Origin of the sequence: Pseudomonas sp. F9001 (assembly GCF_013385435.1) — a bacterium.
GTDB lineage: Bacteria > Pseudomonadota > Gammaproteobacteria > Pseudomonadales > Pseudomonadaceae > Aquipseudomonas.
The window spans coordinates 62997-118793 of record NZ_JACAPX010000012.1; the positions used below are offsets into that span (position 1 = coordinate 62997).

The window sequence follows — 55797 nt, forward strand, 5'->3', positions numbered from 1 at the left end:
ATGCCCATCAGCGCGAGGCCCATGAACACTTCGTAGGACACGGTCTGGGCCGAGGCCCGCAAGCTGCCCAGCAGGGCGAACTTGTTGTTGCTCGACCAACCGGCGAACAGCACCGCGTAGACCGACAGGCCGGCCATGGCGAAGAAGAACAGCAAGCCGATGTTCAGGTCCGCCACGCCCCAGGTCGGGGTGATCGGGATGATTGCGAAGGCAATCAGCAAGGCGCTCATGGCCACGACCGGTGCCAGGGTGAAGATCACCTTGTCGGCAAACGGCGGGGTCCAGTCTTCCTTGAAGAACATTTTCAGCATGTCGGCGGCGATCTGGAACATACCAAACGGGCCAACGCGGTTCGGACCGTAACGGTCCTGCCACCAGCCCAGCAGGCGACGTTCGACGAAGCTGAGCAGGGCGCCCGCCACGACCACGGCCAACAGGATCACGATGGCCTTGACCACCGCGATGATCACGTCGATCACTTCAGGGGTGAACCAGGTCATTGAGCTGCCTCCTGCAGACCGTCAACGGTAAGGCCGAAGATCGCCGGAGGAATCCCCGCGAGGCCTTTTGGCAATGCAACCAGGCCAGCACCCAACTCTTCGTCGATGCGCAGCGGCAGACGCAGGGTCTTGCCGGCGACGTTCACGCTGAGCAGGGCACCGTCGTTGACGCCCAGGCGGTCGGCTTCGGACTTGGCTACGGACACGTAGGCGGCTGGAATGCGCTCTTGTACCGGCGCGGCTTTGGAAGAAGTCTCTTCGCTGCCGAACAGGTGGAAGAACGGCACAACCTGCCAGGTACCCTGGGCCGGGTTGAACGGACGCGGAACGCTGGCGAACCAGTTCAGCGAGTCACCGGTGCTTTCGATCAGGCGGGTGCCCGGGTCGCCGGCACGGATGTGGCCACCGACTTCGTCCTGGAACTTGTTCCAGGCCTGCGGCGAGTTCCAGCCCGGCGACCAGGCGAAAGGCACCTGCTGACGTGGCTCGACCGAACCCGAGTAACCTTCCATGGAGAAGGCAAACGCGGTGTCGTTGTCTTGCGGTGTACGTGGCTCATGCACGCTGATGTCAGCCCGCATGGCGGTACGACCGGAGTAACGCAACGGTTCACGGGCGAGTTTCATGCCCTTGATGCGGAACGCGGCGGACGGTGCAGCGTCGACGATGCGTGCCAGTTGCGGTGCAGCGGCAGCGGCGGCAGCGGTCACGTGGTCGAGCTGGGTCCAGTCGATCGGCTGGTTCAGCAGGGTAGCGCGCAGGGCATGCAGCCAGCGCCAGCCTTCGTGAACCAGGATGCTGGCGTCCATGTACTTCGGATCGAATACCTGGAAGAAGCGCTGGGCGCGGCCTTCCTGGCTGACCAGGGTACCGTCGCCTTCAGCAAAGCTGGCGGCGGGCAGTACCAGGTGGGCACGGTCGCTGGTGGCGGTTTTCTGGTGGTCGGCAACGATCACCACTTTGGCCGCGTTCAGCGCTGCGTCGACCTTGGCCGAATCAGTGCGGGTGTACAGGTCGTTTTCCAGTACCACGATCGCATCGCTGCTGCCGTCGGTCACGGCTTGCAGGGCGGCGTCCAGGGACTCGCCACCGAGCATGGCCAGGCCGAGGCTGTTGGCTTCCGGCACGATCAGGCTGATGGAACCGTTCTTCTCGCGCAGCTTCAAGGCTTTGGCAATGTTGGCAGCGGCTTCGATCAGCGCCTTGGAACCCAACGAGGTACCGGCAATGATCAATGGACGCTTGGCGGCCAGCAGGGCGTCGGCGATACGCTTGGCCAGTTCAGCGGCTTCAGCGTCCAGGCCTTCTACGGCAGGCGCGCTGGCGTCGAGGGCGTGGGCCACGGCGAAACCGATGCGGGCCAGGTCGTCAGGCGCGGCGTGTACGCATTCTTCTGCGATGTCGTCGAGCTTGGTGGCGGTCAGACTGGCGATAAACAGCGGGTTCAGCGCGTGCTGGCCGATGTTTTTCACCGCAGCGTCGAGCCATGGCTGGACGCGCATGGCGTCGGCCATGTCTTCGGCCTTGCCTTTTACCGACTGGCGCAGGGACAGGGCGACACGGGCAGCGGTCTGGGTCAGGTCTTCACCGAGGACGAAGATCGCGTCATGGTCTTCGATGTCGCGCATGTTCGGAACCGGCAGCGGGCTGTCGTTCAAGACTTGCAGCACGAGGCGGATGCGCTCCAGTTCACCGGCTTCGATACCCGAGTAGAAGTGCTCGGCACCCACCAGTTCGCGCAACGCGTAGTTGCTTTCGAGGCTGGCGCGGGGCGAACCGATACCGACGATGTTGCGACCGCGCAGCAGGTCAGCGGCTTTATCCAGTGCTTCGTCGAGGCTCAGCTTGGCGCCGTCGGCCAGCAGTGGCTGACGCGGGCGGTCTTCGCGGTTGACGTAGCCGTAGCCGAAACGGCCACGGTCGCACAGGAAGTACTGGTTGACCGAACCGTTGAAGCGGTTTTCGATCCGACGCAGTTCGCCGTAGCGTTCGCCCGGGGAGATGTTGCAACCGCTGGAGCAGCCATGGCAGATGCTCGGCGAGAACTGCATGTCCCACTTGCGGTTGTAGCGCTCGGAGTGAGTCTTGTCGGTGAACACACCGGTCGGGCAGACCTCGGTGAGGTTGCCGGAGAACTCGCTTTCCAGGGTGCCGTCTTCAACGCGACCGAAGTACACGTTGTCGTGGGCGCCAAACACACCGAGGTCGGTACCGCCGGCGTAGTCCTTATAGAAGCGCACGCAGCGGTAGCAAGCGATGCAGCGGTTCATCTCGTGGGAAATGAACGGGCCCAGTTGCTGGTTCTGGTGGGTACGCTTGGTGAAGCGATACCGGCGCTCGTTGTGGCCGGTCATCACGGTCATGTCTTGCAGGTGGCAGTGGCCGCCTTCCTCGCACACAGGGCAGTCGTGCGGGTGGTTGGTCATCAGCCATTCGACGACGCTGGCGCGAAACACTTTCGCTTCTTCGTCTTCGATGGAGATCCAGCTGCCGTCGGTGGCAGGGGTCATGCAGGACATGACGATACGACCACGGGTGTCGTTCTCGTCGGTGTACTGCTTGACCGCGCACTGGCGGCAAGCGCCAACGCTGCCAAGGGCGGGGTGCCAGCAGAAATATGGAATGTCGAGGCCTAGCGACAGACACGCCTGTAACAGGTTGTCTGCCCCATCGACTTCGAGCTCTTTGCCGTCTACGTGGATAGTGGCCATGGTTCAAAGTTCTTCGTTGGCCCGGTGTCAGCGGGCGTGGCTAATGGAATCTTGTTATTCATGTGCATCAACACAGCCTTGAAGGCGTCAGCACATGAGAAGGCGAAGGGCACGGACCCTTCGCCTTGTTAAGCGTTACGCGCCGACTACGATCGGCCTTGCCAGAGGCGGGACGGCGGCGCTGGTAGGCGCGATGCCGGCTTCGAACTCCGAGCGGAAGTATTTGATCGCGCTGCCCAATGGCTCCACGGCGCCCGGTGCGTGAGCACAGAAGGTCTTGCCTGGGCCGAGGAAACCGACCAGACCCAGCAGGGTCTCGATGTCGCCCTCGCGGCCTTCGCCGTTTTCCAGGGCCATCAGCAGCTTGACGCTCCATGGCAAACCGTCGCGGCACGGGGTGCAGAAGCCACAGGATTCGCGGGAGAAGAATTGCTCCATGTTGCGCAGCAACGACACCATGTTCACGGTGTTGTCCACGGCCATGGCCAGGCCGGTACCCATACGGGTGCCCACCTTGCCGATGCCGCCGGCGTACATTTGAGCGTCCAGGTGTTCTGGCAACAGGAAGCCGGTACCGGCGCCGCCTGGCTGCCAGGCCTTGAGGGTGTAGCCATCGCGCATGCCGCCGGCGTAGTCCTCGAACAGCTCGCGTGCGGTCACGCCGAAAGGCAGTTCCCACAGGCCCGGGTTCTTGACCTTGCCGGAGAAGCCCATGAGCTTGGTGCCCATGTCTTCGCTGCCTTCGCGGGCCAACGATTTGTACCACTCCACGCCGTCGCCGATGATTGCCGGCACGTTGCACAGGGTTTCAACGTTGTTCACGCAGGTCGGCTTGCCCCACACGCCCACGGCGGCAGGGAAGGGCGGCTTGGAACGCGGGTTGGCGCGGCGGCCTTCGAGGGAGTTGATCAGTGCGGTTTCTTCACCGCAGATATAACGCCCGGCGCCGGTGTGCACGAACAGTTCGAAGTCGAAACCCGAACCAAGGATGTTCTTGCCCAGCAGGCCAGCGGCCTTGGCTTCTTCCACGGCACGGTTCAGGTGCTTGGCGGCGGTAGTGTATTCGCCACGCAGGAAGATGTAGCCACGGTAGGTTTTCAGCGCGCGGGCACTGATCAGCATGCCTTCGATCAGCAGATGGGGCAGTTGCTCCATCAGCATGCGGTCTTTCCAGGTGTTCGGCTCCATTTCATCCGCGTTGCACAGCAGGTAGCGGATGTTGATGGATTCGTCTTTTGGCATCAGGCCCCACTTGACACCCGTGGGGAAGCCTGCACCGCCGCGGCCCTTAAGGCCTGCGTCTTTCACGGTCTGGACGATGTCGTCCTGGGCCATGTCGGCAAAGGCTTTGCGCGCGGCCGCGTAACCGTTCTTGGCCTGGTACTCGTCAAGCCATACAGGCTCGCCGTCGTCACGCAGGCGCCAGGTCAGCGGGTGAGTCTCGGCCGACCGCTTGATGCGGTTGGCAGGGCCGAAGGAAGTCAGGGTCATGGGTAGCCCTCGAGCAATTGGGTGACGCCAGCAGGCTGCACGTCGCCGAATGTGTCGTCGTCGATCATCAACGCCGGCGCCTTGTCACAGTTGCCCAGGCAGCACACCGGCAGTAGCGTGAAGCGCCCGTCCGGAGTGGTTTGGCCCAGGCCGATGCCCAGCTTGCTCTGGATCTCGCTGACCACGGACTCGTGGCCACCGATGTAGCAGACCATGCTGTCGCACACGCGAATGATGTGGCGGCCGACCGGCTGGCGGAAGATCTGGCTGTAGAACGTCGCCACGCCTTCAACGTCGCTGGCGGGGATGCCGAGGATCTCGCCGATGGCGTAGAGGGCGCCGTCCGGCACCCAGCCACGTTCCTTCTGGACGATCTTCAAGGCTTCGATCGACGCCGCGCGCGGGTCTTCGTAGTGATGCAGCTCGTGCTCAATGGCCGAGCGCTCGGTTTCACTCAAGGTGAAACGGTCTGTCTGGATAAGCGTGCTATTCATGCTTAGCGGTCCACGTCGGCCATAACGAAATCGATACTACCCAGGTACGCAATCAAGTCCGCGACCATTTCACCTTTGATCACCGAAGGGATCTGCTGCAGGTGCGGGAAGCTTGGCGTACGAATCCGGGTGCGGTAGCTCATGGTGCCGCCATCGCTCGTCAGGTAATAACTGTTGATACCCTTGGTCGCTTCGATCATCTGGAAGGATTCGTTGGCCGGCATCACCGGGCCCCACGAAACTTGCAGGAAGTGCGTGATCAGGGTTTCGATGTGTTGCAGCGTGCGCTCTTTCGGCGGCGGCGTGGTCAGCGGGTGATCCGCCTTGTACGGGCCTTCCGGCATGTTGCGCATGCACTGTTCGATGATCTTCAGGCTCTGGCGCATTTCTTCGACGCGCACGATGCAGCGGTCGTAGGCATCGCCGTTGGCCGCCAGCGGCACTTCGAATTCGAAGTTCTGGTAGCCGGAGTACGGGCGTGCTTTACGCAGGTCGAAATCGCAACCGGTGGAACGCAGGCCAGCACCGGTGACGCCCCATTCCAGGGCCTCTTTGGTGTTGTACTGGGCGACGCCGATGGTCCGGCCCTTGAGGATGCTGTTGTCCAGGGCGGCTTTCTGGTACTCGTCCAGACGCTTGGGCATCCAGTCGATGAATTCCTTGACCAGGCGTTCCCAGCCACGTGGCAGGTCGTGGGCGACGCCGCCGATGCGGTACCAGGCGGGGTGCAGGCGGAAACCGGTGATGGCTTCGATGACCTTGTACGCACGCTGACGGTCGGTGAAGGTGAAGAACACCGGGGTCATGGCGCCGACGTCCTGGATATAGGTACCCAGGAACAGCAGGTGGCTGGTGATCCGGAAGAACTCGGCCATCATGATGCGGATGGTGTCGACCTTGTCCGGCACCTTGATGCCGGCCAGCTTCTCGACCGAGAGCACGTACGGCAGGTTGTTCATCACGCCGCCGAGGTAGTCGATACGGTCGGTGTACGGGATGAAGCTGTGCCACGACTGACGCTCGGCCATCTTCTCGGCACCACGGTGGTGGTAGCCGATGTCCGGTACGCAGTCGACGATTTCTTCGCCGTCCAGTTGCAGGATGATGCGGAAGGCACCGTGAGCCGAAGGGTGGTTCGGGCCCAGGTTGAGGAACATGTAGTCCTCGTTGGTGCCGGAGCGCTTCATGCCCCAGTCTTCCGGACGGAAGCGCGCAGCCTCTTCTTCAAGCTGTTGCTTGGCGAGGGTCAGGCTGAATGGATCGAATTCGGTGGCGCGGGCAGGGAAGTCCTTGCGCAGCGGGTGACCTTCCCAGGTCGGCGGCATCATGATGCGCGACAGGTGCGGGTGGCCCGGGAAATCGATGCCGAACATGTCCCACACTTCACGCTCGTACCAGTTGGCGTTGGGCCAGATACCGGTCACGGTCGGAACGCTCAGGTCACTCTCGGAGAGGGCCACCTTGATCATCACGTCGCTGTTACGTTCCAGCGACATCAAGTGGTAGAACACGGTGAAGTCGGCGCCGCTCGGCAGCCCCTGGCGCTTGGTGCGCAGGCGCTCGTCCACGCCATGCAGGTCATAGAGCATGACGTACGGCTTGGGCAGGTTGCGCAGGAAGCTCAGGACTTCGACGAGCCTGGCACGCGCCACCCACAGCACCGGCATGCCGGTGCGTGTGGCCTGGGCGGTGAAGGCGTCAGGGCCAAAACGGTTGTTGAGTTCGACGACCACATCCTGGTCGTCTGCCTTATAAGGCGGGATGTACAGAGCACTGCCTGTAGTCATGGTTTTTTATCGCTTTCGGTCAACGTAAAGAATGAAGCCAGGTTTTCGTTCTATAAAAGAAGCGGTTCTGGATCAGACTTCGTCGGGGCTGCGCAGGTTGGTTACCTGAATACGCTGTTCGCGGCGCTGTTCCTTTTGTGACGGCATCTCGGCGCGGTATACGCCTTGATCTCCGACAACCCAGGAAAGTGGGCGACGCTCCTTGCCAATCGATTCCTGCAACAGCATCAAGCCTTGCAGAAATGCTTCAGGGCGGGGCGGGCAGCCAGGCACGTAGACGTCCACGGGCAGGAACTTGTCCACCCCCTGAACCACGGAGTAGATGTCGTACATGCCACCGGAGTTGGCGCACGAACCCATGGAGATAACCCACTTTGGTTCGAGCATTTGCTCGTAGAGACGCTGAATGATCGGCGCCATCTTGATAAAGCAGGTACCGGCGATAACCATGAAATCCGCCTGGCGCGGCGATGCCCGGATAACTTCGGCGCCAAAGCGCGCGATGTCGTGGGGCGCCGTGAAGGCGGTGGTCATTTCCACGTAGCAGCAGGACAGACCGAAGTTGTACGGCCACAGGGAGTTCTTACGTCCCCAGTTGACCGCGCCACTCAGCACGTCTTCCAGCTTGCCCATGTAGATGTTTTTGTGGACTTGGTCTTCTAACGGGTCGGAAACGGTTTCCCGTTCGCCGATTGGGTACTGCTCGTTAGGAGCATCCGGGTCGATCCTGGTGAGATTGTATTGCATCGCCAAAGCCTCATTGTTTCAGCTTCGCTTGCCGCTTGCGACGAGCTTCCGGAGCCCAGTCAAGGGCGCCCACTCGAAATAGGTAGACAAGGCCTGCCAACAGAATTGCTATGAAAACGAGGGCTTCGACGAATCCGGTCCAGCCGCTTTCGCGGACGGACACAGACCAGGCAAAGAGAAAAAGGGCTTCGATGTCGAAGATCACGAAGAGCATCGCGACCAGATAGAATTTGGCTGAGAGCCGCAAGCGGGCGCCACCTGTAGGTAGCATGCCGGACTCGAACGGTTCGTTTTTGCTGCGGCCCCAGGCTTTTGACCCGAGGAGGCTGGAGACGCCGAGCATGAAGGCGCAAAGGCCGACTACACCGAGGAGGAAAATGGCAAAGCCCCAGTTGTGGGCCATGAGTCCTGTCGCTTCGGTCATGCTGGAAATCCTTAACAGAGAGCAAAGGTCTCTGAGCTCGAAAAAGTAACGATGCAGTGACGATATGTCGCAGCGCAATCAATCGCGGTGATTTTATGGCTAAACACCGGGCAAGTAAAATTCCTATAGCGAAATTATTCGATGGAATAAGGACATAGTGCACCTTCTTGGGGCTGTAGCCCTTGTGCTGCGGGCATTAGCGGGCTTTTCACGAATTGTGTTTTGTTTAACCGGTAAAGAAGTTTTCATGCTCTAAATGATAATGAATATTGTTTGCGTGGGTTTTAAACAACTGTTCGGGGTTTAGCGCGGGAAGTTGTTGTTACTTGTGCGGGTGATGCTAGTTGGTAAAGCGGATCTTTTAACTGGTTTTGCAGATGGGAATAGCGCTCTGGATCAATGTTTTGATCGAAATCGGGTGGCGAGGGCGCGCAGGGGCACATATTCAAAAGCCCAATCAAAGGCTGGGCCAAGGCGCGTGCCGCTCTGCTTTCCTGTGGGAGCTGGCTTGGCTGCGATGGCATCGCCTCGGTGTATCGCAGAAACCGAGTTGTCGGCATCGCAGGCAAGCCAGCTCCTACAGTTGACCGTGGCTGCTCTCACACTCCAGTGCTTTTCAAGCGCCCAAAAAAACGCCCCGAACCAGTCGGGGCGTCAGATCGTGCGGCACTGCGGTTAGGTCTTCCGTGGGGCCGCAGTGGCCGTGTACTCAGTACTTAGTGGAACTGCTCTTCTTCGGTCGAACCGGTCAGCGCAGTCACGGACGAGGTGCCGCCCTGGATCACGGTGGTCATGTCGTCGAAGTAACCGGTGCCCACTTCCTGCTGGTGCGCCACAAAGGTGTAACCCTTGGCGGCGTCAGCGAATTCCTGCTCCTGCAGCTTCACGTAGGCAGTCATGTCGTTACGGGCGTAGTCATGCGCCAGGTTGAACATGCTGTGCCACATGTTGTGAATGCCGGCCAGGGTGATGAATTGGTGCTTGTAGCCCATGGCAGACAGTTCGCGCTGGAACTTGGCGATGGTCGCGTCGTCCAGGTTCTTCTTCCAGTTGAAGGAAGGCGAGCAGTTGTAGGACAGCAGTTGATCCGGGTATTCCTTCTTGATGGCTTCGGCAAAGCGGCGGGCTTCGTCCAGGTCCGGCTTGGCGGTTTCGCACCAGATCAGGTCGGCGTACGGCGCGTAGGCCAGGCCACGAGCGATCGCCTGGTCGAGACCGGCGCGCACTTTATAGAAACCTTCCTGGGTACGTTCGCCAGTCACGAACGGCTGGTCGTACGGGTCGCAATCCGAGGTCAGCAAATCAGCCGCGTTGGCATCGGTACGGGCCAGGATGATGGTCGGAGTGCCAGCAACGTCAGCAGCCAGACGAGCAGCCGTCAGCTTTTGAACAGCTTCCTGGGTTGGAACCAGTACCTTGCCGCCCATGTGGCCGCATTTCTTCACCGAAGCCAGCTGGTCTTCGAAGTGAACGCCGGCAGCGCCTGCCTCGATCATGCTCTTCATCAGCTCGTAGGCGTTCAGTACGCCACCGAAACCGGCTTCAGCGTCTGCAACGATCGGTGCGAAGTAGTCGATGTAGCCTTCATCGCCCGGGCCTTTACCGGCTTTCCACTGGATCTGGTCGGCACGGCGGAACGAGTTGTTGATGCGCTTGACCACGGTTGGCACGGAGTCCACCGGGTACAGCGATTGGTCGGGGTACATGGATTCAGCGGAGTTGTTGTCCGCTGCCACTTGCCAGCCAGACAGGTAGATCGCCTGGATACCGGCTTTGACCTGTTGAACCGCTTGGCCGCCAGTCAGGGCGCCCATGCAGTTGACGAAATCTTTTTCGGGACGGAAGGACGGCTTGGCACCCTGGGTGACCAGCTTCCACAGCTTCTCGGCGCCGAGTTTTGCAAAGGTGTGCTCAGGTTGAACCGAGCCACGCAGGCGGACGACGTCAGCAGCGGAATAAGCGCGGGTCACGCCTTTCCAGCGTGGGTTTTCAGCCCAGTCTTTTTCAAGGGCTGCAATTTGCTGTTCGCGTGTCAGTGCCATGGGGAAAAACCTCGTCGCATAGGTCTAGGTGGAAAATTCCATTTGCCAGCCACGTATCAGTGCGTGGTTATGGCTGCTCGCTGACCAGAAGCTTAGGCGGTCAAGTCAGGCTCGGCGGGGAAGGCGACGGGATGAACGAGTGGCTCAAGGGGGAGTTGAGCAGGTAAGGGCGAACTGCGAACAGTCTTCGGGCGTCGTGGGCCTTTGTACGATCCATCAGTGTGTTGCCGGGTTACCTGGTTAGCTTCCGTCCCTCGGGACAACTTCGTTCCAGTCGCAACCTCGTCAAACACACCTTGTGGGCGGTACAGACACGAATCGGCTCAGGTGGGTGGCTTTGAGCGACGATCCGAAGGCCCTTGCCAGGGCCCCTGATTAGCGGGAGCGAGGCCATCATGCCCATGCTTTTTTGGATCGTCAAATGTTTTGTAGTGCTTTTTTTAAAGCACTACATCTTTAGTCTAATACGACTCGCCAGTCAGTTTTTGGTGCTTCAGTTCAGCGTGTCGACTTTGACCCGCAATGTCAGGTCATCGCGCCCTTGAGTAGAGTAGCTGCGGGTTGTAGTGCTTTTGTCGGCCTGGGTCTGGCGGTTGATCCCGGCCAGGGTGATCCACTCGCCCAGGCGTCCGCTGACAGTTGTGTCGGTACTTTGAACGCTCACTACATCGGGACGTTCCTGGCTCATGCGGTCACGATTGGTACTGATGCTCAGGTGAACGGTCTCGCCGGTGACGCTGGCCGTCACGTAGAAACCCTGGGTTACGTTGCGATACTGGGTCTGGTTCTGCGGGCGGCCGTAGGCATCGGGCTGGGTGGTGGTGAGGGGCACGCTCTGGCCGACCTGGATCAGCGCGGGCACGCCTTCGCTGGCCTGGATCTGCTGGATCCCGCCGTCACGGCTTTCGGTGCTGTAGGTGATGACCTGTGTTTGATTGTTGCCGTTGCTCTGCTGGTTGTTTTCGTTGGTGTCGACGGTGATCAACAGGCGTTTGGAAGGCGTATCCAGTTGCGCGAGCAGGGCGCGCAGGCCCTGGATCTTGTCGGGCTCGGCATTCACGATCAGTTGGTTGCCGTAGGCGCTGACGGTGCCGTCCTTGCCGATAAAGTTCTGCGCCACCGGCAGCAGGTCGGCGCTGGTGCGGTTGCTCAGGGGCACGACTTCGGTGGCGGCCATCACCGAGAAACTGGTGGCCAGGAGCAACAGGGTGAGCAGGGTGCGTAGGGACATGTCCGTTATCTCTGCGAGTCATTTAGGCTAGATATTGCCAGTTTGTCGGCTTGGCGGGGCGCAAGTTGAATCCTGGACGGCAAAAGGCCCTGGCATCGGGGGATGGCAGGGCCTTTTGAGGTGTTGCTGATGGCGCCTTCGCGAGCAAGCCCGCTCCCACATTTGACCTCATTCCAAAGGATGTACTGGATCGAATGTGGGAGCTGGCTTGCCTGCGAGGGGCGCGGCGCGGTCTCGGATCAGCCCTCGCGCACCATATCAACGTGAGGAATCCCGACTTCCAGGAACTCATCGCTGACAATCTTGAAGCCCAGGCGCTCATAAAACGGCGCCGCATGGACCTGTGCACTGAGGATCTGCCGGGTCTGGCCGCGTTTCTCGGCCACGCCGATCACCGCTTCCATCAGCTTGTCGCCGACCTTCAGGCCGCGCCAGTCCTTGAGAACCGACACGCGGCCGATCTCGCCGGTAGGCAGCAGGCGTGCAGTACCGATGGGAAAGTCGCCTTCGAACGCCAGGAAATGCACGGCACTCGCGTCGTCTGCATCCCATTCCAGCTCCGGTGGAACCGATTGTTCAGCGATAAATACCGCTTCACGAATGCGCCGTATCTCGGCGATATCCTTTTGCCAGTCAGCGACACTTACGTGAATCTTATTCATCGGCAAACCCCAGGCTTCCTTGCTTGACCAGTTCCCACAGCAGGGCGCAGCCATCTTCATCCGCCAGCCATGGGCCGAGGTTGTCGATGTGCAGGGCGTCGGCGGCGCACACCAGCTTCAGCAGTTCCCGCAGCTTGCCCGGCAACAGGCGGCTCTGGCCGCTGGCGAACAGCAGCAGGTCGTCGTCGACTTCGGACCAGGCCAGGCGGGCGCTCGGGTTGCGGATCAGCACGGCGCCGTTTTCCAGGCTGCCCAGCAGGTCTTCTTCTTCCACTTCCGGGCCGGCGACCAGTTCCGGGTAGCGCGGCTCGGTCATGAACTGGCCGAACCAGGTCAGCAGCATGCGCTCGTCGCTCATGTGCTCGGCCAACAGGCTTTTCAGGCGGTCGAGGGCGTCGCCCTGGATCTGGTGCGGGTCGCTGACCGGCTGGGCATCGGCGTCGGTGTAGCGCTCTTCGTCAGTCAGGTACTGGCTGAGGAAGTCGGTGAAGTGGGTCAGCACTTCAGCGGCGCTCGGGGCGCGGAAGCCTACGGAGTAGGTCATGCAATCATCCACGGCCACGCCGCAGTGGGCCAGGCGGGGCGGCAGGTAGAGCATGTCGCCCGGTTCCAGCACCCATTCGGCGGTCTCTTCGAATTCAGCGAGGATGCGCAGGTCCGCGTGTTGCAGCAGCGGGCTTTCGGAGTTGCACATCTGGCCGATCTTCCAGTTGCGCTTGCCGGAACCTTGCAGCAGGAACACGTCGTAGTTGTCGAAGTGCGGGCCCACGCTGCCACCCGGGGCGGCGTAGCTGATCATCACATCGTCAATGCGCCAGCTTGGCAGGAAGCGGAAGTTTTCCAGCAGTTCGGCCACTTCCGGCACGAACTGGTCGACCGCCTGCACCAGCAGGGTCCACTCGCGCTCGGGCAGGGTGCTGAAGGCATCTTCGGCGAACGGGCCGCGGCGCAACTCCCACGGGCGTTCGCCGTGTTCGATGATCAGGCGCGACTCGACTTCTTCTTCCAGCGCCAGGCCGGCCAGTTCGTCGGCGTCGATCGGGCTTTCGAAGTCAGGGATGGCCTGGCGGATCAGCAGGGGTTTTTTCTGCCAGTAGTCGCGCAGGAATTCCCGTGCCGTGATGCCGCCCAGAAGTTGAAGAGGAATGTCAGGATTCATGTGTAACCTATTGAAAAAAAGCACTTTTCAGACGGGAATAAAAACGCCCGGCGCTGCCGGGCGTCTCAAGGGGTCAAGCTTCTATCAGATGCGTTTGGCTTGAGCCACAGCGTTGCCGATGTAGTTGGCCGGGGTGAGCAGTTTCAGCTCGGCCTTGGCGGCGGCTGGCATGTCCAGGCCGTCAATGAAAGTTTGCAGCGCTTCGGAGGTGATGCCCTTGCCGCGGGTCAGCTCTTTGAGCTTCTCGTACGGGTTTTCGATGTTATAGCGGCGCATCACGGTCTGGATCGGCTCGGCCAGGACTTCCCAGCAAGCGTCCAGGTCGGCGGCGATCTTCTGCTCGTTGAGCTCCAGTTTGCTGATGCCTTTGAGGCTGGCTTCGTACGCGATCACGCTGTGGGCGAAGCCCACGCCGAGGTTGCGCAGTACGGTGGAGTCGGTCAGGTCGCGCTGCCAGCGGGAGATTGGCAACTTGCTGGCCAGGTGCTGGAACAGGGCGTTGGCGATCCCGAGGTTGCCTTCGGAGTTTTCGAAGTCGATCGGGTTGACCTTGTGCGGCATGGTCGATGAACCGATTTCGCCGGCAATGGTGCGCTGCTTGAAGTAGCCCAGGGAGATGTAGCCCCAGATATCGCGATCGAAGTCGATCAGGATGGTGTTGAAGCGCGCAATCGCGTCGAACAGCTCGGCGATGTAGTCGTGGGGTTCGATTTGCGTGGTGTACGGGTTGAAACCCAGGCCCAGTTCGTCTTCGATGAAGGCGCGGGCGTTTTCTTCCCAGTCGATCTCAGGATAGGCTGACAGGTGGGCGTTGTAGTTGCCTACGGCGCCGTTGATCTTGCCCAGCAGCGGTACGGCCGCGACTTGAGCGATCTGGCGCTCCAGGCGGTACACCACGTTGGCCAGTTCTTTACCCAGGGTGGTCGGCGAAGCCGGCTGGCCGTGGGTGCGCGACAGCATCGGAACGTCGGCGAAACGGATCGCCAGTTCGCGGATGGCGTCGGCAGTCTGGCGCATCAGTGGCAGCATCACGTCATCACGGCCTTCGCGCAGCATCAGGGCGTGGGACAGGTTGTTGATGTCCTCGCTGGTGCAGGCAAAGTGGATGAACTCGCTGACCTTGGCCAGTTCCGGCAGCTTGGCCGCTTGCTCTTTGAGCAGGTATTCGATGGCTTTAACGTCGTGGTTGGTGGTGCGCTCGATCTCTTTGACACGCTCGGCGTGCTCCAGAGCGAAGTTTTCCGCCAGGGCGTTCAGCACAGCGTTGGCTTCGGCAGAGAACGCCGGCACTTCGCTGATGCCAGGGTGAGCGGCCAGGCGCTGGAGCCAGCGCACTTCAACCAGAACACGAGCACGGATCAAGCCGTATTCGCTGAAAATAGGGCGCAGGGCCTGGGTTTTGCCGGCGTAGCGGCCGTCAACAGGGGAAACCGCAGTGAGCGAAGAAAGCTGCATGGGGTGTTCTCGGACAGTCGGGCAACGAAATGGGGCGCGTATCATACATGAAAAAATCCGCCGGTCCGTTGCCAACTGACCGGCGTATTACGCGTGGGGCTATAAAAAATCGGTTGCTGCGACTTATTCGTTGCGCATCAACGGGTAAAGCTCTTTCAGCAATTTGCGTCGGCTGACCACCAACTGCCAGCGATGACCGCCCAATTGGCGCCATAACCGCGCCGAACGAATACCGGCCAACAGCAGGGCGCGGATTTTCGAGGCGTTGTTTGGTTGTTGCAGGTTGCGCATATCGCCGTGCACCTGGATCCGCTGGCGCAAGGTGCTCAGGGTGTCCTGGTACAGGGCGCCACAGGCTGCGATCACGTTTTCGTGGGCCGGGCCAAAATGCTCGACCTGGGACTGGATCTGCGGCAGGCGCTTGCCGATGGTGTCCAGCAGGTCGTCGCGCTTGGCCAATTGGCGCTCCAGGCCGAGCATCGACAGGGCGTAGCGCAGCGGCTCGCGCTGCAAGGTGCTTGGGTCGCGCTCGAGGGCGCCGACCAGTGCGCGATAACCTTCGCGCAGGGCCAGGTCGTCGCCGCCGTACACTTCCAGGGTGTCCTTCGGGTCGCGGATCAGCAGGCTGCCGAGCATGCAGGTCAGGCCTGCCTCGGTGACCTGGCCGGTCTTGGCGATCTTGTCCACCAGCACCGCGGCGAGAAACACGCCGCCCAGTGCCGTCAGTTGCTCCTGGGTCGGGCTCATGCCTGGCTGCTCCAGGGTTCGGCAACTTCGATCACACCGCCCCCCAGGCAAATCTCTCCGTCATAGAACACTACCGATTGGCCGGGCGTTACGGCGCGCTGCGGGTCGTCGAAGGTGGCGCGATAGCCGGTGGCGGTTTTTTCCAGCGTGCAGGGCTGGTCGCTCTGGCGATAGCGCACTTTGGCCGTCAGGCGGCGCGGGCTGCTGAGGTCCACCGGGTTGACCCAGTAGATGTCCGAGGCCAGCAGGGCACGGGAGAACAGCCATGGGTGGTCATTGCCCTGGCCCACGATCAGCTCGTTGTGCTCCAGGTCCTTGACCAGCACGTACCACGGCTCTTCGCCGGCGTCTTTCAAGCCGCCGATGCCCAGGCCCTGGCGCTGGCCGATGGTGTGGTACATCAAGCCGTGGTGACGGCCGATGATCTCGCCTTCGGTGGTCTTGATCTCGCCCGGTTGCGCCGGCAGGTACTGTTTGAGGAAGTCGCTGAAACGGCGCTCGCCGATAAAGCAGATCCCGGTGGAATCCTTCTTCTTGGCGGTGGCCAGGCCGTGTTTCTCGGCAATGGCGCGCACTTCGGGTTTTTCCAGCTCGCCCACCGGGAACAGGGTCTTGGCGATCTGTTCGCCGCCGACGGCGTGCAGGAAGTAGCTCTGGTCCTTGTTGGCGTCCAGGCCCTTGAGCAGCTCGGTGCGGCCATCGATGTCGCGACGGCGCACGTAGTGGCCCGTAGCAATCAGGTCGGCACCGAGGATCATCGCGTAGTCGAGGAACGCCTTGAACTTGATCTCGCGGTTACACAGGATGTCCGGGTTCGGCGTGCGACCGGCCTTGTATTCGGCCAGGAAGTGCTCGAACACGTTGTCCCAGTACTCGGCGGCGAAGTTGGCGGTGTGCAGCTTGATGCCGATTTTGTCGCAGACGGCCTGGGCATCCGCCAGGTCGTCCATGGCGGTGCAATATTCCGTTCCATCGTCTTCTTCCCAGTTCTTCATGAACAGGCCTTCCACCTCATAACCCTGCTCCATGAGCAGAACGGCGGAAACGGAAGAATCCACGCCGCCGGACATACCGACGATGACGCGCTTCTTTTGTGTGTCAGAAGGGGCTGGATCACGCATAGGATTTCAACGGGAGTCTTTAAAAAGGACGCGATTCTAGCAGGCTCGCGTCTGCAAGGCTAAAGAGAAGGGCGGATCAATTCGAGGCTGTGGCGTTGGCCGGCCAGATAATCGTCGATGCAGCGGATAATCAGCTCGCTGCGCCAGTCTTCGCGCAGGGCCATCAATTCGTCACGGGTCAGCCAGAGGGCGCGCAGAATACCGTCGTCCAGTGGGTAGTCGGGGTGGTGTTGCAGGGCCTTGGCGATGAAGCATACGCGCTGATAGGTCACGCCATTGCTGGGAGCGGTGTACAGGTAAATCCCGACAACCCCGGTGGCTTCGACGTCCCAGCCGGTCTCTTCGAGGGTTTCGCGCACGGCGGCCTCGGTCAGGGTTTCGTTCGGGTCGAGGTGGCCGGCGGGCTGGTTGAGCACGGCGCGGCCGCCCTTGAGTTCTTCGACCATCAGGAAGCGGCCGTTGTCTTCGACGATGGTGGCGACGGTGATGTGAGGTAGCCAGGTCATAAAGTGCCTCGATTCAAGGTGTAACGCTGTGTTCAGGCGCGATTGCATTCAGTGTGGGAACGGGCTTGCTCGCGAATACGGCGTGTCAGTTAAAGAGGTATTGACTGATCCACCGCATTCGCGAGCAAGCCCGCTCCCACATTTTGATTGGGTTTCTTCAATAAAAGCGCCATGTCCAGAAACAGAAACCCCGGCACAGGGCCGGGGCTTCTTTGCATCCTTACAACCTTACACCAGCGCAGCGATTGCCGCGTTGAGGGTGGCGCTTGGGCGCATGGCCTTGCTGGTCAGCTCGGCGTTCGGTGCGTAGTAGCCACCGATGTCCACTGGCTTGCCCTGGACAGCGTTGAGCTCGGCAACGATGGTTGCCTCATTCGCGGTCAGGGTCTTGGCCAGTTCGCCAAACTGCGCTTGCAGTGCAGTGTCTTCGGTCTGGGCCGCCAGGGCTTGAGCCCAGTACAGCGCCAGGTAGAAGTGGCTGCCGCGGTTGTCGATGTTGCCGACTTTGCGCGATGGCGACTTGTTGTTGTCGAGGAACTGGCCGGTGGCCTGGTCCAGGGTCTTGGACAGTACCAGGGCTTTCGGGTTGTTGTACGTCACACCCAAATGCTCGAGGGATGCGGCCAGAGCGAGGAACTCGCCCAGGGAATCCCAGCGCAGGAAGTTCTCTTCAACCAGTTGCTGCACATGCTTCGGAGCCGAGCCGCCAGCGCCGGTTTCGAACAGGCCGCCACCGTTCATCAGCGGCACGATCGACAGCATCTTGGCGCTGGTGCCCAGTTCCATGATCGGGAACAGGTCGGTCAGGTAGTCGCGCAGAACGTTGCCGGTCACCGAGATGGTGTCCAGGCCCTTGCGGGTGCGCTCCAGGGTGAACTTCATCGCGTCGACTGGCGACATGATGCGGATGTCCAGGCCTTCGGTGTTGTGGTCTTTCAGGTAAGCCTGAACTTTCTCGACCACGACGCCGTCGTGCGCGCGCTGTGGGTCCAGCCAGAAGATGGCCGGGGTGTTGCTGGCGCGGGCGCGGTTGACGGCCAGTTTGACCCAGTCCTGGATCGGCGCGTCTTTGGTCTGGCACATGCGGAAGATGTCGCCGGCTTCAACAGCCTGTTCCATCAGCAGGTTGCCCTTGCTGTCGGTGACGCGGACTACGCCGTCAGCCTTGATCTGGAAGGTCTTGTCGTGGGAGCCGTACTCTTCGGCTTTTTTCGCCATCAGGCCAACGTTTGGCACGCTGCCCATGGTGGTTGGGTCGAAGGCGCCATTGGCCTTGCAGTCTTCGATCACTGCCTGGTAGATAGTGGCGTAGCAGCGATCCGGGATCACAGCCTTGGTTTCGTGCAGCTGGCCGTCGGTGCCCCACATCTTGCCGGAGTCACGGATCATGGCAGGCATCGATGCGTCGACGATGACGTCGCTCGGCACGTGCAGGTTGGTGATGCCTTTGTCGGAGTTGACCATCGCCAGGGAAGGGCGAGCAGCGTATACCGCCTGGATGTCGGCTTCGATCTGCGCTTGCTGATCGGCCGGCAGGGCCTTGATGCGAGCGTACAGGTCGCCGATGCCGTTGTTCAGGTTGAAGCCGATCTGCTCCAGCACCACAGCGTGCTTGGCCAGTGCGTCTTTATAGAACTCGGCAACGATCTGGCCGAACATGATCGGGTCGGAAACCTTCATCATGGTGGCTTTCAGGTGAACCGACAGCAGCACGCCTTGTTTCTTGGCGTCTTCGATTTCAGCGGCGATGAAGCTGCGCAGGGCTTTCTTGCTTAGCACGGCGGTGTCGATGATCTCGCCAGCTTGTACGCTGGTTTTTTCCTTCAGGACGGTAGCGGTACCGTCCTTGGCGATCAGTTCGATCTTGACGGCATCAGCGCCTTCGATCTGAACGGCTTTCTCGCTGCCGTAGAAGTCGCCGGTGCTCATGTGGGCAACGTGGGACTTGGAGTCGGCAGCCCAGGCGCCCATTTTGTGCGGGTGCTTGCGAGCGTAGTTCTTGACCGACAGCGGGGCGCGGCGGTCGGAGTTGCCTTCGCGCAGTACCGGGTTCACGGCGCTGCCCTTGACCTTGTCGTAACGTGCACGGGTTTCTTTTTCCGCGTCGGTGGTTACGGTTTCCGGGTAGTCCGGCAGGGCGTAGCCCTGGGCCTGCAGTTCCTTGATCGCAGCTTGCAGCTGAGGGGTCGAGGCACTGATGTTCGGCAGCTTGATGATGTTGGCTTCAGGGGTAACGGCCAGGTCGCCCAGTTCGGCGAGGTGGTCCGGCACGGCCTTGGCGCCCAGTTGCTCGGGGAAGCTTGCGAGGATGCGCGCGGCCAGGGAAATGTCGCGGGTTTCCACGGCAATATCAGCGGAAGCGGTGAAGGCCTCTACGATAGGCAGCAGTGAATAGGTGGCGAGGGCTGGTGCTTCGTCGGTGAAGGTGTAGATGATCTTCGAGCGGGTGGGCATATTCGGATTAACTCTCTTCTTTGCTGAAAGCATGCGCAGAAACTCGAGATGCGCCGGGTAAAGCGCGTTCGTTCAAAGTCATCCATGAGCGAAATGTCGAAGTTTCTTCGCGGTGATGTTGGGTTGCATCAGTCGAGCGTCAAGCGGGTGAGCTACTGTAGTAGCTCGGCTTTTCTGGCGGAGGGCGTCTGTCTAGAGCGGTCGGCCGTCGTGACTCTTTGGTCAGCGGCGGCATTATACATAGGTCGCTATGCTTACGCCGAGCCTTCATACAAAAGGTGTGTCGTCCATTGGTCTAAAGGTCGCAGGCAGCGGGTTGCGCCTAAAGTCGCATGATGTGCTCAAGATTGGCGCTTTTCCCTTTGCTTTCAAGCTTGTAGGCCGCTAAATGTGCTGTTTTCGACGCAAATGTGCAGGGCCTGAGGTTTCAGTCCTCATTTATCTGGAGTAGGCTCGAACGCAGCCAGATGTTCAATCCATAGATGGAGTTCAGCATGGGATACAAGAAGATTCAGGTTCCGGCAGTCGGCGACAAAATCACCGTCAATGCAGACCATTCTCTCAATGTTCCTGACAACCCGATCATCCCCTTCATCGAGGGTGACGGTATTGGCGTCGACATCAGCCCGGTGATGATCAAGGTGGTCGATGCAGCTGTTAACAAGGCTTATGGCGGCAAGCGCAAAATCTCCTGGATGGAGGTGTATGCCGGCGAAAAGGCCACCCAGGTTTACGACCAGGACACCTGGCTGCCCCAGGAAACCCTGGATGCGGTCAAGGACTACGTGGTTTCCATCAAGGGCCCGCTGACCACCCCAGTCGGTGGCGGTATCCGTTCGCTGAACGTGGCCCTGCGCCAACAGCTCGACCTTTATGTGTGCCTGCGCCCGGTGCGCTGGTTCGAAGGCGTGCCAAGCCCGGTCAAGAAGCCAGGCGATGTGGACATGACCATCTTCCGCGAGAACTCCGAGGATATTTACGCCGGCATCGAGTGGAAAGCCGGCTCCCCGGAAGCGATCAAGGTCATCAAGTTCCTGAAGGAAGAGATGGGCGTCACCAAGATCCGTTTCGACCAGAACTGCGGGATCGGCATCAAGCCGGTGTCCCTGGAAGGCACCAAGCGCCTGGCGCGCAAGGCCTTGCAGTATGTCGTGGATAACGACCGCGACTCGCTGACCATTGTGCACAAAGGCAACATCATGAAGTTCACCGAAGGTGCCTTCAAGGAATGGGCCTACGAAGTGGCGGCCGAAGAGTTCGGTGCGACCCTGTTGGATGGCGGCCCGTGGATGCAATTCAAGAACCCGCGCACCGGCAAGAATGTGGTGGTCAAGGACGCCATTGCCGACGCCATGCTCCAGCAGATCCTGCTGCGCCCGGCCGAATACGACGTGATCGCCACCCTTAACCTTAACGGTGACTATCTGTCCGACGCCCTGGCGGCGGAAGTGGGCGGTATCGGTATTGCGCCGGGCGCCAACCTGTCCGACACCGTGGCGATGTTCGAAGCCACCCACGGTACTGCGCCGAAGTATGCCGGCAAGGACCAGGTCAACCCGGGTTCGCTGATCCTGTCGGCGGAAATGATGTTGCGCCACATGGGCTGGACCGAAGCGGCGGACCTGATCATCAAGGGTACCAACGGCGCCATTTCGGCCAAGACCGTGACCTATGACTTCCACCGCTTGATGGACGGCGCCAAGTTGCTGTCGTCGTCGGCGTTCGGGGATGCGCTGATTTCGCATATGTAAGCTGATACAGGGGCGTAAAAAAACCGGCCTGATGGGCCGGTTTTTTTTAAAGCGTTTGCTCAGTGGCTGATCAGGCCAGTTGTCTTTTTGATTTTTGAGCGACGCCCTCTTTGGGGGTAGTGGCGCTGACTGGAGCGCTGATATTCACTGCGTGCAAGCCCTTGGGTCCCTGAATGATGTCGAAGGAAACCGGTTGCCCTGCCTTTAGTGTCTTGTAGCCATCCATTTGGATAGCCGAGTAATGCGCAAATAGGTCGTCAGTCTTGTCGTCTTCGTTGATGAAGCCGTAACCCTTGGCATTGTTGAACCACTTGACCTTACCGCTCGCCATGCCCATATCCCTCTGCACCAGACTCCATCACTGGAGTATCATCCAGTTTATCCGTCCTAACCCGAATAAATAAGGTTGACTGCGCGGACCTTTTTTACCCACTGTGGGTTCTATTGGTTGTAACACTGATTTGCCGATAGTCAAGGCGACCAGTCGGTCAGAGTTGAAATTCTGACAGGTCGCCCCCACCACTGTATTTGAACCACTGACGAACCTTTCTTTCCATGCATGCAATCAGCCAGATTCGACTAACATTCAATCAGGATCGCCCGGATCATCAAGAAGACGACGACGGTTCTGCAGGCATTGCTGTCCAGGAGGCCAAGCCTGCTTTACAGGCGCCGCCGATGTACAAGGTGGTTTTGTTCAATGATGACTACACACCGATGGATTTCGTCGTCGAAGTACTCGAGGTGTTTTTTAACCTGAACCGCGAGTTGGCGACCAAGGTAATGCTGGCCGTTCACACAGAAGGACGGGCAGTATGTGGAGTGTTTACCCGCGACATCGCCGAGACAAAGGCCATGCAGGTCAACCAGTACGCCAGGGAAAGCCAGCATCCGCTACTCTGTGAAATCGAGAAGGACGGTTAACTCCGACCACTTGGGTATGAGGTGAAGCTATGTTAAACCGCGAGCTCGAAGTCACCCTCAATCTTGCCTTCAAGGAGGCCCGTTCGAAGCGTCATGAATTCATGACCGTCGAACACCTGCTGCTGGCACTTTTGGATAACGAAGCTGCCGCCACCGTACTGCGTGCGTGTGGTGCCAATCTCGACAAACTCAAGCATGACCTGCAGGAGTTTATCGACTCCACCACGCCGTTGATCCCCGTTCATGACGAGGACCGCGAGACCCAGCCAACCCTGGGCTTCCAGCGGGTACTGCAGCGTGCCGTTTTCCACGTACAGAGCTCCGGCAAGCGCGAAGTCACAGGGGCCAATGTGCTCGTGGCGATCTTCAGCGAGCAGGAAAGCCAGGCTGTGTTCCTGCTCAAGCAGCAAAGCGTTGCCCGTATTGATGTCGTCAACTACATCGCCCATGGCATTTCCAAGGTGCCGGGGCATGGCGATCACTCGGAAGGTGAGCAGGATATGCAGGATGACGAGGGCGGTGAGTCTTCTTCTTCGAGCAACCCGCTGGACGCTTATGCCAGCAACCTCAACGAACTGGCGCGCCAGGGGCGGATCGATCCGCTGGTGGGGCGTGAGCTGGAAGTTGAGCGCGTGGCGCAGATCCTGGCGCGTCGCCGCAAGAACAACCCGTTGTTGGTCGGTGAGGCAGGCGTGGGTAAAACCGCGATTGCCGAAGGCCTGGCCAAACGCATTGTTGATAACCAGGTGCCCGACCTGCTGGCCAACAGCGTCGTCTACTCCCTTGACCTGGGCGCATTGCTCGCCGGGACCAAGTACCGTGGCGATTTCGAGAAGCGCTTCAAGGCGTTGCTCGGCGAGCTGAAAAAACGCCCGCAGGCGATCCTGTTCATTGACGAAATCCACACCATCATCGGTGCCGGTGCGGCTTCCGGTGGCGTGATGGATGCGTCGAACCTGCTCAAGCCGCTGCTGTCTTCGGGCGATATCCGTTGCATCGGTTCGACCACGTTCCAGGAATTCCGCGGGATCTTCGAAAAAGACCGCGCCCTGGCGCGCCGCTTCCAGAAAGTGGATGTGTCCGAGCCTTCGGTAGAAGACACCATTGGCATCCTGCGCGGGCTCAAGGGGCGCTTTGAAGCGCACCATGGCATCGAGTACACCGATGAGGCGCTGCGTGCAGCCGCCGAGCTGGCATCGCGCTACATCAATGACCGGCACATGCCGGACAAGGCCATCGACGTGATCGACGAGGCGGGTGCCTACCAGCGCCTGCAGCCGGTAGAGAAGCGTGTGAAACGCATCGACGTGCCTCAGGTCGAGGATATCGTGGCGAAGATCGCGCGGATTCCGCCAAAACACGTCAACACCTCCGATCGGGAGCTGCTGCGTAACCTGGAGCGCGACCTCAAGCTGACCGTGTTTGGTCAGGATGCGGCGATCGACTCGCTGTCCACCGCGATCAAGCTGTCCCGCGCTGGCCTCAAGTCGCCGGACAAGCCGGTCGGTTCGTTCCTGTTCGCCGGGCCTACCGGCGTCGGCAAGACCGAAGCGGCGCGGCAATTGGCCAAGGCCATGGGGATCGAGCTGGTGCGTTTCGACATGTCCGAGTACATGGAGCGTCACACCGTGTCGCGCCTGATCGGTGCGCCTCCGGGCTATGTCGGCTTCGACCAGGGCGGCCTGTTGACCGAGGCGATCACCAAGCAGCCACATTGCGTGCTGCTGCTCGATGAAATCGAGAAGGCGCACCCGGAAGTCTTCAACCTGCTGTTGCAGGTCATGGACCACGGCACCCTGACCGACAACAACGGGCGCAAGGCGGACTTCCGCAACGTGATCGTGATCATGACCACCAATGCCGGTGCCGAAACGGCCGCGCGGGCTTCCATTGGCTTTACTCATCAGGATCACTCTTCCGACGCCATGGAAGTGATCAAGAAGAGTTTCACGCCGGAATTCCGCAACCGCCTGGACACCATCATCCAGTTTGGTCGCCTCAGCCATGAGGTCATCAAAAGCGTGGTGGACAAGTTCCTCACCGAGCTCCAGGCGCAGTTGGAAGACAAGCGCGTGCAGCTGGAAGTCTCGGACGCGGCGCGCAACTGGCTGGCGGAAGGTGGCTACGACGCGGCAATGGGCGCTCGGCCAATGGCTCGCCTGATTCAGGACAAGATCAAGCGCCCACTGGCGGAAGAGATCCTGTTCGGCGAACTGGCAGACCATGGTGGCGTGGTGCATATCGATCTGAAGGACGGCGAGTTGACCTTCGACTTCGAAACCACGGCTGAAATGGCCTGATAGCTGACGCAACAAAACAAAAAGGCGCCGAGAGGCGCCTTTTTGCTGCCTTGAACCCGATGGAGATCAAATGTGGGAGCGGGCTTGCTCGCGAATGCGGTGTGCCAGTCGACACAATCAATGACTGACACGCTGCATTCGCGAGCAAGCCCGCTCCCACAAGGGATTTCTGGTTTCAGGTAAATCGCGCGCACACAAAAACGCCCGGCATAACCGGGCGTTTTGTATTGACTTGATTAACGGGCGCGGTAAGTGATGCGCCCTTTGCTCAGGTCATAGGGCGTCAGTTCGACGCGCACTTTGTCACCGGTAAGAATACGAATGTAGTTCTTGCGCATCTTGCCGGAGATATGCGCGGTTACGACGTGCCCATTTTCCAACTCCACACGAAACATGGTGTTGGGCAGGGTGTCGACGACAGTGCCTTCCATTTCGAAGCTGTCTTCTTTCGACATGCAGTAAAGCCCTCGGTATCCAGTGAATGGCCCGGTGCAACTGCGCCAGGCAAAAGCGGCGTGCATTGTGCCCGAAAAAGGGTGTTTAAGCCAAGAGGTTCTAGTTCAACGTGACCCATCTTTGGTTAATTAGCAGCTCAATGGGCCGATATTGGGTCTTGTAGTTCATTTTTTTGCAGTTTTTGATCCAGTATCCGAGGTACACCGCCTCCAATTCCAGGCGCAAGGCTTCACCGATCTGCCACAGGATCGCAAAGCGTCCCAGGCTGCGCCGTTCCTCGGCGGGCTCATAAAAGGTGTAGACCGCCGACAGGCCATTGGGCAGCAGGTCAGTCACGGCGACCGCCACCAGTCGTCCCTCGAGCCGAAACTCATAGAAGCGCGAGAAGGGCAGGTCGCGCACCAGGAAGGTGGAAAACTGGTCGCGGCTGGGCGGGAACATGTCGCCGTCGGCGTGGCGCTGTTCGATGTAGCGTTGGTAAAGGTCGAAATATTCTTCGCTGAAGCCGGGTTTGGTGGCGGTAACGGTCAGGTCGGCGTTGCGCTTCAGGATGCGTTTCTGGTTGCGGTCCGGCAGGAACTGCGCCACCGGGATGCGCGCCGGTACGCAGGCGTTGCAGTTCTGGCAGTGCGGCCGGTAAAGGTGGTCGCCGCTGCGCCGGAAGCCCATTTCCGACAAATCGGCATACACATGCACGTCCATCGGCTGGCTGGGGTCGAGGAACAGCGTGGTGGCCTGCTCATCGGGCAGATAGCTGCATGAGTGGGGTTGAGTGGCATAAAACTTCAAACGCGCCAGCTCGGTCATGATCAACCCTCGGATAAGCTTTGAAATAAGTGTAAGCCAGGTGCGGGGAAGTCGCCTAGGAAACCCACGGAGCAGAGCTGGTTTGGTCCAAATGGTCGCGCAGGTAGTTGGCGAAGTCGCTGCGGGGAATGGCGCGGGCGCCGAGGCTGTGCAGGTGATCGGTGGGCATCTGGCAGTCGATCAGCACAAAGCCCCAGGCCTGTAGTTGCCGAACCAGGGTGGCAAAGCCGTATTTCGAGGCGTTGTCGGCGCGACTGAACATGGACTCGCCGAAAAACAACTGGCCCATCGCCAGGCCGTACAGGCCGCCCACCAGTTCGCCCGCGTCCCACACCTCCACCGAATGCGCATAACCGCGCTGGTGCAGTTGCAGGTAGGCGTTCTGCATGGCTTCGGTGATCCAAGTGCCATCGGCATAACTGCGCGGCGCCGCGCACGCCTGGATGACCGCAGCGAAGTCCTGGTCGAAGGTCACTGTGTAACGCTGCTGGCGCAACAATTTGCCGAGGCTGCGGGAAACGTGCAGCTCATCGGGGAACAGTACGGTGCGTGGGTCGGGCGACCACCAGAGGATGGGCTGGCCTTCCGAGAACCAGGGAAAGCAGCCGTGGCGGTAGGCCTGGATCAGGCGGTCGGCCGACAGGTCGCCACCGGCAGCGAGCAGGCCATTGGGTTCGCGCATGGCCTTGGCCAGCGGTGGGAAGGTCAGGGTGTTGCGTTGTAACCAGGTCAGCATGGCATCCAGGCTTACGGAAGGGGAGGGCGGTAACGGCGATGTTGTCCGTTGCAAGAGCTGTGATTATTGTCGACGAAACGCTCTGGGGCTACCCCGAACATGGGATCGGTGCAGATAAGCATGAACGGGTGTTTCTGCAACTCTATGCCGGGGGCGTGGTCGTAATCGCGTACGTCGGTCGGCAAGCTAGCCTGGATTGGCAAAAACAGCTCATAAGCCTTTGTCAGTAAAGACAATGCATGCTCAAATTGAACGTTATGAAATTGAACATTGGCTATGCTGTGTAACGTAGGGCCAAGTGCGTGGCATCGCGCGCACAAACCCGTACAATGCGGCCATTGGGGCGTTATCGCCGTTTCATGAATCAGTAGCAGGGTGTTAAAAGTAGCTCCACTGGCACTCGTTCATTTTTTACCTGCCCGGATTGGGCAGTGTTTTGCAGTCATTCAACAGATGGACGCGCTAAAGGCGCAGGAAAAGACCCGTTTTGAAGAAATCCGCCGCAACACCTAAAGCCGCAGTCGTGCCCGCCTGGCGCCAGCACCTGCACTACCGACTCAAGGAAGGTGCACTGATCGCCATCGGCGCGCTGTGCCTGTTCCTGATGATGGCCTTGCTCACCTATGGCAAGGACGATCCAGGCTGGAGCCACAACAGCAAGATCGAAGACGTGCAGAACTTCGGTGGTCCGGCCGGTTCCTACAGCGCCGACATCCTGTTCATGGTGCTGGGTTACTTCGCTTACATCTTCCCGTTGCTGCTGGCCATCAAGACCTGGCAGATTTTCCGCCAGCGTCACGAGCCGTGGCAATGGAGCGGCTGGCTGTTCTCCTGGCGCCTGATCGGCCTGGTGTTCCTGGTGTTGTCCGGCGCGGCCCTGGCCCATATCCATTTCCACGCACCTACCGGTCTGCCGGCCGGTGCCGGCGGCGCTCTGGGCGAAAGCCTCGGCGACCTGGCCCGCAGGACCCTGAACATCCAGGGCAGCACCCTGATGTTCATTGCGCTGTTCCTGTTCGGCCTCACCGTGTTTACCGACCTGTCCTGGTTCAAGGTCATGGACGTGACCGGCAAGATCACCCTCGACCTGCTCGAACTGTTCCAGGGCGCCGCCAATCGCTGGTGGTCGGCCCGGGTGGACCGCAAACGCATGGTTGCGCAACTGCGCGAGGTGGATACCCGCGTCAACGAGGTGGTAGCCCCGAGCACGCCGGACCGGCGTGAGCAGGCCAAGGTCAAGGAACGCCTGATCGAACGCGAGCAGGCCCTGACCAAGCACATGTCGGACCGCGAGAAGCAAGTGCCGCCGGTGATTGCCCCTGCGCCGCCGAAGGCCCCCGAGCCGAGCCACCGCGTGCAGAAAGAGAAACAGGCGCCGTTGTTTGTCGACAGCGCCGTGGAAGGCACCTTGCCGCCGATCTCGATTCTTGATCCTGCGGAAAAGAAACAGCTCAATTATTCCCCCGAATCCCTGGCGGCCGTCGGCCACCTGCTGGAAATCAAGCTCAAGGAATTCGGCGTCGAAGTCTCGGTGGATTCGATCCACCCGGGCCCGGTGATTACCCGCTACGAAATCCAGCCGGCTGCCGGCGTCAAGGTCAGCCGCATTTCCAACCTGGCCAAGGATCTGGCGCGTTCGCTGGCCGTGACCAGCGTGCGAGTGGTGGAAGTAATTCCGGGCAAGACCACCGTCGGTATCGAGATTCCCAACGAAGACCGGCAGATCGTGCGCTTCTCCGAAGTGCTGTCGACCCCTGAATACGACAACTTCAAGTCGCCGGTCACCCTGGCCCTGGGCCACGACATCGGCGGCAAGCCGGTGATCACCGACCTGGCGAAAATGCCTCACTTGCTGGTTGCCGGTACCACCGGTTCCGGTAAGTCGGTGGGTGTGAACGCGATGATCCTGTCGATCCTGTTCAAGTCGGGCCCGGATGACGCCAAGCTGATCATGATCGACCCGAAAATGCTTGAGCTGTCGATCTACGAAGGCATTCCGCACCTGCTGTGCCCGGTGGTGACCGACATGAAGGATGCGGCCAACGCCCTGCGCTGGAGCGTTGCCGAGATGGAACGGCGCTACAAGCTGATGGCGAAGATGGGCGTGCGTAACCTGTCGGGCTTCAATGCCAAGGTCAAGGAAGCCCAGGACGCCGGCACGCCGCTGACCGACCCGTTGTACAAGCGCGAAAGCATCCACGACGAAGCGCCGCTGTTGACCAAATTGCCGACCATCGTGGTGGTGGTCGACGAATTTGCCGACATGATGATGATCGTCGGCAAGAAGGTCGAAGAGCTGATCGCCCGTATCGCCCAGAAGGCGCGGGCCGCCGGGATCCACTTGATCCTCGCGACCCAGCGTCCGTCGGTGGACGTGATCACCGGCCTGATCAAGGCCAACATCCCGACCCGCATGGCGTTCCAGGTGTCGAGCAAGATCGATTCCCGGACCATCATCGACCAGGGCGGCGCCGAGCAACTGCTGGGCCACGGTGACATGCTCTACATGCCGCCGGGCACCAGTTTGCCGATCCGTGTCCACGGCGCGTTCGTCTCCGACGATGAGGTGCACCGTGTGGTGGAAGCCTGGAAACTGCGTGGCGCCCCGGAATACAACGACGACATCCTCGCCGGCGTCGAAGAGGCCGGCAGCGGCTTCGACGGTGGCAGCGGCGGTGGCGACGATGATGCCGAGACCGATGCGCTCTACGACGAAGCGGTGCAGTTCGTGCTTGAAAGCCGCCGCGCCTCGATCTCCGCCGTACAGCGCAAGCTGAAGATTGGCTACAACCGCGCTGCCCGCATGATCGAAGCCATGGAAATGGCCGGCGTGGTCACCTCGATGAACACCAACGGCTCGCGCGAAGTGATTGCGCCAGCGCAGATGCGTGACTGATTACGTGCCGCGTGGCAACACGCGGCACGCCTTGCAACCGAATCTAAGAGGACTCCCATGCGTCTTATCCGCATGCTGTTGTTGCCTGCATTGGCCCTGACTGCTGTTTCGGCTCATGCTGACCCGGCTTCCGTCGCGAGCCTGAAAAACCTGTTGGACAAATCCCAGACCCTGACCGCGCGCTTCTCCCAGCTCACGCTGGATGCCGGTGGCACCCAGTTGCAGGAAACCGCCGGCGAGATGGCTGTGCAGCGCCCAGGGCTGTTCTACTGGCACACAGAAGGCAAGGCCGAGCAGACCATCGTCTCTGACGGCCAAAAAGTCACCCTGTGGGACCCGGACCTGGAGCAGGCGACCATCAAGAAGCTCGACCCGCGCCTGAACCAGACGCCAGCGCTGTTGCTGTCGGGCGATGTGTCGAAGATCAACGACAGCTTCGACATTACCTCCAAGCAGACCAGCAACGTGATTGAATTCACCCTTAAGCCGAAATCCAAGGACACGCTCTTTGACACGCTGTCCCTGTCGTTTGGCAACGGCGTGATCAACAACATGCGTCTGGTTGACAGCGTCGGCCAGCGCACCGATATCCTGTTCTCCGGGGTCAAGGCCAACCAGCCGGTACCGGCATCCAAGTTCAAGTTCGACATCCCGAAGGGTGCCGACGTGATCCAGGAATAAACTGCCCAGAGGTTTCAAACGCTGCCCATGGACCTGTTTCGAAGTGACCCGATTGCTCAGCCTCTGGCGGCGCGCCTGCGCTCGACCAACCTGGACGAGTACGTCGGGCAGGAACACCTGCTCGCCCGCGGCAAGCCTTTGCGCGAGGCCCTTGAGCAGGGTGCGCTGCACTCGATGATTTTCTGGGGGCCGCCGGGCGTGGGTAAAACCACCCTGGCGCGGCTCCTGGCAAAAGTCTCGGATGCACACTTCGAGACGGTCTCGGCGGTGCTGGCCGGGGTCAAGGAGATCCGCCAGGCGGTGGAAGTCGCCAAGCAGCAGGCCGGGCAGTACGGCAAGCGCACCATCCTGTTCGTCGACGAAGTGCATCGCTTCAACAAGTCGCAGCAGGATGCGTTCTTGCCGTATGTCGAAGACGGCACGCTGATCTTTATTGGTGCCACCACCGAAAACCCGTCTTTTGAACTGAACAATGCCTTGCTGTCCCGGGCGCGTGTCTATGTGCTCAAGAGCCTCGATGAAGCCGCGATGCAGAAGCTCTTGCATCGCGCGCTTAACGAAGACAAGGGCCTGGGCAAGCGCCAGTTGAGTGTCAGTGAGGAAGGCTTCAAGATCCTGCTGACTGCTGCGGATGGCGACGGTCGACGTTTTCTCAATCTGCTGGAAAACGCTTCCGACCTGGCCGAGGATGGCAGCGAAATCGGCGTCGACTTGCTGCAGAGCCTGTTGGGCGACACCCGCCGGCGTTTCGACAAGGGCGGCGAAGCGTTCTACGACCAGATTTCCGCGCTGCACAAGTCTGTGCGCGGCTCAAACCCAGACGGTGCGCTGTACTGGTTTGCGCGGATGATCGACGGCGGTTGCGACCCGCTGTACCTGGCCCGGCGCGTGGTGCGCATGGCCAGCGAAGATATTGGCAATGCCGACCCGCGTGCGCTGAGCCTGTGCCTGGCCGCCTGGGAAGTGCAGGAACGCCTGGGCAGCCCGGAAGGCGAGTTGGCGGTGGCCCAGGCCATCACCTATCTGGCCTGCGCACCGAAGAGCAACGCGGTGTACATGGGCTTCAAGTCCGCCCTGCGTGCTGCCGCCGAGCATGGTTCCCTGGAAGTGCCGCTGCACTTGCGCAATGCGCCGACCAAGCTGATGAAGCAACTCGGCTACGGCGATGAATACCGCTACGCCCACGATGAGCCGGACGCCTATGCGGCTGGCGAAGATTACTTCCCGGATGACCTTGAGCCGCAGCCGTTTTACCAGCCGGTGCCCCGCGGCCTGGAGCTGAAGATCGGCGAAAAGCTCAATCACCTTGCCCAACTTGACCGGCTCAGTCCGAAACAGCGGAGAAAGTAGTGCTCAGAACGATTCTTGCCGTGTCCGTAGCCGGCATCGCTGGTACATTATTGCGTTTCGCCACCAGCACCTGGGTCAGCGCCAATTGGCCGAAGCATTTTTATGCGGCGACCCTGGCGGTCAACCTGGTGGGCTGTTTGATCATCGGCTTGTTGTACGGGTGGTTTCTGCTTCGCCCGGAAGTGCCGATTGAGATTCGTGCCGGCTTGATTGTCGGTTTTGTAGGCGGTCTGACGACCTTTTCATCCTTTTCACTGGACACGCTACGCCTGCTGGAAAGCGGGCAGGCACCGGTCGCCTTCGGGTACCTGGCCATCAGCGTGTTCGGCGGGCTGCTCGCCACTTGGGCTGGCCTGTCCTTGACCAAACTTTGATAAACGAGAGACCGACATGCTCGATTCCAAACTGTTACGTAGCAACCTTCAGGACGTAGCGGACCGCCTGGCATCCCGTGGCTTTGCCTTGGATGTTGCGCGCATCGAAGCGCTGGAAGAACAGCGCAAGACCGTCCAGACCCGCACCGAAGCACTGCAGGCTGAGCGTAATGCGCGTTCCAAATCCATCGGTCAGGCCAAGCAGCGCGGCGAAGACATCGCGCCGTTGATGGCGGACGTCGAGCGTATGGCTGGCGAGTTGGCTTCCGGCAAAGTCGAACTGGACGCGATCCAGACTGAGCTGGACTCGATCCTGCTGGGTATCCCGAACCTGCCACACGAGTCCGTGCCAATCGGCGAAGACGAAGACGGCAACGTCGAAGTCCGTCGCTGGGGCACGCCAAAAGCCTTCGATTTCGAGATCAAGGACCACGTCGCGCTGGGCGAATTGACCGGTGGCCTGGACTTCGAAACGGCGGCCAAAATGTCCGGTGCGCGCTTTGCCTTGCTGCGTGGCCCGATCGCACGCATGCACCGCGCCCTGGCACAGTTCATGATCAACCTGCACACCGGCGAGCACGGCTACGAAGAGGCTTACACCCCGTACCTGGTCCAGGCTCCGGCGCTGATGGGCACCAGCCAGCTGCCGAAATTCGAGGAAGACCTGTTCAAGATCAGCCGCGATGGCGAAGCCGACTTGTACCTGATTCCGACCGCCGAAGTGTCGCTGACCAATATCGTGGCCGGGGAAATCCTCGACGCCAAGCAGTTGCCGATCAAGTTTGTCGCCCACTCGCCGTGCTTTCGCAGCGAAGCCGGTGCATCGGGCCGCGACACCCGCGGCATGATTCGCCAGCACCAGTTCGACAAGGTCGAGATGGTGCAGGTTGTCGAGCCGTCGACTTCCATGGAAGCGCTGGAAGGCCTGACCGCCAACGCCGAACGCGTTCTGCAACTGCTGGAGCTGCCGTACCGCGTTCTGGCCCTGTGCACCGGCGACATGGGTTTCAGCGCCGTGAAGACTTACGACCTGGAAGTGTGGGTGCCGAGCCAGGACAAATACCGCGAGATTTCGTCGTGCTCCAACTGCGGTGATTTCCAGGCCCGTCGCATGCAGGCGCGTTTCCGTAACCCGGAAACCGGCAAGCCCGAGCTGGTCCACACCCTCAACGGTTCGGGCCTGGCAGTAGGCCGTACCCTGGTGGCCGTGCTGGAAAACTACCAGCAGGCTGACGGTTCGATCCGCGTACCTGAAGTGCTCAAGCCGTACATGGCGGGCGTTGAGGTCATCGGCTAAATGGAATTTCTGCCGCTGTTTCATAACCTGCGCGGCAGTCGTGTGTTGGTCGTCGGTGGCGGGGAGATTGCCTTGCGCAAATCCCGGCTGCTGGCCGACGCCGGCGCGTTGTTGCGGGTGGTTGCTCCCCAGATTGAAGACCAGTTGCGTGAACTGGTGCAGGGCAGTGGCGGTGAACTGATTTTGCGTGGTTATCAGGAGGCCGACCTCGACGGTTGCACCCTGATCATCGCGGCGACCGACGACGAGCCGCTGAACGCGCAAGTGTCCAGCGATGCCCGGCGTCGTTGCGTACCGGTCAATGTGGTGGATGCGCCGGCCTTGTGCAGCGTGATCTTCCCGGCGATTGTCGACCGTTCGCCGTTGGTGATCGCAGTGTCCAGCGGCGGCGATGCGCCGGTGCTGGCACGGCTGATCCGCGCCAAGCTGGAAACCTGGATTCCGTCGACTTACGGCCAGTTGGCCGGGCTGGCGGCGCGGTTTCGCAGCCAGGTCAAAGGCTTGTTCCCGGATGTGCAGCAACGTCGCGCGTTCTGGGAAGATGTCTTCCAGGGCCCGATTGCTGATCGGCAACTGGCCGGGCAGGGCGATGAAGCCGAGCGTCTGCTGGTGGAGAAAATCAACGGCGCGCCGCCCCACGCACCGGGCGAAGTCTACCTGGTGGGCGCAGGCCCGGGTGATCCGGACCTGCTGACGTTCCGCGCCTTGCGCTTGATGCAACAGGCCGACGTGGTGCTGTACGACCGCCTGGTGGCGCCGGCGATTCTTGAGCTGTGCCGTCGCGATGCCGAGCGGGTGTATGTCGGCAAGAGGCGCGCCGACCATGCGGTGCCGCAGGACCAGATCAACCAGCAACTGGTGGACCTGGCCAGGCAAGGCAAGCGCGTGCTGCGGCTCAAGGGTGGCGACCCGTTCATCTTTGGGCGTGGCGGTGAAGAGATCGAAGAGCTGGCGGCCCATGGCATCCCGTTCCAGGTGGTGCCGGGTATTACCGCGGCCAGTGGTTGCGCGGCCTATGCTGGCATTCCTCTGACCCACCGTGACTATGCGCAATCGGTTCGCTTCATTACCGGGCACTTGAAGGACGGGACTTCGGACCTGCCGTGGAGTGACCTGGTGGGCCCTTCGCAGACCCTGGTGTTCTACATGGGCTTGATCGGGTTGCCGATCATCTGCGAACAGCTGATCCAGCATGGCCGCTCGGCGGATACGCCGGCGGCGTTGATCCAGCAGGGCACCACGTCCAACCAGCGGGTGTTTACCGGCACCCTGGCTGACCTGCCACGCATGGTGGCGGAACATGAGGTTCATGCGCCGACACTGGTGATTGTGGGAGAAGTGGTGCAGTTGCGTGAGAAGCTGAAGTGGTTTGAAGGCGCTCAGTCGCAAGTCTGACACGTCTCCTGTGGCGAGACCGTCTCTGTGGCGAGGGAGCTTGCTGTGGGGAGGGAGCTTGCTGTGGCGAGGGAGCTTGCTCCCGCTGGAGTGCGAAGCGCTCCCAGGATTTTGGGGCCGCTGCGCAGCCCAGCGGGAGCAAGCTCCCTCGCCACAGGGTTTGTCAGCTCAAGATGCCTTTTCCGCTCAGTCTCGCGCGGTCATGCTCCGCCTCAAACGTCTGCAACGGCCCCTTCGGCACAATCCCCGTCGGATTAATCGTGCGGTGACTGGCGTAGTAATGCCCCTTGATGTGAGCAAAATCCACCGTCTCGGCAATCCCCGGCCACTGATACAACTCCCTTAGCCAGTTCGACAGGTTCGGATAATCCGCAATTCGCCGCAGGTTGCATTTGAAGTGGCTGTAGTACACCGCATCAAACCGGATCGCCGTGGTGAAAAGCCTTACATCGGCTTCAGTCAGGTATTCTCCCGCCAGGTAACGATGCTCACCCAAGTGCTGCTCAAGGTGATCCAGTTCGGCAAACACATCATCAAATGCGGCCTCATAAGCCTTTTGTGACGTGGCAAAGCCTGCGCGGTACACACCGTTGTTCACGGCGGGATAGATTCGATCGTTCAGTGCATCAATGGTCGAGCGCTGGGCTTCGGGATAGAAATCCAGTTGATTGCCGGTCAGTTCATTAAACGCACTGTTGAGCATGCGAATAATCTCCGCCGACTCATTGCTGACAATCCGCTTGAGCTTCTTGTCCCACAACACCGGCACTGTGACCCGCCCGGTGTAGCTGGCGGTGTCGGCGGTGTAGCGTTGGTGCATGAAGGTGAAGTCGTCAAGCTTGTCGCCGCTGGAGCCATGGGCCTTGTCGAAGGTCCAGCCGTTTTCCAGCATCAGCCAACTGACCACCGACACGTCGATCAGGCTTTCCAAGCCTTTGAGCTTGCGCAGGATCAATGTGCGGTGCGCCCAGGGGCAGGCGAGGGATACGTATAAATGGTAACGACCGGCTTCAGCCGCGAAACCGCCTTCGCCGGTCGGGCCGGGTTCACCATCGGCGGTCACCCAGTTGCGGCGTTGCGCCTGCTCCCGTTGGAAGGCGCCGTCTGCGCTACTTTCGTACCACTGGTCATGCCAGCGTCCTTCGATCAGCAAACCCATGACTGACTCCTTGGCTAATAAGCGTTGGAGTGCAGTCTAAAGGTCTGAGTTCGAACAAAAAGCGCAAAGGCTGGGGGTTAATGATCGACTAAATCGATTTGTCCCGGGCATCCCAGTACTGTTGGGCCAGTTCGAACGCCTGTTCCCGCGGGTGGCCGAGGCCGCGCAAGGCCAGGGCCATGGTGGCGATCAGTGCCAGTTGCGGGTAGCTGTCCTGCACCTCACCGCGCCATAGCGCCTTCAAATGCTCGGGCTCCAGGGCCGCAGGCTTGACGTGGCGCTGGGCGGAGAGGGCGGGCCACTCTTCATCCCAGCTTTCGCCGCCGGTAGTGCCGTACAGGTGGCTGATGGTGTCCGGGTTGATCTCGATCTCGCCGCCGTCGCCCTTGATCACGATGCTGTTGTCGCCAAGCAGGCCGCTGGCATCGCGGTGTACGCCCTGGTAGCCCGGGTGGAAGATGCTTTGCAGGCCGCAGCGGGCGCTCAACGGGTTGAGGATGCGCGCCAGTGAATGGATCGGCGAGCGCAGGCCCAGGGTGTTGCGCAGGTCGATCATGCGCTGCAGTTGCGGCGCCCAGTCCCCCAGGGGAATAAACGCCAGGTTGCCCTGTTCAAGGGCCGCTTCCACCTGTTGCCAATTGCGGCACAACGGAATCTGCAAGCCATCCAGCAACTGCTCGGTGTAGAGCCGGCCTGCCGTATGCGCGCCGCCGCCGTGCATCAGGATACGCACGCCGTTCTGTGCCAGGCACTTGGCTGCCAGCAGGTACCACGGCAGGTGGCGTTTTTTACCGGCGTAGGTCGGCCAGTCGACATCCACATTGAGCGACGGTGCATTCAGGCGCTCGCGCACGGCTTCGGTGAAGCCTGCGAGTTCTTCCGGGCTTTCTTCCTTGTGCCGCAGCAGCATGAGGAAGGCGCCGAGCTGGGTGTCTTCGACCTTCTCGTCCAGCAACATGCCCATGGCTTCCCGGGCTTCCTCACGGGTGAGGTTGCGGGCGCCGCGCTTGCCTTTGCCGAGGATGCGCACGAACGGCGCGAACGGGTGCTCAGCAGGGGTTTCAGTGATCAACGGGGCAAAATCAGTCATAAGCAATTCGTCGGCCTGGGCAGGCCCGCCAGCTTGGCGGCGAGTTTGGCGGGAGTGCCTTTGAACAGTCGGTTGAGGTGCAGGCTGTTGCCCTTTTCCGGGCCCAGCTTCAAGGCGGTGTACTTGATCAGCGGGCGGGTGGCGGGCGACAGCTGGAATTCGGTATAAAAGCCGCGCAGCAGTTCGAGGATTTCCCAGTGTTCCGGGGTCAGCTCCAGCGCTTCGGTAGTGGCGAGGGCGTTGGCCACGTCGCTGGACCACTCGGTCAGGTCGACGAGGTAGCCGTCCTTGTCCAGTTCGAGGGTGCGTTCACCTACGGTCAAAGTGTTCATAGCCAGGTGTTGACCTTGTCATAGTCGATCGACAGCTGGACGAACGCCGGGTAATCGACACTGCCGGCCCATTCAGGCACGGCGAGGTTACGCGCCTGGCTGTCTTCGGCCAGTACAAACACTTTCACGCCCCTGGCCTGCAGGGCCTGGCAAGGCGCGCTGGCGGGTTGCAGGGCGTAGGCGCCGTCGCCGCACAGCAGGATCGCATCCTGGGTGCCACAGAGGCGCAGGCAGCTGTCCAGCCGGCTGTCGGTAAAAGGCGAGTGGGATACCACATGCAAGGTCGACATCAGAGGGTAATCACCTGGTCGTAACGGTCAATCATCTGTGAAATTTGTTCACTGCTCAGCGGCTGTGCGTTGCCGGAGGTGGCCAGCCCGCGCACGGCGAGGCTATGGCTGCAGGCAAACACCTCTTCGACGCCAAATAATTCCAGGGCCTGGAGGTTGGCGCTCAGGTCTTTCTGTTGCACGGCCCTGGCGTCCTGGCTCGCGGCCAGTTGAAACACGCCGTCATCCAGAAACAACAGGCCAATCGGCAAATCAAACGCGCCGCCAGCCAATACGATATCCAGCGCTTCACGGGCGCTGGGGCCGGACCACGGCGCCTGTCGGCTGATCACCAGCAAGGATTTCGACATGTCACGGCCCTCCGAAGCAGATCAAGCGGTCAGCGGACTGGGCGGCGTCATGCAACTGCCCAAGCCCGGACAATGCCCAAGGCGCGTCCAGGTTCACCGCGCTGCGCTGATAACGGGTGGCCTCTTCGGCATTCAGCACGCCACGGCGCAGGGCCGCGGCGATGCACACCACGCCATCGAGCTGATGCTCGCTGACAAACTCGCGCCACTGACGGGCGATATCCTGCTCATCCTGCGGCGCAACAATGTTAGTGGATGCGCTGTAGACGCCATCCTGATAAAAAAACAGCCGCACAATCTCATGCCCACCCGCCAGCGCCGCCTGGGCGAACAGCAAGGCACGGCGCGAGGAGGGCGCATGGGCGGCGGAAAAAAGCGCAATCGCGAACTTCATGGAACACTCTGAAGGCAAAACCTGTGGCAATGATAAAGCCGCAGGCAACAAAAAGCCCGCCGAAGCGGGCTTTTTGCATGCAGCTGCGATCAGTCGTCGCGGCCCATGATGCCGAAGATCTGCAACAGGCTGATAAACAGGTTGTAGATCGATACATACAGGCTGATGGTGGCCATGATGTAGTTTCGCTCGCCACCCTGGATGATTGCGCTGGTCTGGAACAGGATGCAGGCCGAGGAGAACAGCACGAAACCGGCGCTGATCGCCAGTTGCAGGCCGCTGATCTGGAAGAACATGCCTGCCAGTACGGCAGCCAGCAACACGAAGAAACCGGCGGTGATGAAACCACCCAGGAAGCTCATGTCCTTGCGGGAAATCAGCACGTAGGCCGACAGGCCGCCAAATACCAGGGCAGTCATGGCAAATGCCGAGCTGACCACTTCCGCGCCGCCGGCCATGCCGAGGTAACGGTTAAGGATCGGGCCGAGGATAAAGCCCATGAAACCGGTCAGGGCAAACGCCGACACCAGGCCCCAGGCCGAGTCGCGCAGCTTGTTGGTCAGGAAGAACAGACCGTAGAAGCCGATCAGCACGACGAAGATATTCGGGTAGCCGACGCGCATTTGCTGGGCTACGAAGGCCATCACGCCGCTGAACGCGAGGGTGAGAGCGAGCAAGCCGTACGTATTGCGCAGGACGCGGCTAACTTCTAGCTGCTCAGCCTGCGCGTTTCCATTCACTGCGTAATTTTGTTCGCGCATGGCGACACTCCTTCAGTTTTGAAACATTCAGTCGCAAGGATCATAACAGACGCTCTGTAACAAGCTATGGCGAGAGTTTGACAGTGTGTTTCATTCGGGTATTATGGCGCCCGCTGAGGCAGGATGAGCTACGCTAATCCTGTGTTGCACAAGGGAAATTGGCAGAGTGGTTGAATGCACCGGTCTTGAAAACCGGCGGACGTTAATAGCGTCTCCAGGGTTCGAATCCCTGGTTTCCCGCCAAGATTTACTCAAGAGCCCCGCTATTGCGGGGCTTTTGCGTTTCTGGGGTTCAGGAATACACCTCCAATCGTTAACGCATCATTTCAGGCAGTTTTCGCAACTCTGCAAAAAGTGGGCGTCAACGGGTAGGGTTCACTATTTCACCCACGCGCCGATAACCGTCTCGGTTATCAGTTCACGCTGGAGAAGTCAGGCACCCAAGCCGGGCGCGCTGTCTGGCGTGATTCGTTACTGAGAAAAGGCGCAATTACAGGTGGAAGTCGCCCGCAGCCTCCGGCTGGTAAAGCACTTTCTTGATCTCAATCCGGCGGGTCCGGTCAGCAATTCGCCAGTCGATGGCGTCTCCCTCCTGATAGCCAAGGATGGCGGTGCCTATGTCGGAATACACGGAATGCTTTGCTGCGTTGCTGTCCGCGTCTTCAGGGTAGACCAAGGCCACTTCGAACTCTTCATCGTCCAGTTGCAGCAAGGCCCTGGAGTTCATCGTGATGACATTGCACGCCACCTGCTGCGGCTTGACGACAATGGCCCGCTCAAGCTCATGTTCGAGTTCAACAACCGCCGGGCCTTGCTCGAACGCGATCAGATCCTCGAGCCTGGCCTTGTCGATTTCAGTGATGTAGATCCTGGTGGAGTCGCCACCGGCGCCTTCGCGCAAGAACTGGAAATAGCTCGCCGCCGTCATGGAAAATGACGTCAATGTCGGCGTTTCGCTCTCCAGCATAAAGCCGCTGCGCAGAAAGGCTTTCAGCGAGCGCGAGTTGTCCGGGTGAATCTTGGCGATGAGCTTCTCGGCCCGCATGTCGAGGAAGGCCAGTTTCATGCCTTCGCGGATCGTGCTGGCGCCCAGGTTCCGGCCCCATTTGTCGCTGTCTCCGATGACCAGGACAATCTCGCAATTTGAGCCGGTCTTGATGAGACGGACAAAGCCCACCGGGGCGTCATGCCGGTCATAGGCCATAAAGAATCTGCCGCCCTGGTTGAATAGATGAGTCAGGATCGGCAACTGAGTCCGATCAATGACTTGCTCAATGGAGCGGGAGACATGACGCGAATCGCTCAGATAGCAGGTGATGCGTTCATCCTCTAACCAATCCACCAACGTCAGCGCGTGCGCCCGCGTAATTTCAGGGCACAGCGAAATGAAAGGCTTGTTCATCTTGACCACACTTATTTGTAAAGGATTGAAGCCCTTCATGGATATGTCATGGCGGTTCTTCGGCAACCGGATATTTTAAGACATGCCGCGAGTAATGGCGAACATGCCAGAGAGTTCCAAGAAGCCACCGCTTGCTGAACCCGACCCAGGCAAGCACTCAAGAGAAAGGTGGGCTGACTACGCATCGCAGCCTGAGGGCGGCCTGTCTATCCAACCGAGCAAGCCGTTCCCGGCTGGTACTCAAATGTAAAAATTTTTATCTGGCCTCTTGAAAATTTTCCCGGCGAACATAAATTTTTATCACGCGACGCCGAATGCGGGTCGCGCACTTAATCACTTGGATTTAATCAGGAGATTTTGAGATGGCTACTACCCTTTCGTTGGCCCCTTTGTTCCGTCAATCCGTGGGCTTCGATCGCTTCAATGACCTGTTTGAGTCGGCGCTTCGCAGCGAGGCTCCGAACACTTATCCGCCTCACAATGTGGAAAAGCACGGTGATGACGAATATCGCATTGTCATTGCTGTCGCTGGGCTTACTGAAGCGGATCTGGATATTCAGGTCGAGAAGGGCGTTTTGACAGTCGTTGGCGACAAGCGCGAAACCGAGAAAGCAGTCACTTATCTGCACCAGGGCATCGCGCAACGAGCATTTCGGCTGTCGTTCCGGCTGGCAGATCATATCGAGGTGCGCGGTGCTTCGATGAACAACGGGCTGTTAAGCATCGACTTGCTGCGCGTGGTTCCTGAAGAGGCCAAGCCCAAGCGCATCACGATTGGAAGCGGGAAAGAGCCCGAACTGCGTCAGGTTAGTTTGCAATAAGTCAGCGGTAACAAAAAAGGCGCTCTTGGTAGCGCCTTTTTTTGTGTGTGGAATCATAACGCCTACTGATCAATACCTGGCTACGCAGAGTACCCGGTAGATCCATCAACCGGGCACTCCCGCCTGTTTAGAAGATATTCAACGGGTACTCGGTAATCAGGCGTGTCTGCACCAGATGCCCCCCGGTGGACGCATCACCATCGTGCCAGGCTTCCCTCAGGCGGAAGGACAGCTTCTTGGCCGGGCCACTCTGCACGACGTATTTCACTTCGGCGTCGGTTTCGTGTTCCTGGTCGTTGGCGCCATAGAACCCGGTGTAGGCCGAATTGCCGGGGGTATGCGTACCGTCGATGCCAGCACCGCGAATATGGCGGGCCATGAAGCTCAGGCCGGGGGCGCCAAAGGCTCCCATGTCCAAGTCATAGCGCATCTGCCAGGACCGCTCGCCCGGGCCGTTGAAGTCGGAGTATTGCACCGAGTCAGCCAGGTTGATCGAGTTGCCGTAGCGCCCGGCACCGACGCCGGCATTGGTCTCCCCAAAGCCGACGTAGTCGAACGGCTCGTCACCATGCACTTTCTGCCCGGCCAGGGTGAAGGTCTGTGCACCCAGGGTGTAGGCAGCCGCCAGCGAGGCTGCGGTGGTGTCGATGGTCCCGGCCTTGGCGCTGCCGTCGTCCAGTGTGCGATAGAGGTTGAAGTCCAGCGCCACGGATTGGTCATCGGTCAGTGGATGAACAAGGTTCAGGTTGACGTAGTACTGATTCCACACGTCTTCCAGGTGTGCTCCGTACAGCGACGCGGTGAATTCCTTGCTGAACTGGTATTTGCCCCCCGCGAAGCTGGCCGACGACGCTTCCACGCCCGCATAGCTGGCGAGAATGTCGCCGCTGCGCGAGGTGGTGGTGTTACCGGTGCCGGAGGTGTAATGGCCGGCCTCCAGGTTCAGGCCGGTGATTTCATGGCTGTCGATCTGGAAGCCTGATGCGGTCTGGGGCATCAGGTAGTTATCGGCGGTGGCAAACACCGGCGACGTGGGTTGCAAGTCGCCGACCTTGAGCGTGGTATTGGAAATACGGAACTTGACGTCACCACCGGCCTTCGCGAAGCCATGATCCGGATTGCCATTGGCGTCGGACGGTATGTTCGGGCCACCGGCGCGGTCGGTGTCCCCGTCGATGCGCAACGCCAGGTCGGCAAACGCATCAATGCCGATGCCAATGGTGCCTTGAGTGAAGCCCGAGCTGTAGGTTGCCATCAGCGCCTGGCTCCAGTCACGGGTGTGGGCGCTGCTTCCGTTCTGGTTCCAGAACACGTTGCGGTTGAGGATATTCAAGCTGCTGTCGGCGACAAAGCCCTTGGAGTCGGACTGATCGCTGGCATAGCTCATGGCCGGCAAGGCAAATGCCAGCGCCACGGCCAAGGTATTGAGCTGAAGTAACGGTTGACGTTTTTTCATTATATTTTGCTCCTGTGCACGAGTTCGTGTGGGAGCATTAAGGCGACAGCCCAGGCCATCAACAAATGAAACTGGATGAAGGTTTTGATATCCCTTTTACCAAATTCCAGGCAAAGAAAAGCCCGCGATGGGGAGTGCGGGCTTAAAGGTGTTCACTTAGGAGCTGGAGTGACGATAAGCGCTCGAGTGTGAAAGGGATGTGAAAGGTTGTTGGGTGCGTAGCGTATTTATCACGAGTGATCCTCTCCTCGCACAATCCTTCCGGCCTTCACCTCATCCGCGTACCCGCTGAGCTTTTCCTGCTGAGCCGCGAGCAGTGCACCCATCTTCATCAGGGCGACTGCTTCGTTGGGTGATTTGGCGACCCCGGCGATAGTGGCCAATTGATTGACCGACCAGGCGATAACGGCCGTCGCATCTTCGAGGTCGTAGAACAGTTCCTGCTGTGCGGTCCTTGGGCCGTCGAGCCTTTCCATCAGTTCTGCCATTTACCCGTGCTCTCCAAAAAAGTGGTTCAGTGCGATCAGCTCAAGCACCGTTGCGCCAATCCTCCTGTAAGCCGGCGGACACGGCAATCGCGATTTTCCCTTGAATGCCGTTGTTGGGGCTTTCCAGGCGGGAATGGGCGAGCGGGATGTCGGCAAGGGAATAGACCGCGCCGACGTATGGCCGCAGTTGACCGTTTGCTATCAGTGCGCTCATTTCATCCAGCTTGCCGCGGTTCTGTCGTGTGAAAACGAAGTGATAACTCGCGTTCCTGCCCCAGGCCTGGACGAGGTTCTGGGGGTGCGCCGTGTCCACAATCGTGACCACGCGACCCAGTTGCGCAAGCGCGTCCGGGCTACGGGACAATGTGGTGCCGCCGATGGTATCGAACACCACATCAACGCCACGGCCACCCGTTTCCCGCAGGATGGCGTCGACGTAATCTTCCTTTTCGTAGTCGATGATTACGTCCGCACCCAGGCTTCGCGCGAACTCGACATTGACGTCGCGTACGGTGGTGAACACCTGGGCGCCAATGGCTTTCGCCAGTTGGATCGCCACATGGCCGACGCCGCCCGCGCCGCCGTGCACCAGGATGCTTTCTCCCACCCTGAGGGCTGCACGCACCACCAGCGCTTCCCAGGCGGTGCCGCCGACCAGGCTCAGGCTTGCCGCTTCAAGGTGACTCAGGGCAGGGGGCTTCTTCCCGATAATGCCTTCGGCCGCCACGTGGTATTCGGCATAGCTGCCGGGTCCGTCAAATATTTGCGGGGTGTACCAGACTTCGTCGCCTGGCGCGAAGGACGTAACCCCCGGCCCGACTTCCTCAACGACCCCCGATACGTCATGCCCGGTAATCGCCGGTAGCGGCACCAGGTCAGCGTAGTCGCCACGTCGGACCTGGTAATCCAGCGGGTTGATGGAGGTTGCGTGTACGCGGACCAGGACATGCCCCGTGTGCGGAACGGGCTTGGGAACGTCGCGAAGTTCGAATGATTCCGGGCCGCCAAATGACTTGAGTATCAACGCCTTCATTGCATTTCCTCGTTTCGACAAAAAGGGATATCGCGAAATCTCGATATTCCGTGGTAAAAAAACTACAAATCTTTCCCTATTATCTCGGCAAGCCTGCGGATGGTGGCTTCATTGCGCTTGTAGTAAGTCCACTGGCCGATGCGCCTGACTTCGACCAGGCCCACCCGTTGCAGCGTTGCCAGGTAACCGGACACCGTCGACTGCGAGAGCCCGATGCCTTCCTGAATACTGCTGACGCACACGCCCACCGTGTGAACGTCCCCTTCATCTTGTGCAGGGAAGTTCTTCTCGGGGTCCTTCAAACCTTTCAGGATTTCGAGGCGTGTCTGGTTTGAGAGGGCTTTGAATATTTCGAGTAAGTCCATGGCGCGATCATATCGAGAATTATCGATATGTCAATGTATGTCAGACATAACGGGTAGTCAGTTTCAGGCCTCACCGGAGGCGGCGACCAAGGACCTGTCGCGCTGCGGGCCTCTGAGCTATAACAGTGTAAAAGCACAAAAAACAAACGTGTTTCCGGGCTGTTTTCAGGAGAGAACTCATGAGTGCCATGGACGCGGGGCAAGTGGTGCCTGGCTACGTAACCTTCGTCGGGCGTGAGGCATCGTGGGCCGGACGCCAGTTCATGAGCTTCAGCTATAGCGTCAATGGGCAGCACTTTCACAAGTCTCTCAACGAGACGGTTGACGCTTGGTCAACGACGACGCTTCGTAAAGCCTCGAATGGTTTGCGAGTGGGAGACCCGGTGTCTGTCTGGTGTTCTCTCACCGACCCCGAGGTGTGTTGCATTGGCGAAAAACCAGCAGAGAAACCCGCGATCCTGCGGTGGATAGAGTCTCTCGGAGCGTTAGGGCCGTTATGAAATTGATCCCCACCGTTCGTCCATCGGCCGGCACTCGCGACACCGCATCGTTTCTCATGTTCAAGCACGGACATCCCGCGCTAGAACGGAGAGCCAGCATGGAAATTAACGAGAAGGCCCCTGGGAATGTATCCCAGCAAGGCGTAACGCGCGGTACAGACAATGAAACCGGGCATGATCCTCGGCGCGATCAACCTGAAGCGCCTCTACCACCGGACGATGATGCCCCTCTGGAAGAGGATATGTCGGATGTGGATGCGGCTGATTCTGTCGCGAGTGAACACCCCGACAACTGACGCACCCGAAGAAGCCCGACCACAGTGTCGGGCTTCTTTGCAGTCAATATTCCGGCCGCCCCGCACTTTTTCCCGTTCTTCCGATCTATCTCTGTCCCGACCACACTAATTTCCGGCGTGGACAGCAGACCCAGACCTGGTGCCGATGGATCGCACGTTACCTGTTTTTATCACCCGATGGATGCGTCAGCCGCTGTTGCTGGCTGCGGTTTTGATGCTTTGCGCCAACGGTTGCAGCCAGCAGCAGGGGCGCGATATTGCCACGCAGTTCAGCAACGGCAAGCCCGACGAGTTCTTCCAGACCAGCGTTGATCGCATGGCCACCCTGAGCATGCGCGACAACCTGCAAAGCCTGTATCTGCTGATGAGCAAGCTCTACCTGCGCAACCCCAACCAGTGGCGTCAATCGGGTTACACCGACGCGGTGACCGCCGCCCGGCAAATCCGCCAGGCCATCGAACTTCGCCAACCGCTGCCTGCCCTGGGCGATCGTCGCGACCTGGCGGCGCTGAGCTATTCCCTGAGCCCGGAGTTTCGCGGCGACCGGGTAGGCGCCTTCATCTACGCGATCGGCAGCATGCTGGTGACGGCACACGGCGGGCGCACCGAGTTTTATATAACGGACTCGATCAACCCCCAGTTCGTCAGCAATGCCGCGCGCAATATCGAGAAAGCCACCTGGCTGCTCAGTCAGCGCCAGGATGCCAATGGCTCGCTGTTGCTGTTCTCCAACGAGATCTCGGAGGCGGGCAGCAACCTCAGCTTTGCCGTGGAGTTCGGCAAGATCGTCGCGCGCCTCGACCTGTTGACCCAGATGCTCGACGAACGCTACCGGCGCATCGGGCTCAACTACGCGCAAAGCTTGCTGCTGATGAATTTCCTGCCGGTGCAGTGACGATGCGGGCCTCCCTCACACCTCGGTTTGCGCTTTGCCGCGGGCAACGGTTTTCTTCGGCGCGCGCATCAGCAGTGGGCCGAACGTCGCGAGCAAACCGAGCATCACCAGCGGGAAGAACATCAGCTTGCTCAGGCCGAAGTTGCTGACGATGACGGTGATGACGGCGGGGCCCACCAGCATCCCGGAAAATCCGATGCAGTTGACGATGCCGATATTGCGCCCGGCATGTGCCGGGTCCCGGCGCCCGGCGGCGGAGATCATCAACGGTGCGATGCACGAAAGGCCGAGGCCAAACAGCGCGAAGCCGACAACGCCGGTCACGGCCGTACCGCCCAATATCGTGGTGATCATGCCGAGGACGCACAACGTACCGCATCCAAACACCACCTGCGCATTACCGAACGCAGCGGCCAGGCGGTCGCCAAAAAGGCGCCCCACGAATGACGCACCGACGAACAGTGAGACCGCCATGCCTGCGGTCGAGGTGGTGGTCGCGAACTCCCGGCGAATGTATTCCTGGCCCCAGTCGGCAATTGCGTTTTCGCCCATCATGCTGCCCAGCAGCAAGGTGCCGAGAGCGATCATCACCAGCAGCGTCTTGGCCGAAGGGCCCTTGCCGGTTTCGTCCCGGGACTGGGTGCCGGCTTGCCAGTCGTCGAGCTGGGCGTCGGGCACATCATGCTTGCCCAGCAACCATCGGCTGAACACACAGCCCAGAATGAACATCGCCAGGCCCAGTACGGTGTAAGGCACCAGCACGCTGTCGGTGTAGAACCGGGTCAGCCAACTGCATGCCATGCCCAGCAGGAAGCCGCCCAGGGAATAGAAGGCATGGAAGCCGGACATGATCGAACGTCGATAAAACCGTTCAACCTGCACGCCGTGGGCATTCAAGGCGGTATCCAGGGCGCCGCGCAACAGCCCCAGCACAGAGCCGAAACACAGCGCAAACCAGAAACCGTTGACGAAGCCCAGCGGGATAATCGAAAGCGGATAGGCGAGGGCGCCAAGGGTAATTACCGGCTTGGCGCCGAAGGTGTCCAGCAGCCGCCCGACCAGCAGCGCACCGGCTGCGGAGCCGACCCCGACCCCGAGGGCAATCAGGCCGAAACTCGAGTCCCCGAGTTCTCCCGTCAGGCCAAGCTGGGTCCTGAACACGCTTACACCGGTGGACCAGATGTACATCATGGCGCCGATCATCATGAAGCCGAGAAAGGTGGCGATACGTGCCTTGCGAATACGCGGGGGGATCGGGGTTTTCTGGAAAGTGCTTATCACGCTGCATGGTCCCTTTTATTTTTGTGGGGTGGTTATGCAATTTTGGGTTATACGAATAACCTTGCGGAAGTAAAACCTGCACCCTGTGGGCTGTCAATGCTTTATCAATCCAGAATATGTAACAGTAACAAGGCAGTGGCTGGCGCTTGAGTTTTAAGTTATACGTATAACTCCAACTGTTCAGGTATTGGGGTTTCCGTGTCGTCTCAAGAGTTGTTATTGCCGTGCTCCACGCCGCATATGTCGGCCTACCGCTTGACGTTTCTGCTGTCCGGCCTGTGCATGGGCGCCTGGGCGCCGCTGGTTCCCTATGCGCGCAGCCGGGCCGGGGTGGACGACGGCGCATTGGGCATCCTGTTGCTGTGCCTGGGCCTCGGCTCACTGGTGATGATGCCGCTGGCGGGCATCCTGAACGCCCGCAAAGGTTGCCGCTTTACCATGCACATCGGCATCGCCCTGGTGTTTCTGACGCTGCCTCTGCTGGCGACCACACATTCATTCTTGGGCTTGATGTTTGCCCTGACCGTGTTCGGTGCAGGGTGCGGCGCAGTGGATGTGACGATGAACGTACAGGGCGTGATGGTTGAGCGTGCGACCGGGCGGTCCTTGATGTCGGGTTTTCATGGCTTGTTCAGCCTGGGCACGATTGTCAGTGCGGCGGGGATCACCGCGCTGCTCTGGCTGGGCGCCACGCCGTTGCTGGCCAGCAGCGCGGTGATGGCGGCACTGGCTGCGTTTGTCCTGAGTTACGGGCGCCAGATGCTCGGGCGCAGCGGCGAAGAGGGCAGCCCGATCTTTGTGCGGCCCACGCGTAAAGTCCTGGTGCTGGGGATGCTGTGCCTGTTCGCGTTCCTGGCCGAAGGTGCGATTCTCGACTGGAGCGCGGTGTTCCTGACCCAGGTGCGTGATGTCGAGCCTTCCATTGCAGGCCTGGGCTACGCCTGCTTCGCCGTGATGATGGCGTTGGGGCGCTTGAGTGGCGACCGGATTCTGCTCAGGCTCGGCGCCCGGCTAGTACTGGTGGGCGGTGGCCTGATTGTAATCCTGGGCTTTCTCACGGTGGTGCTCGCGACGAACTGGCAGGTGAACCTGGTGGGGTTTGCGGTCATCGGCATCGGTTTGGCCAACATCGCGCCGGTGTACCTGTCGCTGGCGGGCGCGCAAAAGACCATGCCGGGGGAACTGGCGATTGCCGCTGCCACCAGCCTCGGTTATCTGGGTATCCTGATGGGCCCTGCGGTGATCGGCTTGTTCGCCCACGCGACGAATCTATCCTGGGCGCTGCTGGCGGTTGCCTCGCTGATGGTCGCAATCATGTTCAGTGCCACACGACTGGTTCCGAAGGTTTCCCCTCAACGGGTACACTGAGCGCCTGTTTTTTCATGACCTCGCATGAGGTTTCAAAAGGATTGGGAAGCAAGCGATGGCCGTTTCAATGAAAGACGTAGCACTGGCGGCAGGGGTGTCCCAGCCTGCGGTGTCTTACGCCTACAACCGACCTTCCAAACTGTCCCCGGCCCAGCGCGAGCATATCCTCGAGGTGGCCGCTTCATTGGGCTACCCGGGCCCCAATGTGCTGGGCCGCAGCCTGCGCTCGGGCAAGATCGGCGCCATCGGGTTGATGATGATGGACAAGTTGTCCCTGGCCTTTGCCGACCCGTGCACCATCGCCATGCTGCGCGGCATCAGTGAAGTGGGCGAGTTGGAAAATGTCGCACTGACACTGTTTCCGCTCAACAACAACCGCCTGGTGGGCCGGGGCCCGGCGGCGAGCCACGGCAGCCTGGCCCTGCGCGGGCTGGTGGATGGCCTGATTATCTCGACCCTGCCCGATGATCACCCGGCGGTGCTGGCGGTGGTGAAGCACAGTATTCCGTTCGTGGTGATCGACTCGCCGCTGGTCGAGAATTCGTTTTTTGTCGGCATCGACGATCGCGGTGCGGCTCGCACGCAAATGCAGCATCTGCTGGACCTGGGCCACCGCAAGATCGGCGTCATCATTGACCGCCTCAACCCGGATGGTTACCGCGGCCCGATTGACCTGCAACGCTTCAAAAGTGCCAGTGAGCGGATTGTCCGCGAACGCCTCACCGGTTACGTGGAGGCGGCCACCGCCGCGGGCCTGGCGTTTGAAGACCTGAGCGTGATCGAGGCCGGTGGGCTGGATTCCACGTCCGGCCAGGCCGCAGCGTTCACATTGCTGACCTCCAACGACGTCACGGCAGTGGTGGCGTGCTCGGATGTGATGGCGATTGCCTGCATGAAAACCGCCCACGCCCTCAGTCGCCAAGTGCCGCAGACGCTTTCGGTGATCGGCTTCGACGATATTCCCGAGGCGGTGCAACTCGGTTTGACCACCATTGCCCAACCCATGGTGGAGAAGGGCGTGTACGCCGCACGCATGCTGACCGAGCAATTGAATGCCCCGGCTGATGCGCCGCTGGCGCCCGAGCAGAAGATTTTCGCCACCAAGCTGGTGGTGCGTACCTCGACCCGCAGTATCCAGCAGGCAGACGCCTGATCCCGTTGGTAAGGGATCGCTGTAGGAGCTGGCTTGCCTGCGATGGCATCGACTCAATACCACTGACAGACCGAGTCGACTGCATCGCAGGCAAGCCAGCTCCCACCTTTACCCGGGCTGCCCCTTGAAGTGTGCCGCTACTCTGAGGGCATTCGCCGCGATGGTCAGTGCCGGATTAACCGCCGCCGACGACGGGAAGAACGAGCTGTCCACCACCCATACATTCTCCAGGTCATGCAGCTTGCAGTTCAGGTCCAGCACGCTGGTAGTTGGGTCCTTGCCCATCACGGCAGTGCCGCACTGGTGGGAGTTCGTCGCGATGCCCATGCGCGCCTTGAGGATCAGCGGATACCCTGCATCACGCATGGTTTGGGTGGCCTTGCTCACCAGTCCTTCATGGGCCTTGAGGTTGTTCGGCGTCCAGTGAACCTTGATCGCACCGCGCTGCGTGTCGTAGGTGACGCGGTTGTCCTGGGTCGGCAGATCTTCCGAGGTCAGGTACAGGTCTACGCTGTGGTCAGTGATATAGCGTGAAGCGAATTTCGGCAGCCAGGGCCGCATGGCACTGATCATCGGCTCGCGGATTTTCCCCAGCATCTGCACGTTACCCAAGGGGAATGCGTTGTGCGGGCTGGCGCTGTACCAGTCGTTGATGGCCAGGGTTTTCTGGAAGGTCACGTTGTTCTTGCGTCGCGGGTCCACCGCCAGCATGAAGGTGCTGTTGTGCACCATGTAGTTACGCCCCAACTGCCCGGAGCTATTGCCCAGGCCATGAGGATGTTGAGCGTTCGCAGACTTGAACAGCAATGCCGCGCTGTTGACTGCGCCGCATGCCAGCACGAAGCGTTTGGCACGCAGTGTCACCTCGCGTCCATCGAACAGACCCCGCGCTTGAGTCACGGTTTTGCCATCGTTATCGGTGTTCAGCTGCCGGATCGTGGTGCGAGTCATCAGCCGAATGCTGCCACTGCGCAGGGCGGGCCTGAGCGCAGAAACTTCGGCGTCGGCCTTGGCCTCCACCAGGCACGGATAGCCATCGCAGGTTGAGCACAATACGCAATCGCCGCCATCGCCATAGTCCACCGCCGCCGGCATCACGAACGGCTTGAGTCCGGCACGCTGCATGCTTTGCTCCAGCGCAACCAGGGCCGGGTCGTGCTTGAGTGCCGGTTGCGGGAAGGGTCCTGAACGCCAGGGTTCGCTTGGGTCAATGCCGGCCTGGCCATGCACGCGGTAGAGCTTTTCCGCTTCGGCGTACCAGGGTTCAAACTCGGCGTAGCTGACGGGCCACGCAGGCGACACGCCCTCGGCATGCTGGATCTCGCCAAAGTCCGCCTCGCGAAACCGTGGCAGCATGGCGCCGTAGAATTTGGTGTTGCCGCCGACGTAATAAAACACCCCCGGCGAAAATGCTTGGTTGGCCTGGTCCAGCCACGGTTCGGCATTGCGATAGCGTCCTTGGCCGAACACCGCTTCAGCGCTCCAGTTCTGGATTTCCCGGGGCAGGAAATCCCCTCGTTCGACGATCACAATATCCAGCCCGCTGTCACGCAGGGCATGGGCGAAGGTCGAACCGCCCATGCCCGAGCCGATAATCACCACGTCACAGTTGATCGTGCCATCTGCATCAGGTGTCACCACGTCGAGGGCGCGCGGTTCGCGCGGCGCCCCCGGTTGTGGATTCAGCTCTGCATGATGCGAAATCAATGCATCACTCATGTGAGCCGCTCCGGCATTTACAGGTGTTGTTCGGAATTACGGATTTGCCAGTACTCATCCTGGCGTTCGTCGGTGATGTATTCCGGAATCGGGAAGTCCCACCAGCCGGGCACCCAAGGGCCAGCCGCATCGCGGTCGGTGGGTACTTCGATCAGCACCGGCACATTCAAATCCAGCGCTTCCTGCAGGATAGGCTCAAGGTCTTCCGGGCGCTCCACACGGTAGGATTTGAGGCCGAAGGCTTCGCCCACCGCCTTGAAGTCCGGGCTGTAGGGCGTGCCGTCCGGGTGGTTGAACTCTGTGCCGATATGGCGGCTGGTCTGCTTGCGCTGGCCACCGCGAATCGACATGTAGCCGGCGTTGTTCTGGATCAGGAACACCACAGGGATATTGTTGGTCACGCAGATCGCAATTTCCTGGGAGGTCATCAGGAAATCGCCATCCCCGAGGATGCACACCACCGGCTGGTCAGGCGCCGCCAACTTCGCACCGATGGCCGCAGGTACGGCCCAGCCCATGGACGAGAAGCCGCCGGAGGTCAGGTGGGTACGTGGCGTATAGACCGGGAAAGTCTGCTTGACCGCGCCCTGGGTGTTGCCCGAGCCAACCACCACGATGGTGTCCCGCGGGAACACTTTGCGCAGCGCGCCGAGGGGGCGTTGCGAGGTGAACGGAAAGCGATCGGAGTCACGACGGCCCGCCAGTTTGGTTTCCCATTCTTCCTGATAACCGCGCAGGTCGCTCAGGTACTCTTCGCGCTCAACCGTCTCGCCTTTCAGGCTTTCGACAATGGCGGCGAGGGCGTATTTGGCGTCGGCACAAATGCCCACGGTCACCGGGTAGTTCTTGCCGATTTCATGCGGGTCGATGTCGATGTGGATCAGCTTCGACGGCGGGATCGCGAAGGTCATGCCCTTGGCGTAGCTGGACGACGACCAGTCGGTGAAACGGCAGCCCACGGCGACGATCACGTCTGCGGTGGACGCGACTTTATTGCCGCACAGGGTGCCGGTCTGGCCGACACTGCCGGCGAACAACGGGTGATCTTCCGGGAAGCCGCTCTTGCCGTTCCAGGTGGTGACCACCGGGATCTTCCAGGCTTCGGCCAGGGCGAACAATTCCGCGCTGGCTTCGCCGGTAATCACGCCGCCGCCGATCACCAGCACCGGGCGCTTGCTCAGTTTCAGCTCTTCCACTGCGCGTGCGGTGGCTGCCGGGTCCGGGAAGCATTTGCCGATCGGGGTGCGCTCTTCGAGGGCATGCAGGGTCACTTCAGCGGCCTCGGCCTGCACATCCATCGGGATTTCCAGGTGCACCGGCCCGGGGCGTCCGGTGACCATTGCGCTCCAGGCGCGGTGCATCATGAACGGCAACTCTTCAACACGGGTCGCCACCCAATGACGCTTGGTCACGGCCTCGGCGATTTTCGGGAAGTCGTTGTCGGTGTAGCGCTCCAGCTCCTGCAGCAAGCCATGGCCACGCATGTGAGTGGGTGGCCCGCCGGTGATCAGCATCAGGCTGGTGGAGTCGGTAAACGCGGTGGCCATGCCGATCACCGTGTTGGCGGCGCCGGCACCGATGGACGTCACTGCCGCCATCGGCTTGCCGCTCACCCGGTAGTAACCGTCGGCGAGATGCACCGCGCTCTGCTCATGGAACACCTGGATGAACTTGAGCTTGGAGTCTTCTTCGAGGAAGGCGTCGGTCAGGGTCCAGATACCGTGGCCGGGAATACCGGCGACGTATTCGACGCCATAGTTTTTCAGGGTTTGAGCCACGATCTGGCTGCCGGTCAATTTAGTCATGACAGGACTCCTTGGGTTGATGAAACGGAGGGGGTTGCCTCGGCGGTACTGGCTGCACGCCCGCGTGTCGCCCAGTTCAGGCCTTGCTTGGTCAGGCGGCGGATATTCGGGTCGGCGAGGTTGCTGGTGTCGTGCCCGATGGAGTGATAGAACACCCGCCCCTGGCCCCACTGGCGCACCCACGCCACCGGGCTGCGATGGCCGTTTAGCCAGGGGAAGGGGTTGCCGTCGAAGGTGGTTTCAGCCAGCACATGAATGTTCGGATCGACCTGCATGTAGTACTGCTCGGACCGTACCTCGAAATCCTCGACGCCCTGGGTCACCTCGTGGCTGTGGTCGATGACGTTGACCTGGTACGGGTGGGGAAAGCCTTCGCCCATCGGGTGTTCGAGGAATGAGCCGCCGAGCACCCAGTGATATTTGAGGCTGGCGCGAAACGCCGCGCCTGCGCCGTGCCAACCCACCAGGCCGGTGCCGCTTTCGATCGCTTCCAGCAGGCGGTTTTCCTGGGACGCGGTGAGCGTCTCGGTAGTGACGGCGTTGTTCCAGCCGATCACGATCAGGTCATAACCGGTCAAGTCCCTGTCCAGTGTGAAGATGTCGGTGGACTCTTCGACCTCGAAATCCAGTTCCTGGAAAACGGTGCGCGCCCATGCCGCAATTTCGTAGGGGAAATGGCCGGGCCAGCCACCGAATAGATACAAGACTCGACTCACGGTTGATCACCTCTTTACGTTGGGTGTGATTGTTAGGTTATACGTATAACCGCTTATTTAACCTATCACTCCGAATCCCTAAGTCAATGGGGCTTACATGTTTTTCATCGGGGGTTATACGAATAACGTCAGCAGCTCGCCGCAGTGCTTCAACACTGCGTCTGTGTTGCGTCAGGTTGCGTCACCAATAGGGAGGCTGCGAAATTGCCCGGGGCAGGGGGGTAGGAAAAGATGGTTGCCAATGCCGGGGGCATGTCGCGTGCCCTCAAGAACCACCTGGAGCCACTGATGATTCGTTACCTGAAAACGCCTAAACCGGTCGAAGCCCAAGCCGAGATTGCCGCCCAAGTCCGCGATACCGTTGAGCGCATCATCGCCAACGTCGCCCGTAACGGCGATGCGGCCGTACGTGAATATTCGAAGCAGTTTGATCAGTGGTCACCTGTATCTTTCCGGCTGAGCGACGAAGAAATTGCCGCCTGCGTGGCGAGCCTGTCCGAGCAGGAAATCGGCGATATCACCTTTGCCCAGGCCCAGGTCCGGCGCTTCGCCGAGGTGCAAAAAGCCTCGATGCACGATGTGGAAGTCGAGACCTTGCCTGGCGTGATCCTTGGGCATCGCAATATTCCGGTGAACTCGGTGGCTTGCTACATTCCGGGCGGCAAGTACCCGTTGCTGGCGTCGGCGCATATGAGCGTGCTGACGGCCAAGGTGGCCGGGGTGAAGCGCGTTGTTGCGGCCGCGCCGCCGTTTGATGGCAAGCCTCATCCGGCCATTGTGACGGCGATGTATTTGGCGGGTGCCGATGAGATCTATTGCGTGGGCGGGGTGCAGGCGATTGCTGCGTTTGCGTTGGGCACCGATACGTTCAAGCCGGTGGATATGATCGTTGGGCCGGGTAATGCGTATGTGGCCGAGGCCAAGCGTCAGTTGTTCGGCAAGATTGGTATCGACTTGATTGCCGGGCCTACAGAGACACTGGTGATTGCTGATGACAGCAGCGATGTTGAAATCATCGCTGCCGATTTGTTGGGGCAGGCGGAGCATGGGGTTAATTCGCCTGCGGTGTTTTTGACGAACAGTGCGGAGTTGGCGCAAACCCTGCCGGCGGAGATCGAGCGGCAGTTGGCGATCCTGTCCACCGCACCGGTTGCTTCTGTCGCCTGGCGCGACTATGGCGAAATCATCCTGTGCGACAGCGTCGACGAGCTGGTGCAGGAAGCCGATCGCATCGCCTCCGAGCACGTGCAGGTGATGACCCGCGATCCGTTGTATTTCCTGGAGCACATGACCAATTACGGCGCGTTGTTCCTTGGTGAGCGCACCAACGTTTCCTATGGCGACAAGGTGATTGGGACCAACCACACATTGCCTACCACCGGGACTGCGCGGTACACCGGCGGGCTGTGGGTCGGCAAGTTCATCAAGACGTGCACGTATCAGCGGGTGCTGACGGATGAGGCTTCGGTGTTGGTAGGGGAATACTGCTCGCGGCTTTGCGGGATGGAAGGGTTTGCGGGGCACAAGGAGCAGGCGGATATTCGGATTCGTCGTTACAAGAAGCACGGTTGAGGGTACATATCCGTTGTTTGGGTAACGGCCTCTATTGGTTCCGCTCTTACAGC

At 60.3% G+C, this 55797-nt stretch carries 51 protein-coding genes and 1 tRNA gene (1 of these 52 cut by a window edge); 16 read left to right on the top strand and 36 right to left on the bottom strand.

Annotated elements, in window-relative coordinates; all coding sequences use genetic code 11:
* From nuoH to HX818_RS11885, 16 genes are all read right to left on the bottom strand, one after another.
* Positions 1-500: the 5' portion of an NADH-quinone oxidoreductase subunit NuoH gene (nuoH, locus tag HX818_RS11810; protein ID WP_003219563.1), read on the bottom strand. It extends 508 nt beyond the left edge of the window; the window shows 500 of its 1008 coding nt (coding positions 1-500); it begins with the start codon at positions 498-500; the stop codon falls past the left edge of the window.
* A complete protein-coding gene (nuoG, locus tag HX818_RS11815; RefSeq protein WP_003219564.1) occupies positions 497-3211 on the bottom strand; it encodes an NADH-quinone oxidoreductase subunit NuoG in 2715 nt (904 codons plus the stop codon). Before nuoG ends, nuoH begins: the two co-directional genes overlap by 4 nt.
* A gap of 135 nt (positions 3212-3346) precedes the next feature.
* On the bottom strand, positions 3347-4702 hold the full coding sequence (nuoF, locus tag HX818_RS11820; RefSeq protein WP_003219566.1) for an NADH-quinone oxidoreductase subunit NuoF: 1356 nt from the start codon (positions 4700-4702) through the stop codon (positions 3347-3349).
* Positions 4699-5196 carry an NADH-quinone oxidoreductase subunit NuoE gene (nuoE, locus tag HX818_RS11825; RefSeq protein ID WP_003219568.1) on the bottom strand — a complete coding sequence of 166 codons (498 nt, stop codon included), beginning with the start codon at positions 5194-5196 and terminating at the stop codon, positions 4699-4701. The genes nuoF and nuoE overlap by 4 nt, the downstream gene beginning before the upstream one ends.
* A 2-nt stretch (positions 5197-5198) precedes the next feature.
* Entirely contained in the window at positions 5199-6983 is a 1785-nt protein-coding gene (nuoC, locus tag HX818_RS11830) for an NADH-quinone oxidoreductase subunit C/D (RefSeq protein ID WP_003219570.1), read from the bottom strand.
* A 72-nt stretch (positions 6984-7055) separates the two neighbouring features.
* Positions 7056-7730: an NADH-quinone oxidoreductase subunit B family protein gene (locus HX818_RS11835; RefSeq protein ID WP_003219572.1), complete on the bottom strand. Its 675-nt coding sequence runs from the start codon at positions 7728-7730 to the stop codon at positions 7056-7058.
* A gap of 10 nt (positions 7731-7740) precedes the next feature.
* Complete coding sequence (locus HX818_RS11840) at positions 7741-8154, bottom strand: NADH-quinone oxidoreductase subunit A (protein ID WP_003219575.1); 414 nt, start codon at positions 8152-8154, stop codon at positions 7741-7743.
* Between the two features lie 716 nt (positions 8155-8870).
* The gene (gene aceA, locus HX818_RS11845) at positions 8871-10196 is read right to left on the bottom strand and encodes an isocitrate lyase (RefSeq protein WP_003219577.1); all 1326 of its coding nucleotides are present in this window, start codon (positions 10194-10196) and stop codon (positions 8871-8873) included.
* A gap of 493 nt (positions 10197-10689) precedes the next feature.
* Positions 10690-11427 carry a secretin N-terminal domain-containing protein gene (locus HX818_RS11850; RefSeq protein WP_177020159.1) on the bottom strand — a complete coding sequence of 246 codons (738 nt, stop codon included), beginning with the start codon at positions 11425-11427 and terminating at the stop codon, positions 10690-10692.
* A 239-nt stretch (positions 11428-11666) separates the two neighbouring features.
* Entirely contained in the window at positions 11667-12089 is a 423-nt protein-coding gene (locus HX818_RS11855; protein ID WP_003219580.1) for a GNAT family N-acetyltransferase, read from the bottom strand.
* The gene (locus tag HX818_RS11860) at positions 12082-13248 is read right to left on the bottom strand and encodes a cupin domain-containing protein (RefSeq protein WP_003219582.1); all 1167 of its coding nucleotides are present in this window, start codon (positions 13246-13248) and stop codon (positions 12082-12084) included. Before HX818_RS11860 ends, HX818_RS11855 begins: the two co-directional genes overlap by 8 nt.
* A gap of 84 nt (positions 13249-13332) precedes the next feature.
* Positions 13333-14703, bottom strand: a complete 1371-nt coding sequence (purB, locus tag HX818_RS11865) for an adenylosuccinate lyase (RefSeq protein ID WP_003219584.1) — start codon at positions 14701-14703, stop codon at positions 13333-13335.
* Between the two features lie 123 nt (positions 14704-14826).
* Positions 14827-15450: a high frequency lysogenization protein HflD gene (gene hflD / locus HX818_RS11870; protein ID WP_003219586.1), complete on the bottom strand. Its 624-nt coding sequence runs from the start codon at positions 15448-15450 to the stop codon at positions 14827-14829.
* The gene (mnmA, locus tag HX818_RS11875; RefSeq protein ID WP_003219588.1) at positions 15447-16571 is read right to left on the bottom strand and encodes a tRNA 2-thiouridine(34) synthase MnmA; all 1125 of its coding nucleotides are present in this window, start codon (positions 16569-16571) and stop codon (positions 15447-15449) included. Before mnmA ends, hflD begins: the two co-directional genes overlap by 4 nt.
* Before the next feature lie 59 nt (positions 16572-16630).
* The gene (locus HX818_RS11880) at positions 16631-17077 is read right to left on the bottom strand and encodes an NUDIX hydrolase (protein ID WP_177020160.1); all 447 of its coding nucleotides are present in this window, start codon (positions 17075-17077) and stop codon (positions 16631-16633) included.
* Positions 17078-17305: 228 nt separating this feature from the next.
* On the bottom strand, positions 17306-19531 hold the full coding sequence (locus HX818_RS11885) for an NADP-dependent isocitrate dehydrogenase (protein ID WP_177020161.1): 2226 nt from the start codon (positions 19529-19531) through the stop codon (positions 17306-17308).
* Between the two features lie 494 nt (positions 19532-20025).
* On the opposite strand from HX818_RS11885, the gene icd reads away from it, so the two are divergent.
* Complete coding sequence (icd, locus tag HX818_RS11890) at positions 20026-21282, top strand: NADP-dependent isocitrate dehydrogenase (protein WP_003219599.1); 1257 nt, start codon at positions 20026-20028, stop codon at positions 21280-21282.
* A gap of 70 nt (positions 21283-21352) precedes the next feature.
* On the opposite strand, the gene cspD is transcribed toward icd, so the two are convergent.
* Positions 21353-21613, bottom strand: a complete 261-nt coding sequence (gene cspD / locus HX818_RS11895; RefSeq protein WP_023658953.1) for a cold shock domain-containing protein CspD — start codon at positions 21611-21613, stop codon at positions 21353-21355.
* A gap of 224 nt (positions 21614-21837) precedes the next feature.
* Between cspD and clpS the strand changes: the two genes are divergently transcribed.
* Both clpS and clpA read left to right on the top strand, forming a co-directional pair.
* On the top strand, positions 21838-22206 hold the full coding sequence (clpS, locus tag HX818_RS11900; RefSeq protein ID WP_003219604.1) for an ATP-dependent Clp protease adapter ClpS: 369 nt from the start codon (positions 21838-21840) through the stop codon (positions 22204-22206).
* Between the two features lie 29 nt (positions 22207-22235).
* Positions 22236-24506 carry an ATP-dependent Clp protease ATP-binding subunit ClpA gene (clpA, locus tag HX818_RS11905; protein ID WP_003219606.1) on the top strand — a complete coding sequence of 757 codons (2271 nt, stop codon included), beginning with the start codon at positions 22236-22238 and terminating at the stop codon, positions 24504-24506.
* 236 nt (positions 24507-24742) lie between these two features.
* On the opposite strand, the gene infA is transcribed toward clpA, so the two are convergent.
* From infA to aat, 3 genes are all read right to left on the bottom strand, one after another.
* Positions 24743-24961, bottom strand: coding sequence for a translation initiation factor IF-1 (gene infA / locus HX818_RS11910; RefSeq protein WP_002553999.1), 219 nt, complete (start codon positions 24959-24961; stop codon positions 24743-24745).
* A 100-nt stretch (positions 24962-25061) separates the two neighbouring features.
* Positions 25062-25769, bottom strand: coding sequence for an arginyltransferase (locus tag HX818_RS11915; RefSeq protein WP_003219609.1), 708 nt, complete (start codon positions 25767-25769; stop codon positions 25062-25064).
* A 55-nt stretch (positions 25770-25824) separates the two neighbouring features.
* Entirely contained in the window at positions 25825-26505 is a 681-nt protein-coding gene (gene aat / locus HX818_RS11920; RefSeq protein WP_003219611.1) for a leucyl/phenylalanyl-tRNA--protein transferase, read from the bottom strand.
* 487 nt (positions 26506-26992) lie between these two features.
* Between aat and ftsK the strand changes: the two genes are divergently transcribed.
* Genes ftsK through cysG form a run of 6 tightly spaced genes read left to right on the top strand, consistent with a single transcriptional unit; the run spans position 26993 to position 34498 of the window.
* Positions 26993-29401, top strand: coding sequence for a DNA translocase FtsK (ftsK, locus tag HX818_RS11925; RefSeq protein ID WP_003219614.1), 2409 nt, complete (start codon positions 26993-26995; stop codon positions 29399-29401).
* Between the two features lie 57 nt (positions 29402-29458).
* The gene (gene lolA / locus HX818_RS11930) at positions 29459-30082 is read left to right on the top strand and encodes an outer membrane lipoprotein chaperone LolA (protein WP_016975527.1); all 624 of its coding nucleotides are present in this window, start codon (positions 29459-29461) and stop codon (positions 30080-30082) included.
* A 27-nt stretch (positions 30083-30109) separates the two neighbouring features.
* A complete protein-coding gene (locus tag HX818_RS11935) occupies positions 30110-31432 on the top strand; it encodes a replication-associated recombination protein A (protein WP_177020162.1) in 1323 nt (440 codons plus the stop codon).
* On the top strand, positions 31432-31806 hold the full coding sequence (crcB, locus tag HX818_RS11940) for a fluoride efflux transporter CrcB (protein ID WP_008431560.1): 375 nt from the start codon (positions 31432-31434) through the stop codon (positions 31804-31806). Before HX818_RS11935 ends, crcB begins: the two co-directional genes overlap by 1 nt.
* Before the next feature lie 16 nt (positions 31807-31822).
* The gene (serS, locus tag HX818_RS11945) at positions 31823-33103 is read left to right on the top strand and encodes a serine--tRNA ligase (protein ID WP_177020163.1); all 1281 of its coding nucleotides are present in this window, start codon (positions 31823-31825) and stop codon (positions 33101-33103) included.
* On the top strand, positions 33104-34498 hold the full coding sequence (gene cysG, locus HX818_RS11950; protein WP_177020164.1) for a siroheme synthase CysG: 1395 nt from the start codon (positions 33104-33106) through the stop codon (positions 34496-34498).
* A 163-nt stretch (positions 34499-34661) separates the two neighbouring features.
* Here cysG and HX818_RS11955 read toward each other — a convergent pair whose 3' ends face one another.
* The 7 genes from HX818_RS11955 to HX818_RS11985 form a co-directional block, all read right to left on the bottom strand.
* Positions 34662-35657 carry a glutathione S-transferase family protein gene (locus tag HX818_RS11955; protein WP_177020165.1) on the bottom strand — a complete coding sequence of 332 codons (996 nt, stop codon included), beginning with the start codon at positions 35655-35657 and terminating at the stop codon, positions 34662-34664.
* 88 nt (positions 35658-35745) lie between these two features.
* On the bottom strand, positions 35746-36747 hold the full coding sequence (locus tag HX818_RS11960; protein ID WP_102369435.1) for a glycosyl transferase family protein: 1002 nt from the start codon (positions 36745-36747) through the stop codon (positions 35746-35748).
* The gene (locus tag HX818_RS11965) at positions 36744-37079 is read right to left on the bottom strand and encodes a TusE/DsrC/DsvC family sulfur relay protein (protein ID WP_008431552.1); all 336 of its coding nucleotides are present in this window, start codon (positions 37077-37079) and stop codon (positions 36744-36746) included. The genes HX818_RS11960 and HX818_RS11965 overlap by 4 nt, the downstream gene beginning before the upstream one ends.
* On the bottom strand, positions 37076-37369 hold the full coding sequence (gene tusB, locus HX818_RS11970; protein WP_003219628.1) for a sulfurtransferase complex subunit TusB: 294 nt from the start codon (positions 37367-37369) through the stop codon (positions 37076-37078). Before tusB ends, HX818_RS11965 begins: the two co-directional genes overlap by 4 nt.
* Positions 37369-37719, bottom strand: a complete 351-nt coding sequence (tusC, locus tag HX818_RS11975) for a sulfurtransferase complex subunit TusC (protein WP_087693046.1) — start codon at positions 37717-37719, stop codon at positions 37369-37371. Before tusC ends, tusB begins: the two co-directional genes overlap by 1 nt.
* A 1-nt stretch (position 37720) precedes the next feature.
* A complete protein-coding gene (gene tusD / locus HX818_RS11980; RefSeq protein ID WP_003219632.1) occupies positions 37721-38113 on the bottom strand; it encodes a sulfurtransferase complex subunit TusD in 393 nt (130 codons plus the stop codon).
* A gap of 89 nt (positions 38114-38202) precedes the next feature.
* On the bottom strand, positions 38203-38874 hold the full coding sequence (locus tag HX818_RS11985) for a Bax inhibitor-1/YccA family protein (RefSeq protein ID WP_003219636.1): 672 nt from the start codon (positions 38872-38874) through the stop codon (positions 38203-38205).
* 152 nt (positions 38875-39026) lie between these two features.
* Between HX818_RS11985 and HX818_RS11990 the strand changes: the two genes are divergently transcribed.
* Positions 39027-39117 (top strand) — tRNA-Ser (locus tag HX818_RS11990).
* Between the two features lie 247 nt (positions 39118-39364).
* On the opposite strand, the gene HX818_RS11995 is transcribed toward HX818_RS11990, so the two are convergent.
* Complete coding sequence (locus HX818_RS11995; protein WP_008431545.1) at positions 39365-40276, bottom strand: bifunctional GNAT family N-acetyltransferase/nucleoside diphosphate kinase regulator; 912 nt, start codon at positions 40274-40276, stop codon at positions 39365-39367.
* A 362-nt stretch (positions 40277-40638) separates the two neighbouring features.
* On the opposite strand from HX818_RS11995, the gene HX818_RS12000 reads away from it, so the two are divergent.
* Positions 40639-41097: an Hsp20 family protein gene (locus tag HX818_RS12000; RefSeq protein WP_003219642.1), complete on the top strand. Its 459-nt coding sequence runs from the start codon at positions 40639-40641 to the stop codon at positions 41095-41097.
* Positions 41098-41224: 127 nt separating this feature from the next.
* On the opposite strand, the gene HX818_RS12005 is transcribed toward HX818_RS12000, so the two are convergent.
* From HX818_RS12005 to HX818_RS12020, 4 genes are all read right to left on the bottom strand, one after another.
* Positions 41225-42553 (bottom strand): OprD family porin, encoded by a 1329-nt coding sequence (locus HX818_RS12005; RefSeq protein WP_177020166.1) that lies wholly within the window; start codon positions 42551-42553, stop codon positions 41225-41227.
* Between the two features lie 230 nt (positions 42554-42783).
* Positions 42784-43041 carry a hypothetical protein gene (locus tag HX818_RS12010; RefSeq protein WP_177020167.1) on the bottom strand — a complete coding sequence of 86 codons (258 nt, stop codon included), beginning with the start codon at positions 43039-43041 and terminating at the stop codon, positions 42784-42786.
* Positions 43042-43081: 40 nt separating this feature from the next.
* Positions 43082-44074 carry a zinc-dependent alcohol dehydrogenase family protein gene (locus tag HX818_RS12015; RefSeq protein ID WP_177020168.1) on the bottom strand — a complete coding sequence of 331 codons (993 nt, stop codon included), beginning with the start codon at positions 44072-44074 and terminating at the stop codon, positions 43082-43084.
* Between the two features lie 62 nt (positions 44075-44136).
* Positions 44137-44439 (bottom strand): helix-turn-helix transcriptional regulator, encoded by a 303-nt coding sequence (locus tag HX818_RS12020; protein ID WP_003219649.1) that lies wholly within the window; start codon positions 44437-44439, stop codon positions 44137-44139.
* 598 nt (positions 44440-45037) lie between these two features.
* Between HX818_RS12020 and HX818_RS12025 the strand changes: the two genes are divergently transcribed.
* Together HX818_RS12025 and HX818_RS12030 are read left to right on the top strand one after the other, a co-directional pair.
* Positions 45038-45235: a hypothetical protein gene (locus HX818_RS12025; protein WP_023658951.1), complete on the top strand. Its 198-nt coding sequence runs from the start codon at positions 45038-45040 to the stop codon at positions 45233-45235.
* A 145-nt stretch (positions 45236-45380) separates the two neighbouring features.
* Entirely contained in the window at positions 45381-46130 is a 750-nt protein-coding gene (locus HX818_RS12030) for a hypothetical protein (RefSeq protein WP_003219654.1), read from the top strand.
* 15 nt (positions 46131-46145) lie between these two features.
* Here HX818_RS12030 and HX818_RS12035 read toward each other — a convergent pair whose 3' ends face one another.
* On the bottom strand, positions 46146-47408 hold the full coding sequence (locus tag HX818_RS12035) for an MFS transporter (protein WP_102604557.1): 1263 nt from the start codon (positions 47406-47408) through the stop codon (positions 46146-46148).
* A gap of 243 nt (positions 47409-47651) precedes the next feature.
* On the opposite strand from HX818_RS12035, the gene HX818_RS12040 reads away from it, so the two are divergent.
* Both HX818_RS12040 and HX818_RS12045 read left to right on the top strand, forming a co-directional pair.
* Positions 47652-48779, top strand: a complete 1128-nt coding sequence (locus HX818_RS12040) for an MFS transporter (protein ID WP_177020209.1) — start codon at positions 47652-47654, stop codon at positions 48777-48779.
* 55 nt (positions 48780-48834) lie between these two features.
* Entirely contained in the window at positions 48835-49932 is a 1098-nt protein-coding gene (locus tag HX818_RS12045; RefSeq protein ID WP_008431528.1) for a LacI family DNA-binding transcriptional regulator, read from the top strand.
* 108 nt (positions 49933-50040) lie between these two features.
* Here HX818_RS12045 and HX818_RS12050 read toward each other — a convergent pair whose 3' ends face one another.
* From HX818_RS12050 to HX818_RS12060, 3 genes are read right to left on the bottom strand one after another with little or no spacing between them, the layout of a single operon-like run.
* Positions 50041-51651 (bottom strand): GMC oxidoreductase, encoded by a 1611-nt coding sequence (locus HX818_RS12050; protein ID WP_102369430.1) that lies wholly within the window; start codon positions 51649-51651, stop codon positions 50041-50043.
* Positions 51652-51668: 17 nt separating this feature from the next.
* Positions 51669-53456: a thiamine pyrophosphate-binding protein gene (locus HX818_RS12055; protein ID WP_177020169.1), complete on the bottom strand. Its 1788-nt coding sequence runs from the start codon at positions 53454-53456 to the stop codon at positions 51669-51671.
* Positions 53453-54172: a ThuA domain-containing protein gene (locus HX818_RS12060; protein ID WP_032898774.1), complete on the bottom strand. Its 720-nt coding sequence runs from the start codon at positions 54170-54172 to the stop codon at positions 53453-53455. The genes HX818_RS12055 and HX818_RS12060 overlap by 4 nt, the downstream gene beginning before the upstream one ends.
* Before the next feature lie 288 nt (positions 54173-54460).
* Between HX818_RS12060 and hisD the strand changes: the two genes are divergently transcribed.
* Positions 54461-55744, top strand: coding sequence for a histidinol dehydrogenase (gene hisD / locus HX818_RS12065; RefSeq protein ID WP_008431521.1), 1284 nt, complete (start codon positions 54461-54463; stop codon positions 55742-55744).
* Positions 55745-55797 lie beyond the last annotated feature (53 nt).

Excerpts from the sequence above, each read along its gene's own strand:
- nuoG (WP_003219564.1), bottom strand. The coding sequence starts at position 3,211 with ATGGCCACTATCCACGTAGACGGCAAAGAGCTCGAAGTCGATGGGGCA.
- nuoF (WP_003219566.1), bottom strand. The coding sequence starts at position 4,702 with ATGACCCTGACTTCCTTCGGCCCTGCCAACCGCATCAAGCGGTCGGCC.
- nuoE (WP_003219568.1), bottom strand. The coding sequence starts at position 5,196 with ATGAATAGCACGCTTATCCAGACAGACCGTTTCACCTTGAGTGAAACC.
- nuoC (WP_003219570.1), bottom strand. The coding sequence starts at position 6,983 with ATGACTACAGGCAGTGCTCTGTACATCCCGCCTTATAAGGCAGACGAC.
- HX818_RS11835 (WP_003219572.1), bottom strand. The coding sequence starts at position 7,730 with ATGCAATACAATCTCACCAGGATCGACCCGGATGCTCCTAACGAGCAG.
- HX818_RS11840 (WP_003219575.1), bottom strand. The coding sequence starts at position 8,154 with ATGACCGAAGCGACAGGACTCATGGCCCACAACTGGGGCTTTGCCATT.
- aceA (WP_003219577.1), bottom strand. The coding sequence starts at position 10,196 with ATGGCACTGACACGCGAACAGCAAATTGCAGCCCTTGAAAAAGACTGG.
- HX818_RS11850 (WP_177020159.1), bottom strand. The coding sequence starts at position 11,427 with ATGTCCCTACGCACCCTGCTCACCCTGTTGCTCCTGGCCACCAGTTTC.
- HX818_RS11855 (WP_003219580.1), bottom strand. The coding sequence starts at position 12,089 with ATGAATAAGATTCACGTAAGTGTCGCTGACTGGCAAAAGGATATCGCC.
- HX818_RS11860 (WP_003219582.1), bottom strand. The coding sequence starts at position 13,248 with ATGAATCCTGACATTCCTCTTCAACTTCTGGGCGGCATCACGGCACGG.
- purB (WP_003219584.1), bottom strand. The coding sequence starts at position 14,703 with ATGCAGCTTTCTTCGCTCACTGCGGTTTCCCCTGTTGACGGCCGCTAC.
- hflD (WP_003219586.1), bottom strand. The coding sequence starts at position 15,450 with ATGAGCCCGACCCAGGAGCAACTGACGGCACTGGGCGGCGTGTTTCTC.
- mnmA (WP_003219588.1), bottom strand. The coding sequence starts at position 16,571 with ATGCGTGATCCAGCCCCTTCTGACACACAAAAGAAGCGCGTCATCGTC.
- HX818_RS11880 (WP_177020160.1), bottom strand. The coding sequence starts at position 17,077 with ATGACCTGGCTACCTCACATCACCGTCGCCACCATCGTCGAAGACAAC.
- HX818_RS11885 (WP_177020161.1), bottom strand. The coding sequence starts at position 19,531 with ATGCCCACCCGCTCGAAGATCATCTACACCTTCACCGACGAAGCACCA.
- icd (WP_003219599.1), top strand. The coding sequence starts at position 20,026 with ATGGGATACAAGAAGATTCAGGTTCCGGCAGTCGGCGACAAAATCACC.
- cspD (WP_023658953.1), bottom strand. The coding sequence starts at position 21,613 with ATGGCGAGCGGTAAGGTCAAGTGGTTCAACAATGCCAAGGGTTACGGC.
- clpS (WP_003219604.1), top strand. The coding sequence starts at position 21,838 with ATGCATGCAATCAGCCAGATTCGACTAACATTCAATCAGGATCGCCCG.
- clpA (WP_003219606.1), top strand. The coding sequence starts at position 22,236 with ATGTTAAACCGCGAGCTCGAAGTCACCCTCAATCTTGCCTTCAAGGAG.
- infA (WP_002553999.1), bottom strand. The coding sequence starts at position 24,961 with ATGTCGAAAGAAGACAGCTTCGAAATGGAAGGCACTGTCGTCGACACC.
- HX818_RS11915 (WP_003219609.1), bottom strand. The coding sequence starts at position 25,769 with ATGACCGAGCTGGCGCGTTTGAAGTTTTATGCCACTCAACCCCACTCA.
- aat (WP_003219611.1), bottom strand. The coding sequence starts at position 26,505 with ATGCTGACCTGGTTACAACGCAACACCCTGACCTTCCCACCGCTGGCC.
- lolA (WP_016975527.1), top strand. The coding sequence starts at position 29,459 with ATGCGTCTTATCCGCATGCTGTTGTTGCCTGCATTGGCCCTGACTGCT.
- HX818_RS11935 (WP_177020162.1), top strand. The coding sequence starts at position 30,110 with ATGGACCTGTTTCGAAGTGACCCGATTGCTCAGCCTCTGGCGGCGCGC.
- serS (WP_177020163.1), top strand. The coding sequence starts at position 31,823 with ATGCTCGATTCCAAACTGTTACGTAGCAACCTTCAGGACGTAGCGGAC.
- cysG (WP_177020164.1), top strand. The coding sequence starts at position 33,104 with ATGGAATTTCTGCCGCTGTTTCATAACCTGCGCGGCAGTCGTGTGTTG.
- HX818_RS11955 (WP_177020165.1), bottom strand. The coding sequence starts at position 35,657 with ATGGGTTTGCTGATCGAAGGACGCTGGCATGACCAGTGGTACGAAAGT.
- HX818_RS11960 (WP_102369435.1), bottom strand. The coding sequence starts at position 36,747 with ATGACTGATTTTGCCCCGTTGATCACTGAAACCCCTGCTGAGCACCCG.
- HX818_RS11965 (WP_008431552.1), bottom strand. The coding sequence starts at position 37,079 with ATGAACACTTTGACCGTAGGTGAACGCACCCTCGAACTGGACAAGGAC.
- tusB (WP_003219628.1), bottom strand. The coding sequence starts at position 37,369 with ATGTCGACCTTGCATGTGGTATCCCACTCGCCTTTTACCGACAGCCGG.
- tusC (WP_087693046.1), bottom strand. The coding sequence starts at position 37,719 with ATGTCGAAATCCTTGCTGGTGATCAGCCGACAGGCGCCGTGGTCCGGC.
- tusD (WP_003219632.1), bottom strand. The coding sequence starts at position 38,113 with ATGAAGTTCGCGATTGCGCTTTTTTCCGCCGCCCATGCGCCCTCCTCG.
- HX818_RS11985 (WP_003219636.1), bottom strand. The coding sequence starts at position 38,874 with ATGCGCGAACAAAATTACGCAGTGAATGGAAACGCGCAGGCTGAGCAG.
- HX818_RS11995 (WP_008431545.1), bottom strand. The coding sequence starts at position 40,276 with ATGAACAAGCCTTTCATTTCGCTGTGCCCTGAAATTACGCGGGCGCAC.
- HX818_RS12000 (WP_003219642.1), top strand. The coding sequence starts at position 40,639 with ATGGCTACTACCCTTTCGTTGGCCCCTTTGTTCCGTCAATCCGTGGGC.
- HX818_RS12005 (WP_177020166.1), bottom strand. The coding sequence starts at position 42,553 with ATGAAAAAACGTCAACCGTTACTTCAGCTCAATACCTTGGCCGTGGCG.
- HX818_RS12010 (WP_177020167.1), bottom strand. The coding sequence starts at position 43,041 with ATGGCAGAACTGATGGAAAGGCTCGACGGCCCAAGGACCGCACAGCAG.
- HX818_RS12015 (WP_177020168.1), bottom strand. The coding sequence starts at position 44,074 with ATGAAGGCGTTGATACTCAAGTCATTTGGCGGCCCGGAATCATTCGAA.
- HX818_RS12020 (WP_003219649.1), bottom strand. The coding sequence starts at position 44,439 with ATGGACTTACTCGAAATATTCAAAGCCCTCTCAAACCAGACACGCCTC.
- HX818_RS12025 (WP_023658951.1), top strand. The coding sequence starts at position 45,038 with ATGGAAATTAACGAGAAGGCCCCTGGGAATGTATCCCAGCAAGGCGTA.
- HX818_RS12030 (WP_003219654.1), top strand. The coding sequence starts at position 45,381 with ATGGATCGCACGTTACCTGTTTTTATCACCCGATGGATGCGTCAGCCG.
- HX818_RS12040 (WP_177020209.1), top strand. The coding sequence starts at position 47,652 with ATGTCGGCCTACCGCTTGACGTTTCTGCTGTCCGGCCTGTGCATGGGC.
- HX818_RS12045 (WP_008431528.1), top strand. The coding sequence starts at position 48,835 with ATGGCCGTTTCAATGAAAGACGTAGCACTGGCGGCAGGGGTGTCCCAG.
- HX818_RS12050 (WP_102369430.1), bottom strand. The coding sequence starts at position 51,651 with ATGAGTGATGCATTGATTTCGCATCATGCAGAGCTGAATCCACAACCG.
- HX818_RS12055 (WP_177020169.1), bottom strand. The coding sequence starts at position 53,456 with ATGACTAAATTGACCGGCAGCCAGATCGTGGCTCAAACCCTGAAAAAC.
- hisD (WP_008431521.1), top strand. The coding sequence starts at position 54,461 with ATGATTCGTTACCTGAAAACGCCTAAACCGGTCGAAGCCCAAGCCGAG.